Raw genomic sequence first — 56,250 nt, forward strand, 5'->3', positions numbered from 1 at the left:
CGAGAAACAGCGTGTCGTCACCGAACGACGCCTTCGCCTCGCGCCTGGCGGTGTCGAGCGCGGCGGGCAGATCCTCCGCGCGATCGACCGCGTGCATCCCCTTGCCGCCGCCGCCCGCGGCCGGCTTCACGAGCACGGGGAACGTGAGGCCTGCGGATCGGGCAACGAGCTCGTCATTGTCGAGCCCGGGTTCAGAGACACCGGGCACGACCGGCACACCGCGCACCGACACCCGCTCGCGGGCGCGGATCTTGTCACCCATGACCTCGAGGGCCTCGACGCTGGGCCCGACGAACACGATGCCCGCTTCAGCGCAGGCAAGCGCGAGCGCTGGCTGCTCGGAGAGGAATCCGTAGCCCGGGTGGATCGCCTCGGCACCGGTCGCCTGCGCGGCGGCGATGATCTGCCGCACGCTGAGGTAGCCGCCGGCAGACCCGGGTTCGGTGCCGTCGAGCGCGACGGCCGTGTCCGCGAGCCTGACGTGCGGGGCGTCCGCGTCGGCGGCGCTGAACACCGCGACCGAGCGGACGCCAAGCGAGCGGAGCGTCTTGATAATCCTGCAAGCGATCTCGCCGCGGTTTGCAATAAGAACAGAAGAGAACATTGCCATCACATCCGAAAGATTCCGTAGCCGGTCTCCGCGAGCGGCGCCCGCGAAACAGTGTCGAGCGCGAGGCCGAGCACCCCGCGGGTGTCGAGCGGATCGATGATCCCGTCGTCCCACAGCCGCGCGCTCGCGTACCGCGCGTCGCTCTGCGTGGCGAAGCGCTCGAGCGTGGGCCGAGAGAACTCGGCCTCCTCCTCGGCGCTCCACGAGCCGCCCTTCGCCTCGATCTGATCGCGCTTCACCGTCGCGAGCACGGAGGCCGCCTGTGGCCCGCCCATCACGCCGATCTTCGACGTCGGCCACATCCAGAGGAACCGCGGCGAATACGCGCGGCCACTCATCGCGTAGTTGCCTGCGCCGAAGGATCCGCCGACGATGACGGTGAGCTTCGGCACCCGCGCACACGCGACCGCCGTCACCATCTTCGCGCCGTGCTTGGCGATACCGCCGCGCTCATACTCGCGGCCCACCATGAACCCCGAGAGGTTCTGGAGGAACACGAGGGGGATCTTGCGGGTGTCACACAGCTGTACGAAGTGCGCGCCCTTCTGCGCGGACTCGGCAAACAGCACGCCGTTGTTCGCGATGATCCCGACCGGGTGCCCCTCGATCCGCGCGAAGCCCGTCACGAGCGTCGAACCGAAGTCGCGCTTGAACTCGTGGAAGCGGCTGCCGTCGACGATGCGGGAGATGATCTCTCGCGCATCGTACGGCTGCTGCGGCTCGGGCGGGACGACGCCGTAGAGCTGGCTCGGATCGACCGCGGGCGCCTCTGACGCTTCCACGTCCCAGGCACGGGGGCCTGGCGCGGGAAGCTGCGCGATGATGTCGCGCACGATCTCAAGCGCGTGCTCGTCGTTCTCCGCGAGGTGGTCGGCGACGCCGGAGTCGCGGGTATGTGTGACACCGCCGCCGAGCTCCTCGGCGCTCACGACCTCACCGGTCGCGGCCTTCACGAGCGGCGGGCCCCCGAGGAAGATCGTGCCCTGCTCGCGCACGATGACGACCTCGTCGCTCATCGCCGGGACGTACGCGCCACCAGCGGTGCTCGACCCCATCACCGCGGCGATCTGCGCGATGCCGCGGGCCGACATGCGTGCCTGGTTGTAGAAGATCCGGCCGAAGTGCTCGCGGTCGGGGAAGACGTCGTCCTGCAGCGGGAGGAACGCGCCGCCCGAGTCGACGAGGCTCACACACGGCAGCTCGTTTTCGGCCGCGATCTCCTGTGCGCGGAGGTGCTTCTTCACGGTGAGCGGCATGTAGGTGCCGCCCTTCACCGTCGCATCGTTCGCGATGATCATGACCTTGCGGCCGTGGATCTCGCCGACGGCGGTGATGAGGCCCGCAGCGGGAATATCGTCGTCGTAGACCCCGTCGGCCGCGAACGCGCCGACCTCGAGCAGCGGGCTACCACGATCCACGAGGCGCTCGACGCGCTCGCGCGGCAGCAGCTTGCCGCGGCCCACGTGGCGCTTACGCGACGCTTCGCTGCCGCCGAGCGAAATCTCGGCGAGCCGCGTGCGCATGTCAGCGACGGCGGCGAGGTGCGCGGCCTCGTTCGCGCGATACTCCGCGCTCGCTGGCCTCGCCTGGCTTGTGAGGGTCTCCATCGACGCTCCCCTTTCGGTGCGTTCCCGGGAGGCTCGCGCCGCCCGGCCGTACCCAAAGGTTAGCGGTCACTAACTGAATTGTCTAGCGGAACTCCTGTCGGCTGCAGCCCACGGTGCTCGTTTCCAGCCACGGGCCTCACACCTAGCCGCCGAGTGAACAGCTGGCGAAGCGTTGGCATACGCCCCGCTTCCCCGCCAACAGCCCCCATACAGTGGCTGATATGCCATCCACTGCCGCACCCACCCCCCAAGCGCAAGACGCTGCACCCCGGGCCGCGAGCAGCACAGCACTCGCGCTCGTACGCGCCTATGCCCCCGGGCTCGGGCACGGCGAGGGGGCAGTGGCGCGGGTGATCCTGGAGCGGCCCGAGGAGATCCCTTACTGGTCAACGCTGGAGCTCGCGACAGCCGCTGGAACCTCTCCCGCCACCGTGATTCGCGCTTGCAAGCGCCTCGGGTTCCGCGGCTACCAGCACCTGCGGATTGAACTTGCTCGCCAGGACGCCCCTGCGGAGCCAACGCAGGGAGACCGGGTCGCCAACGTGTTCACGAGCGCGCGCGAGGCGCTCCAGCTCGGCGAGCGCGCGGTTGACAGGGAAGCCGTGAAACGAGCGGCGGGCCTGATCGCAGGTGCCCGCCGGGTCATGTTCGCAGCCAACGGCTTCTCGGCACCACCGCTGCAGGATGCGGCGATGCGTTTCGCAACGAGCGGCCGGCCTGTTGAAGCTCCCCTGGATATCCTCGCGCAGCAGTTCACCGCGCACACACTTGGCCCCGGCGATGTCTGCCTCGCGCTCAGCCACTCCGGCGCGAACACCCACACGCTCGCCGCCGTGCGCACCGCACAGCACGGCGGCGCCGCCATCATCGCGCTCTGCAGCTACGCACGGGCCCCGATCCCCGAGCTTGCCGACGTCGTCATCTCAACCGGGGCCGTCGGCCAACAGCACGCTGTCGACCCGTTCTTCGCTCGCATCAACCACTCCGTTGCTTTGCAGGCGCTCCTCGAGTCGTTCACCGCACTCGAAAGCCCCCGCCGCAGCGGCGGCATGCGCGAAGTCGTCGCGGGCGCCCTCGCCGACGCCCCCAACTAGCCGCGGCACCACCGGACCCCTGCGTCCGAGCCCCCACCAGCCGCGCCGCCTTCCGCAACCAGCAACGCTCGGGCATTCCCCGCATGCACTCCTGAGCTTCACGCAGGGTTGATGCGTCGTTCACGCGCCCGCTACCCCGGCCCAGGATAGTGATTCGTGAAGCGCGTTTCATCGCCGATGAAACCACACGAAACAGCGCACGACACCGAGATTCACCGAAGGGGCCAGGCGTGAACACCATCGCACTACAGGGCAGCTACAACGCACGCGGAGTCGGGGCTGAGGCAGAGCCGTGGCTCGTGCGCTCAGCTGCGCCGGACGCCATTACGCCGAACGACGAGGCGATCCTGCGAGCGGCCGGCGTCGACCTCATTCTCGATCTGCGCGAGACCGCCGAACACAGCGAGCGATCGCACCTGCTACCGGTCGTTTCGGTACCGCTCTACGGCGAGACGCCCCCGGCTGCCGGTTCGCTCGAAGACATCTACCTTGGGCTGATCCAGCGGCGCGGGGCCGCCCTCGCCGAGGCGGTCGCGACCATTGCCGATCATCCCGGCGTCTGCCTCGTACACTGCGCGGCGGGGAAGGATCGCACGGGGCTCGTCGTCGCGCTCGCCCGGCTCGCCGCGGGCGAACCCCGCCAGGAGGTTGTCGACGACTACACCCGCTCGGGCGAGACCGTGCGACCGGCGCGGCGCGGGCTCGTCACTGCCCAGCTCGACGCGCTGCAGGTCTCCGGCGTCGAGCGCACCGCCGCCGAACGGCTGCACCTCGACAGCCCGGGCGAAGCGCTCGAGACCGCGATCGCTGCGCTCGACGCGTGGGGCGGCGCTGCCGAGTACCTCCTCGCTCACGGTGTTGAGTCCTCACAGCTCGCGGCACTGCGCGCACGCGCCGGCGCCCAGGTGGTCTCCTCGTGAGCCGCGAGAGCGGCCGCTTCACGGTGTTACACGTGAGCGACGTCCACGCCACGGACGACTGCAGCCTCTACGGGGCAGTCGACGGGCTCGAACGACTCGAACGCGTGGGCGAGTACGCGCGTGCGACAGGGATCACCCCCGAAGCGGTGATCATAACGGGCGACCTCGTCCAGCGCGGCAACCCCGGCGCGTACCCCGCCGTTGCCGCGGCGTGCCGGGCGCTGTCCGAGGCAGTCGCGGCTCCCGTACTCACAGTGCTCGGCAACCACGACGATCCACTCGCTTCCCGGGTGCTTCCCGGCCACGAGACAAGCCACCGCGGGGTGTCGCTCGTTGACGGCATGCGGATCGTCAGGCTCGACTCACGCACAGGCGCCCTCGGCGGCGAACAGCTCGACTGGCTCGCGGACGTACTCGGGGAGCCGGCACCAACGGGCACCATCGTCGCGCTGCACCACGCACCCCTGGGTTCTCCGCTTCCGACGCTCAGCCGGCAGGGCCTTGCCGACGCCGAGCAGTTCCTTGCAGTGCTCTCGGGCAGCGATACGCGAGCCGTACTCGCGGGCCACTTCCATCACTCGCTGGCGGCAACGGCCGCTGGCATCCCCGTGCTCGTCGGGCCTTCGCTCGCGTACCACCAGGTGATGGATGCCGGCCCGGATCACGTTGCGGGCCACGACGCCCCCGCATTCTCGCTCGTGCAATTCACGAGCCTCGGCGTGAGCGCGGCCGAGGTCTCCCTCTCCGCCCACGAACCGCTCTTCAACGAGCCCGTGCGCTCACCACCGTCTCTTCCCCGTATCCCCTCTGTTTCTCCGCTCACCACCACGCTTCACTCGACAGAAAGCCAGTAACACCACCATGATTCGTAAGCACACACTCGGTGCCATCGCAGCAGTCACCCTCGGCGCCATCGCGCTCACCGGATGTTCCGCAGCAGCCGATTCGTCCAGCTCCGAGACACCGGCGGCGAAATCGCCAGCCGAGGCTGCGAGCTTGACCCTCTATACCTCGGAGCCGCAGGAAAAGATCGACGCGATTGTTGCGGCGTTCTCCGAGGAGCAGCCAGAGATCTCGGTCGAGGTCTTCCGTGCAGGAACCGGCGACCTCACCGCGCGCATCGCGGCCGAAGAAAAGGCCGGAGCCGTTGGCGCCGACCTACTCCTCGCCGCAGACGCGGGCACGTTCGAGGATTACGCAGCTCGCGACCTGCTGCTTGAGTACGCTTCGCCTGAGGCCGAGGCAATCCTTCCCGAGCTGCTCGACCCCGAGAACTTCTACGTGGGAACGCGCATGCTGCCTACCGTGATCGCCGTGAACACGAATGTCATCACCGACGCGCCGACGTCGTGGCAGGATCTCACCGACCCCGCATACGCGGGCAAGATCGCCATGCCGAACCCCGACGTCTCGGGCGCAGCGGCGTACAACGCTGCCGTCTGGCTCGACGACGCACAGCTCGGAAAGCCGTGGCTTGAGGCCCTCGCGAAGAACGAGCCCCTCGTCGTCGACAGCAACGGCCCGGTATCGCAGGCGGTTGCCGATGGCAGCAGCCCCGTTGGCATCGTCGTCGACTCGCTCGTGCGCGACCTCGAGGCTGCGGGCTCACCGATCGCGGCCGTGTACCCGAGCGAGGGCGTTCCATACGTCACCCAGCCGGTCGGGATCTTTGCGAACACCGAAGAGCCCGAGGCAGCGAAGCTGTTCGTCGACTTCCTCATCTCGAAGCAGGGCCAGGAGATCGCGGTGTCGCAGTCGTACCTCCCGATCCGCTCGGACGTCGCTGCCCCCAAGGGCGCACCTGAGGTCAAGGATCTCGCGCTGCTGTCGCCCGAGCTGGACAAGATCCGGTCGACGCAGGCCGACGCCGTTGCAACCTTCAATGGCCTCTTCCAGTAACGCGCTTGCCGTGTCACCTGCGGGGGCGGCCGGTCACGGCCACCCCCGCAGGTTCGCGCCGGCACGGGTGAGACTCGACGGCTTCGCCCTCGCCCGCGCAGGGCTGTGGCTCGCGATCACCGCGCTCGTGCTGCTCCCCATCGGCACGATCGTGGTGCTCGCGGCGACGGGCGGCGGCTGGTCGGAGCTCACCTCCCCAGACGTGCGCGTCGCCGCCGTAAACTCCCTCGTCTCGGCGACCCTCTCGGGCGCGCTCGCCGTCGCCATCGGAACGCTCTTCGCGATCCTGCTCGAGCGCACCGACATTCCGTTCCGCCGCACTCTGCGGCTGCTCGCGCTCAGCCCAATGCTCATGCCGCCGTTCGTGGGCGCGATCGCCTGGCTCAGCCTCCTCGGGCCGAGCTCCGGGCTGAACCAGTTCTGGGCCGCACGCTTCGGCGGCCCCCTCTGGAATCTCTACGGTGGAGCAGGCGTCGTGTTCCTGCTCACCATTCATAGCTTCCCGATCGCGATGATGATCGTCACGGCCGCTCTCCGCCGGGTCCCCGCGGACCTCGAGCAGGCCGCGAGAATCGCGGGCTCCTCCGCCCCGCGCGCGCTCGGCGAGGTCACGCTGCCGCTGCTGCGCCCCGCGATGCTCTCATCGTTCATGCTCATCGCCGTCGCGAACCTCGCTGATTTCGGCATCCCGTCGATCGTCGGACTGCCCGGCCGCTACGTCACCCTGTCGACGCTCGTGTACCGGTACCTGCAGTCGGGCACGGTTGAGGATCCACTCGCCGTCGTCGCAGCAATCGGGTTCCTGTTGCTCGTAGTCGCGCTGCTCGGCGTCGTCGTCGACCTGTTCCGCTCGCGCACTCGCGTCGAGCTCGACGCACAGTCAGCGGCTCCCGCCCGGCTCCCGCTCGGCCCGGCACGGTTGCCCGTCGGCATCATCGCGGCCGTGGTCATCGTGGCCGTCACGATCCTGCCGCTCCTCACCCTCACCGCACAGGCGCTGCTTCCGGCACCCGGTGTCCCGCTGTCCCTCGAGACCATCACGCTCGCGAGCTTCGAACGCGCGCTCTCCTCCCCCGGCACGCTCAGCGGCGTCACGAACTCGCTGTGGCTCGCGGGCATGGCCGCGCTGATCTGCGGAGTGCTCGGCCTCGCCGTCGGCACCGTCGTCACTCGCACCCGTGCACGCGGCAACCGCGCGCTGCTCGGGCTCTCACTGCTGCCGCAGGCGATCCCCGGGCTCGTCATCGCGGTCGCCTGGCTCGTCATCGCCCCACGCATCGGCCTGTACAACACTCCGTGGATCATTCTCTGCGCGTACCTCACGTCGTTCGTCGCGCTCGTCGTGCAGTCGGTATCTGCGCCGCTCGCCGCGACACCGACCACCGCCGAGGAGGCCGCGCGGATCTCAGGCGCCACCAAGCTCCGCGCCCTCTGGGATATCTCCTGCCGGATGGCGCTGCCCGCCGCATTCTCCGGGGCTGTGCTCGTCGCGCTCACAGCGGTTCGCGAGCTCACCCTGTCGGTGCTGCTCCTCGCCCCGGGCACCCAGACCCTTGGCGTGGTCATCTTCAACCTCCAGCAGGCCGGCGCGTACAACGCCTCGTCTGCGCTGTCCCTCATCGTCGCGCTCGTCGGCCTCGCAGGCCTCGGACTCACCGCGCGCGCCTCCCGTTAGGAGCATCATGTCATCGGTCACCCTCGAATCCGTGAGCCTCGCGTTTCCCGGCGGCACGCTCGGCCTCGCCGACGTCGATCTCAGCGTCGGCGACGGCGAGTTCGTTGCGCTCGTCGGGCCCTCCGGTTCGGGCAAAACGACGCTGCTGCGAACCGTTGCCGGCTTCGCCGAGCCGACTGGCGGCACCGTCCGCATCGGCGACACAGTCGTCGCGGGCGCGGGCCGCGCAGTCGAACCGGAGCGCCGTGGCCTCGGCATGGTGTTTCAACAGCATGCCGTGTGGCCGCACTGGAGCGTCGGGAAGAACATCGAGTACCCGCTCAAGCGGGCCGGAGTATCGCGGTCGGAGCGCCGCGAACGCGTGAGCGAGGCACTCACCCTCGTCGGCCTCGCCGGCGCCGAAGCCCGCAACCCCGCGACGCTTTCTGGCGGACAACGCCAGCGCGTCGCGATCGCGCGAGCAATCGTCGCGCGGCCCAGGGTGCTCCTGCTCGACGAGGCGCTCTCCGCGCTCGATGAGCCGCTGCGCGATCGCCTGCGCCTCGAATTGCGGGAGCTCACCCGCGAGCTCGGGCTCACCGTGATCCACGTCACCCACGACCGCGGCGAGGCGCTCGCGCTCGCGGACCGTGTAGTCGTGCTCGATGGCGGCAGGATCCAACAGCAGGACACCCCGGCCGCGGTGCTCGCACGCCCCGCCACGCCGTTCGTCGCGCGCTTTATCGCTGACGCGACGATCGTTCCCGGTTCGCTCGACTCCGGCGGATTCACCGCAGCGCAACACCCGCTCGCGGTGCCGGCCGCACGTCTCGAGTTGCTCGCCGGGCAGCGCACGTCCCCGGGAGCATCCGCGCACAGCGCCGAGCTCGCGATCCTGCCCGAGTGGGTGCGGGTCGTGCCAGACCCGTGTGGGGAGGCCGTCGTCACCTCCTCGCTCTTCGGGCGCGACTGCGACGACCTCACCGTCGACTGGCTCGGGCTCAGGCTGCGCAGCCGGGTCGCTGGCAGCCGGGTCCCCGCGGGTACGCGAGTGCGCGTCGAGTGCGACCGCACGCTCGTGTACGCCGAGGGCTCCTCGGTTCCGCGTGCGGCGCACGATCAGGCGGCGCATCGCACCCCGAGTGCGCCCTCAGACTTAGATACTGCCCGAGCCGATAGCGTGGCAGCATGACTGCAGGAACTCCGGTACTCGCGCTCGTTCGACACGGCGAAACCGATTGGAACCGAGCTCGACGTATTCAGGGACGCACCGAGGTGCCCCTGAACGACACCGGCCGCGCCCAGGCGCTTGCGGCCGCCAAGCTGCTGAGGTCGTCGACACCCGGGGCATGGACCTCGGTACACGCATCGCCGCTCGGCCGCGCGATCGAGACTGCCGAGATCATCGCGGAGCAGCTCTCGCTCACCAGCCCCGGCATTCACGATGGGCTCTGGGAACGCAATTTTGGCGAGGCCGAGGGGCTCCTGGTCACCGAGAGCGAGGCGCGCTGGCCCGGGCTCCGCGAGGTTCCCGCCGCGGAGCGGATCGAGGACGTCGCGCATCGCTCTGCCGACGCGATCCGCGAGCTTTCACAGACCAGTCCCGGCTCCGTCGCCGTCGCGCACGGCGCCATGCTGCGGGCCGGGCTTGAGCGGCTCACCGGCGCAGATATTCCCAGGATTCTCAACGGCGAGATCTGGCTGTTGCGCCTCGACGGCGCCGAGTATTCAGTGGCGAAACTGGGATAACCAGCAGGCGACTCAGACCCGCCCGGTGCGGAGCGCCTTCGCGACCCGGCGGGCAGTCTGCTCGCGCACGAGCTGCGAGGCATAGATCACACGGTGGATCGGCACGTCGACGCCCAGTCGCGTCGCGTGCGCCACCACGGCCCCATTCTGATAGGCGAGTTCGGATGGCCGCCCGACCGCGAGGTCGCGCTGCATGGATGCGGTCGTGTCTGGCGAGAAGCCCCGTTCGTACGTGCGGAGGATGTCCCCCAGATCGTCTTTACCGAGTGCTGCTCCCATCGCGTTGGCGACGGCAAACACCTCCCGCATCGCCGATTCGACGAGCGCCCGAGTCTCCGGGACTTCACGCGTCTCCCCCACCGTCGCGCCAGCTACCGCCCCGATGCCACCGTATGAGGCGATGAGCGCAAGCTTCTTCCACAGCGCCCCCAGCACGTTTCCCGTCCAGGACGCATCAATCCCGGCACCTCGCAACGCGTCAACCACCCGCTGCGACTGCGAACTCGGCGCCGCAACACCGGTCGCGGGGCCAGGCGGCAGCACTCCGAGACTCATCGTCGCCTCTTCACCGATGACCTCGACTGCGGAATGCGAGAGTCGCTTCGCAATCACCACAATCGTCCCGGCGAGCACCCGCTCCGCCCCAATCAGCTCGGCGAGCTCCGCTGGCGCATCCACCCCGTTCTGCAGGGTGAGGACTCGGCTGCCCTCGGTAAGCGGTGTCGAAAGATCCTGCGCCGCGGCTCGAACCTGCCCAGCCTGCGTCGTGAGGATGATCAGGTCTGGTCTGCGGATCGCGCGAATGTCGTCAACGACAGTAATGTCGCGCACTTCGACGTAGGCGCCATCACGCCACATCTGCAGCGGCTCCCCGCGGAGCGCGAGCACCGTAGCCGCCCTGCCCTTCACCGTGACAGCGTGACCCGCCTGAGCAAGACGTCCCGCAATGTAGAGCCCGAGTCCACCGGCCCCATACACAAGCACTCTCATAACTGCGTCCCTTCGCGCTGGCAGCGTTGGTGAGTGCCTGAAACGGTAGTCGCGCCGCCTGAAACCTGACCGGAAACCCGCGCGAGCGCTCCGCTACTGCAGCGCTGAGGTGAGTCGGGCGAGCCCGTCGAGCAGCTGCGAGCGGAGGGGCTGCTTTGCCCACTCTTCGGGGAGCAGCTCGCGTGAGTTCGCACGGTAGTAGTCAGTCACCTCGTCAAGGTCACACACGAAGCTGTCACCGCGCACCACCATCGAGATCTCCATGTTCAGACCGAACGAGCGCGGATCCATGTTCGACGACCCCACCACGGCGACCTCGTGGTCGATCGTAAAGTGCTTCGAGTGCAGGATAAACGGCGGCCGGTACATCCAGATCTGCACGCCGGCGTTGAGCAGCTCCTCGTAGTACGAGCGTTGCGCATGGTAGACGAGCGCCTGGTCTCCGATTTCTGAGACGAAGAGCTCCACGTGCACACCACGCGCCGTTGCCGCGCGGAGCGCGTTCATGATCGAACCGTCTGGAACAAAATACGGGCTCGTGATGCTGATGCGGTGCCGCGCAGCGTACAGCAGCGACACGAACACCTGCAGGTTGTTCTCAGCCGCGTAGCCCGGTCCGCTCGGCACGATCTGGCAGTCGAGATCTCCCGGGAACTCGGTGGGGACAGATTCGATGTCGAGCTGTTCGAGGAAGGTATCGGTCTCGAGGTACCAGTCGGCCTGGAACACGGCCTCAAGCCCCAGCACAATCGGTCCCTCAACCCGCACCATGATGTCGCGCCAGTGAAGGCCGCGTCGAATGTTGCCACGCTTGTTGTAACTCGAATCAACGAGGTTTTGTGAACCCGTGAAGCCGATCCTGCCGTCGACCACCACGAGCTTGCGGTGATTGCGAAGATCCGGCCGCTGATATTCCCCACGCCACGGGCGCACCGGAAGCATGTACGTCCACTCCGCCCCCATCTCCTCGAGGCTCTGTGCGGTGCGACGCCTGCCTGGGTTACGGACGGCGGAAATGTGGTCAAGCATGACGCGCACCTTCACGCCGCGATCGATTGCCCTGCGCATCGCCTGAAACACGATATCCGTGGTGTCGTCGTGCACAAGAATGTAGAACTGCACGTGCACGTAATCCCGCGCACCGTCAATCGCTTCCGCAATCTGGTGAAATGACAGTTCGTAGTCGATCGTCATCGAAGCCGCGTTGCCCCGAAGCATCGGCTGCGCACCGAGGGTCTGCCCGAGCCGAACCGCGCTCTCGACCCCCGGGGACATCGCGTCAATGTCAGAGATGAGGCCCTGGTTCTCGCGTTCAGCGAGGCTGGAGACCAGCTGATTGATCGCTTCCTGCTTCTCCTCGCGGTGCGCAGGCAGGCGGTTGCTCCCGATGATGAGGAAGACAATGAGGCCGGGCACTGGCAACAGGAAGATCGCGAGCAGCCAGGCCATGCCCGAGGTTGGGCGACGGTTGCGTGGCACCACGAAGAGCGCAACGACGCGGATCGCCATATCGATCGTGAGTGCAACGGCGGCGCCGATCGCCGCCCAGTTCCAACCGGAAAAGAACTCCATCGTTGCCCTCTCCCTGGAACTACAGTGGGTGCACGGGATCCCGTGCCTGCACTAACTGTAGCGAAAAAGCGGGAGCTACTCTTCGCGGGCCGGGAGACCAGCCTTCGCGCGCTCCTGATCCTCGATCTCGCGGTAGATGCGTCGCTCTGTTCGATCGGCGCGAAGAATCAGTCTCATGACCATCCAGAAGAAGAGCCCGATGAGCACGGTCGGCGTAAGCGACCAGACTGCATTCATCCACCAGTTATCCATAGTTGCCAACCTTACTCGCCCACCCCCGAGGGTTTGCTGGGCGTTCAGCGGATCGAACTGTGCAAGGACGCAGTGGGCCTCCCCGCAACCGCGAGGAGGCCCACTCGAACGAGGCGGAACGCCCTACTTCACCAGCGGAAAGAGGATCGTCTCGCGGATCCCGAGCCCCGTGAGCGCCATGAGCAGGCGATCCATGCCCATACCCATACCGCCGGTGGGAGGCATGGCGTGCTCGAGTGCACGGAGGAAGTCTTCGTCAACCTTCATCGCCTCGACGTCGCCGCGCGCGCCCTCGGCGGCCTGCTGCACGAAGCGCTCGCGCTGCACAACAGGATCGATGAGCTCGGAGTATCCCGTTGCGAGCTCGAAGCCGCGGATGTACAGGTCCCACTTCTCGACGACGCCGGGGATCGAGCGGTGGTGGCGCGTGAGCGGGCTCGTCTCAACCGGGAAGTCCATGACGAACGTCGGGCCGGTGAGCGAGTCGATCACGAAGTGCTCCCAGAGCTCTTCGACGAGCTTGCCGTGGTTCGCGAGCGGCACCTCGACGCCCTCCTTGTCGGCAATCGCCTGGAGGTCAGCTACGGAGGTCTCCGGGGTGACCTCCACGCCTGCTGCCTCGGAGAGCGAGCCGTACATCGAGATGCGCGCCCAGTCACCGCCGAGGTCGAACAGCGTGCCGTCGGCCCACTTCACCGTGTGCGTGCCCTCGCGGTCACTGCCAACGTTCGCGGCGAGCGCGGCGTTCTGCACGAGCTCCTGCGTGAGGTCTGCGATGCCGTTGTAGTCGGTGTATGCCTGGTACGACTCGAGCATCGCGAACTCGGGGCTGTGGGTCGAGTCAGCGCCCTCGTTGCGGAAGTTGCGGTTGATCTCGAAGACGCGCTCGAGGCCGCCGACGGCCGCGCGCTTCAGGAACAGCTCGGGCGCGATGCGCAGGAACAACTCCATATCGAAGGCGTTCGAGTGCGTGACGAAGGGGCGAGCCGAAGCGCCGCCGGGCATGGTCTGCAGCATGGGGGTCTCGACCTCCATGAAGCCGTGCTTCGCGAAGGTCTCGCGCAGGCTCGCCATGGTGCGGGCGCGGGTGAGCACGTTCGTGCGCGCCTGCTCACGGGAAATCAGATCGAGGTACCGCTGGCGCACCCGCGTCTCCTCGTTGAGCTCCGTGTGCAGGTTCGGCAGCGGGGCGATCGCCTTCGCGGCGACCTGCCACTCGCTCACCATGACCGACAGTTCGCCGCGGCGGCTCGAGATGACCTCGCCCTTCACGAACAGGTGGTCACCGAGGTCGGTGAGCTCCTTGTACTCGGCGAGCGATTCCTCGCCGACCTCCGCGAGCGACAGCATCGCCTGGATGCGGGTGCCATCGCCGGCCTGGATCGAGGCGAAGCAGAGCTTGCCCGTGTTGCGCTGGAAGACGATGCGGCCGGCGATGCCGACGGTCTCGCCCGAGGCCGAGTCGGGGGTCTCTTCGAGGTGCCCCCACTGTGCCCGCACCGCGGGGATGGTTGTCGTCACCGGCACTGCGACCGGGTATGCGCCGCCACCGAGACCGCCCGCGGCGTTCAGCCGCTCCCGCTTCTCGAGGCGGATGCGCTTCTGCTCGAAGATTTCCTCTTCGCTCTGAATCTCTTCAGTGGCGGGATTCGGCGCAGTCTGCTCGCTCATGTGGCGGGTTCCTCCGTTGTGTAGGCGTAGAGATCCATCCTACGCGAGCCCCCGCGCTGTTCTCACATCGATGCCAGGCGGCTGGGAGATACTAGAGGGGTTGCGCACATCTCTGGCGCAGTCCAGTTCGAGGAGATTCATGCCTGCGTCATCGCGGATCACCCGCCGGGGTGTGCTTGCCGGGGCTGCTGCCGGGGCCATCACGACCTCAATCGTTGCCCTCGGGGGCTGGCGGATCGGGCAGCGACCGGTACTCTCTCCCGAAGCCTCGGGTGCCGCAGGCCCTCAGACTGGCCGCACCCCGCTCGCGATCCCGCCCCTGAACGAGGGCGCAGTCGGTCCCGACGGAGTCCGCGAGTTCGCGCTCGCCGCGCAGGCCGGCACGAGCGCCTTCCTACCCGGCAAGCAGACCCCGACCTGGGGATACAACGGCCCCTTCGGCGGCCCGACGCTCCGCGCTGCCGAGGACGAACAGGTCAGGGTGAGCGTGCGCAACGACCTCGACGAGGTCACCACCACGCACTGGCACGGAATGAAGCTCCCGGCGCTCGCAGACGGCGGACCACACCAGCCGATCGAACCCGGCGAGACCTGGACTGCGGAGTGGACGGTCGAGCAGCCAGCGTCGACGCTCTGGTATCACCCCCACAACCACGGCACGACGGAGGCACACGTGTACCGCGGGCTCGCCGGCCTCTTCCTCATTGATGACGCGGAACCCCCGCAGGACTCCCCGCTGCCGCGCGAGTACGGCGTCGACGACATCCCGCTGATTCTGAGCGACCGGAGCTTCGCGGCGGATGGATCGTTCGCCGAGCAACACCGCTCAGCGGCGGGCATGCTCGGCGACACGATCCTCGTGAACGGCACGGTCGCACCAGAGTTCATCGCGACTCGCGCACAGACCCGGCTGCGGGTTCTCAACGGTTCAACCGCCCGCAGCTACCGGCTGCAACTCGACAACGGTTCACTCGAACTTGTCGGCACCGACTCCGGGCTCCTCCCTGAGCCCGTCATGATCGACGGCATCACACTCACCCCTGGCGAGCGCGCCGAGGTGATCGTGACGCTTGAGCCCGGCGACACCGTCATACTGCGATCCGCCGCGCACTCCCTCGGGCTGCTCGGCACAACGGAGCGCGCAAGCGGCACCCGCGACAGTTTCGACATCTTGGCGATCGCACGCGACACGGATGACGACGACAGCGTCGGCAGCCCCGAGCTCGCTGATTGGGTCGCGGCGGGTGGGTTCCTCGCGGCACCCTTCCCCGCCGACGCTGAGCCAGACAAGCGGCGCACCGTCACCCTGCAGGACAGCAAGATCAACCACCGGCGCATGAATATGAACCGCATCGACGAGGTCGTTACCGTCGGCGACCGTGAGCGCTGGTTCATCACCAACGAGCACTTCCTGCCCCACAACCTGCATATCCACAATGCGCGCTTCCGCGTGCATTCGATTGGTGGCAGGGAGCCGGCAGCAGAGCTCCGCGGCTGGAAGGATACGGTCTATGCTCCGCCGAGCCGCACCGTTATCGTCGACGTCGAGTTCGGGACGTCAACCGATCCGCACCTGCCGTACATGTTCCACTGCCACCTCCTGCAGCACGAAGACCAGGGCATGATGGCGCAGTTCGTGGTCGTGCAGCCAGGCGAAACCGCGGGCCCGCTCGATACCCCAGCAATCCGTGACGGAGGATCACATGACAGCCACTAAGCCCGGCACAGCTGCGGCGGCCATCACCCGCTGGGTGCTCATTCTGCACGCAGCATTGCTCGCCGCCCAGCCGTTCCTTGCCGGCGCGATGCTCGACGCGATGAGCCCCGACCCGCAGACCATGCACCGGATGGTCGCGATGACGGTCGTGACGGTCAGCATCGTCCAAATCGTGATGGCGCTCATCGTATGGAAGGGCCAGGCCGCGTGGCCGCGGGACCTCGTGAACTGGTCGCTGATCCTCTGCCTGCTGGAGCTGGGCCAGTTCTCGCTCGGGCACCTGAGCATCGGCATGTCCGTGCATATCCCCCTCGGGATCACGGTGCTCGCAATCGGGCTGTTCTTGGCGTTCCGCTACGCGCGACGCTCGCCTGCGCCAGCAGCCGCTTAGACGTGCGGCGCGCTCACAGCTAGGCGCCGAGCTCCGGGTCGCCCGAGTGGCGCCCGATCTCCTCGTCGACCGCTGCCTGCACCGCGCCACCAACGATGCGATCCGCCCGGGCAATGCCGAGTTCCTGCAGCGTGAGGATGGCGTCCGCGGTCGCGAGCCGCGCAGCTGCAGCCGCGACCGTCACCGCTTCTGCATAGGCGCCACGGTCATGCTCAGCAACGATGACAGGCTCTGCCCCCATCTCGACAACGAGCGCCTGGCCGATCGGCTGCACGACCGCGGGAGCGGTCACCGCAACCGTCGCGCCGCTCAGCCGCGACAGGTCGAGACTCGTGCCGGTGAAGACCATGCTGGGGTGGAGCGCGATCGGGATGACGCCCGGCGCTTCAGCGAACACCGCGGTGCCGTGCTCGGGTGCCGTGTGGATGACCAGTTGCCCGGGCTGCCACGCCCCCAGCTTCGCGAGACCCGAGACGAGGCCGGGAATCTCCGCGCCCGGAATCGCGAGCAGCACAAGTTCCGACCGACGTACAATCTCCTGCACTTCAAGCACGGGGACGCCAGGGAGCATCGCTTCAGCGCGCTCACGGCTCTCGTCGCTCACGGCGCTAATGCCGGTGATCGCGTGTCCGGCGCCCGCGAGCGCGCGGCCAAGCACCGGGCCGACCCTGCCGGCACCGATGATGCCGATGCCGAGACGACTAGCCTGCGGGGTGCTCATCGGGCTCACCGCCGTGCTCTGCTCGTCGCGTGACCGGGTGATCCTCTGATTCTGCGCGCTGTACGGCCAGCATCGTGTCGGTGAGCTCCGCAAAGACACGCTGCGCGTCGGCGAGCGCGAGTCCACGGACCGACATACGTACCGGCCCGAGCACCGTGTGCGCCTGCAGGGATCCGAGCCGCAGCATGTAGTGCATGAGCGGACGGCTGAGCTGCACCGACTGCGCGCGCACAATCGGCATGATCGAGAGCGAACGCGTGAGCGCGCCGCGGCGAATGCGCAGCGTCGCATCGGTGAGTGCCGGCTGTTCGGGACGAGCGGCAGGGATGTCAATCCGCACGCCGGCACGCCGTTTGCCGAAGAGCAACAGCCAGGCAGCGCGCGGGCCAGCTCCGACGTAGCCCTCCCCCCTTGCCGGTGAGGCCCTCAGTGATACCGGTCGCGACGCCTGGCACCAGCGTCTCGATGACGCGCACGACGTCATCCTGGCGGCCGACGGGCAACACAACGTTCTGGGTGACGCTCTGTCCGGCCTCGGACACCGAGTGTCCGGCGAGTGTCACGCGCACCTTCCACCAGCCGAAGGGCCGCCAGAACAGCGGCTGCCGCGCCTCGATGGCATGGATACGCCCGAACGGGATCGAGTCGGTCACGGTCGAGGTGAGGCCTGACCCAACGCGTACGGACTCGCGGCCGCGTGAGAGGGTGAAGTTGAAGCCCTTGTTGAACTGGGAAATCATCAGGCCGATGTTCACGATGAGGATCGGGAACACGGTCAGGAGCGAGATTCCCGCGGAGGCGAGGAACCCGGAGCTCCCGGTGAGCACACCGATTGCGGAGCTCACCACGCCCCAGAAGATGGCGATGAGCAGCAGAATGAGTGCGGTCACGGCTTCCCAACCGAGGAGGATCGACCCGAAGAGGCGTCCGACCGGCACCCTGACGAGGGACTGCGCGGCAGCTGCCTCGGGATCCACGTCGAAGTCTGCGAACTCCTGTGCGCGCTGCGTGAGCGCGTCTGTTGGGCGGGCGTAGCTTGAACCGTCGTAGGAGGTCGTGACGGTGGCTGCACCGTCGCCAGAGGTCTCCGCAAACGCTGAGAGATCCTCGCCGTTTCGGCGGGCCGTCGCAAGCTGCAGGATCCGCTCACGCACTGCCTTCGCGTCCCGGTGCCCGAGGTAAGCAAGCTCAACCTTGCCGCCCTGTCCGCCCGTGAGCACCTCGATCTTCGTCATGCCGAGGATGCGCGCGAGCAAGGGGCGCTGCAGGTTGACGCTTTGCACGCGGTCGAGCGGCGCACGCCGGTGCTGCCTGAATACCACGCCCGAGCGCGACTCGACAGCGTCAACCGTCACCCGGTACGTGTGAAAGCGCCAGGCGACCCAGGAAACTCCGACGATCACGAGGATGAGGGCGAGCACCCCTCCGAGCACGATGAGCAGCGTCTGGCCGTTCGAGAGCATCCGGAAGAACTCTGCGACATCGTCGCCCTCGATCGGATCGTCCTCAGGCCCTGCGAGGAACATGCGGAAGAAGAGGTCACGGAAGTTCGCGATGAACACACCGATGAGCACAACAAGCACGAGACCGCCGCGGAGCAGCGGGGACACCGGGTGGAGCCGGCGCCAGCCCTCGGAGTCAGCGGTGCCCGGCATCTGGTCAGCGCCGGCGGGCTCCGGCGACTGCGTGTGAGCCTGTCCGATTGCCCCCGGGTGTTCCGCGGGCACGGCAACTGGCTCCGGCAGCTCTTGGTCGCCGGGAACTCCGTGGGTCACAGCCCTGACCGCCTGGACTCGGCGAGCTCGACGAGTCGGTCGCGCAACGCCTCGGCATCGGCTTGTGTGAGCCCGGGAAGCTGCACGCCGGTCGCGGCGGACGCGGTGACGAACTTGAGCGTCGACAGCCCGAGCGCCCGCAGCAGCGGCCCACGGGTGATGTCGACAAGCTGCAGCCGACCGTAGGGCACGGCAACGATGCGTTCAAACATGATGCCGCGGCGGAACAGCAGGTCGTCCTCACGAAGGATGTATCCGATGGCCTTCACGCGCCGAAAGGCAAACAGTGAGTTGATGAGGAAGAACGCGACCAACCCCCACAGCACGAGTGTGAGCCAGAGCGGCACCTCGCCACTGTTCGAGAAGTACACAATAAGAATGACAACGAGCGGGAAGAACGAGGTCACGACGTTGATGATGAGGTCGGAGACGGCGTACTTCGGCGAAACTCGGTGCCACTGGGGTGCAAGTTCAGGGAGTGTCTGTTGGGTCACGTCTCAAGTGTAGCCAGGCCAGTGTCAGCTTCGCCGTCGTCGTCTGCACTTGGGGGCACCCTGCACAGGTGTTCAGTGATGATCGCGCAGACCAGCAGTGCAAGGGCGGCGAGCCCCGTGATGAGCATCGGTAGCCACGTGGGAACGGGAGCGGGGACACTGCGTCCGAGCAACGACACCAGCAGTCCCCCGCCGAATCCGGCAAACGCGGCGCCGACGATCTGCCCAGCCCGGGCGGTCGCGAGCAGCCGCACCGCGTGAAACGGGTCGACCGCCCCGCTCCCCTTGGCAAGGTTCCTGCGGAGCCGCAGTCCGAGCACGACGAGCAAGATAGCGAGCGCGGCGAGCGTCAGGGGCATCGAGTACGGGAGCACGAGCGACGGGCGGCCACGTGAAGACAGCCAGGCCTGGCTGAGGAGCGCGAGCGCGGCACCGACGGCCGCCGTCCCGAGCAGGTGCAGCGGGTTCAGCCGTTGGAGCTTCTGCTGGCCACTCATTCAGGAGCCTCCGTCGTTCGCTCCGGTATGACCCGTGTCCGACTGCGCAGGCGCAGGTTCCTCGGCGAATGGCGCCGTCGTGTCGCCGATCCGCTCAAGCAGTTCGGCGACTCGCCCGTGCCCCATGAGTACGGCGTTCGGGTCGAGCGCCAACCAGGGTGCAAGGACAAAGTCGCGTTCGTGCGCCCTCGGGTGCGGCACGGTGAGCCGCTCGTCCGAGATCACACGCCCGCCGAACAGAATGAGATCAATGTCGAGCGTACGGTCGGCCCAGCGTTCGCCGCGCACCCGACCGAATTCGTGCTCGAGCCGCTGCATCACGTCGAGCAGCGCGTGCGGGCCGAGCGTCGTGTCGGCGACGGCGACTCCATTGACGTACTTGGGAGCGAGTGGGTCGGGGCCAGCAAGCGTCAGCGCGACAGTTTCCCTGAGTGGTGATGCCGTGAAGTTCGCGATCCCTTCGGTGGCCGCGAGTTCGCGTTGAGCCGCGCGAATCGTGTCTCCGCGTCCGCCAAGGTTCGAACCGAAGGCGAAGAGTACGGGTACGACCTGCGCGATCACGCTTCGCTCCGCTCTCGCTCGACCGTTACAGCCACATCCGCAAACGGGTGGGCGATCGGCGCATCGGGCTTGTGCACGGTCACCCGAGCACGGCTCACCCCCGGGTATCCGAGCGCAAGCTCGGCCACCCGCTCGGCCACGGTCTCAATGAGGTCGACGGGATCAGCGGCGACTGCTGCGACGATCGCGTCAGCGAGCTCACCGTAGTGCACAGTGTTCGAGAGGTCATCGCCGGCGGCAGCGGCCCGCAGGCTGACGGACACTTCCGCGTCGATGAGGAAGCGTTGGCCCTGTTCGCGTTCGAAGTCGAACACGCCGTGGTGCGCGAAGACCTCGAGCCCGGTGAGCGTAATTCGGTCGCCGCGATCGGGTCCGGCCCACGCGCGTTCGATCGCGATCGCGGCGGCGGTGCCAGCGACGTCGTGCACGCGGACCCCCCAGGCACCGGCCCGGGAGGCGAGCGCACTGACGACCGCGGTTGCGCCGTCACGGTCGAGCGGCCCGGAACCGGCTCCCGGCACCGTGGCAAGTGCGTCGCCGAGCATGCGCTTCCGCGAGGCACCGATGAGCACCGGATACCCAAGTTCCTGGAGTTCCCCGAGCCGCCTGAGAATCTCCCAGCACTGCTCCCCCGTCTTGTCAAAGCCAAGCCCGGGGTCAATGACAATATGCGAGGGGGCGACGCCCGCAGCGATGGCGGCCAGCGCCCGTGCGGCAAGTGCGTCCCTCACCTCGCGCACCACGTCGCCGTAGTTCGACCGGACGTGCTCGGGGTCGGGGATGCCTCGCCAGTGCCCGATGATGTAGCGGGAATCGTGTTCGGCTGACGCCCGGGCTGCAACCGTGAGCATCTCAGGGTCGTGGAGCCCACCCGAAACATCGTTAATAAAGCGAGCGCCGGCCGCGACCGCAGCCTCGGCGGTCTCCGCGTGGATCGTGTCGATCGACACGGCCGCCCCGGCCGCGGCAATCGCCCGAATCACCGGAAGCACGCGCGCAAGCTCTTCAGCACGCGGCACCGCTGTCGCACCGGGACGGGTCGACTCACCCCCGACATCGATCACGTGTGCACCGGCTGCGGTGAGCTCGCGCGCCCGGGCGGTAGCCCGCTCGGCGTCAAGGTAGTCTCCGCCGTCGCTAAACGAATCAGGGGTCGTATTCAGTACGCCAAGAATGACTGGCCCGGTGCCCGCCATGGCAGCGGCCCCAGTCACAGCGGTTTCCGATCGCCGCCCGGAGCGATGAGCGCAATAACCTCGGCCCGCGCAGCGGGGTCGGAGAGGCTGCCACGCGAGGCGATCGTGACGGCCTCGGCGCTGGTCTCGCGGACACCGCGGTCCGCGACGCAGCCGTGGCTGGCTTCGAGCACCACCAGCACTCCGAGCGGGGCCAGCCCATCGTCGATCGCCTGAGCGATCTGCTCACCGAGGCGCTCCTGCACCTGGGGTCGCTCCGCGAGTGCGGCGACGACGCGCGGCAGCGCGCTCAGGCCGACCACGCGGTCGCGTGGCTGGTAGGCGACGTGCGCTCGGCCGCGGAACGGCAGCAGGTGGTGTTCGCAAATCGAGCGCAGCGAAATGTCGCGCATGAGCACGAGTTCGCCTGTCTCACCGTCGACGGGAACCGCGTCGGTGAGGAACTGCTGCGGATCGACGCCGACGCCCGCGAAAAACTCTGCGTACGACTCGGCCACGCGACCGGGGGTCGCGCGAAGCTCGGCGCTTTCGGGGTCAGCCCCGATCGCGCCGAGCAGTTCGCGCACCGCCCGGGCGACCCGGTCTCGATCCACTCCAGCGTTCACAGGTGTTACTCCGCGGGGGTATCCGGCTGCTGAGTCGGAGCCTGCGGCTCTGACGAGGCCTGCGCGGAGCTCTCGCCCTGCGCAACCTTGTCCGCAGTCGGGCCGTCGGTCCGGACAGCTGCCGGCACCTCAATCGGCGGGCGAGTCGAAACTGGGCGATCCCCGTGTGACAGCCAGGTCTCGCGCGGCTTGAGCTTCTTCACGTCGCGGAAGATCTCGGCGAGCTGCAGGTGGTCGAGCGTTTCCTTCTCGAGGAGCTCCGCGGCGAGCCGATCCAGCACGTCACGGTTCGCGACGAGCAGTTCGTATGCTTCGTTATGTGCCTGCTCGACCAGTGCGCGCACCTCGGTGTCGATCTGTACAGCAAGCCCCTCGGAGTAGTCGCGTGACTGCCCAAAGTCGCCCATGAACGCGCCGGGCTGTCCCTGGCCGAGCTTCACCGGTCCGACCGTGGTCGACATTCCATATTCGGTGACCATCTTGCGGGCCGTCGAGGTTGCCTTTTCGATATCGCTGCCGGCGCCGGTCGTCGGGTCGTGGAACACGAGTTCCTCGGCAACGCGGCCGCCAAGCGCATAGGCGAGCTGATCGAGCAGCTCGTTGCGGCTCACCGAGTACTTATCCTCGAGCGGAATGACCATCGTGTAGCCCAGCGCGCGACCACGCGGCAAAATCGTGACCTTCGTCACGGGATCCGTGTGGTTCAGCGATGCTGCCACGAGCGCGTGCCCGCCCTCGTGGTAGGCGGTGATGAGCTTTTCCTGGTCCTTCATGACGCGGGTGCGTCGCTGCGGGCCAGCGATCACACGGTCAATGGCCTCGTCGAGCGCGCGGTTGTCGATGAGCTGCGCGTTCGAGCGCGCAGTGAGCAGCGCGGCCTCGTTCAGCACGTTCGCGAGATCTGCGCCGGAGAACCCGGGCGTCTTCCGCGCAACAACCTCAAGGTCGACATTCTTCGAGAGCGGCTTGCCCTTCGCGTGCACCTGCAGGATCATCAGACGGCCGCGCATGTCGGGAGCGTCGACGCCGACCTGGCGGTCAAAACGACCGGGACGCAGCAGCGCTGGATCCAGCATGTCAGGGCGGTTCGTCGCCGCGATCATGATGACGTTTGCCTTCGGATCGAAGCCGTCCATCTCAACGAGCAGCTGGTTGAGCGTCTGCTCGCGCTCGTCGTGGCCGCCACCCATGCCCTGGCCGCGGCGCTGACCAACCGCGTCGATCTCGTCGATGAAGATAATGGCGGGGGCGTTGGCCTTGGCCTCCTTGAAGAGGTCGCGCACGCGGCTCGCGCCAACGCCGACGAACATCTCGACGAAGTCCGAGCCGGAAATCGAGTAGAACGGCACCCCGGCTTCGCCCGCAACGGCGCGCGCGAGCAAGGTCTTGCCGGTGCCTGGAGGGCCGTACAGCAGTACGCCCTTCGGGATCCGCGCGCCGACCGCTTGGAAGCGCGATGCGTCCTGGAGGAAGTCTTTGATCTCCTCAAGCTCTTCGACTGCTTCGTCTGCACCAGCAACATCGGCGAACGTGACGAGCGGGGTCTCCTTCGAGACGAGCTTCGCCTTCGACTTGCCAAACTGCATGACGCCGCGGCCGCCACCCTGCATGGACGACATCATCCACCACAGCAGCAGACCGATAAGGAGCAGCGGCAGCAGGAAGCCCAGCAGCGACCAGAACGGGTTCGGCTTCGGCACGACGTCGTTGAAGCCGTCCTTGGGCTTGGCCTCATCGATCGCCGTGACGACCTCGGCCCCACGCTGGTTCACGTAGTAGAAGAAGACGTTGTCGCTGCCGGCCTTCTTATCAGCCTTGGTGAGCTCGAGGTTGACGCGTTGGTCGCCGTCGATGATCTCCGCCTGCTTCACCTTGCCCTCGGCAATGAGCTCGAGGCCTCGCTCGGTGCTCACCTCGCGGGTGTTCGCCCCCGAGAGGAACGACCAGCCGAGCAGCAGGAAGATCACGGCGATGGCGATATAGATGAACGGGCCACGCAGCAGGCGCCGACCCTTGGTCGGAGTCTCGGACGATTTGTCAGCCAAGTCTGGGCCTTTCGATCGGCAGATTACAGCGAGTTAAGCGTATCCGAGGCATCTGACACTTCTCATGCCCTCTGGCGCTTGTCCGCTCAGGGCGGAGCGGCGTTAGTCGCCGGAGTAGACGTGCGGCGCGAGAATTGCGACGTCGCGGAGGTTGCGGTAGTCCTCTGCGTAGTCGAGACCGTAGCCTACGACGAACTCGACGGGAATGTCGAAGCCTACGTATGCAACGTCAACCTCTACCTTGAGCGCCTCCGGCTTGCGGAGCATCGTGCAGATCCGCACCGACTTCGCACCACGGATCTCAAGGTTCTCCTTGAGCCACGACAGCGTCAGTCCCGAATCGATGATGTCCTCGACGATGAGCACGTCGCGGCCAGCGATGTCGGCATCAAGGTCCTTGAGAATCTTCACGACGCCGCTCGACTTTGTGCCGGCGCCGTAGGAGGAGACGGCCATCCAGTCCATCTGTGCGTGGAAGCTGAGCTCGCGCGCGAGATCCGCCATCACCATCACGGCGCCCTTGAGCACGCCGACAAGCAGCGGGGGCTCCTCCGGGTAATCGCGTTCGATCTCGCGGGCCATCTCCGCAAGCCGGGCTTTCAGCTCGGCTTCCGTGTGCAGCACTTCCGTCAGGTCATCGCCCAGGTGTTTCGCGTCCATGCGTCCATCGTAGTGCGCTGTGCATGAGTGGTGGATCAGCTTTCTGCAGAGATGGTGTCAGCCGCGCGGCGATCCGAGCTGCCGAGCAAACGTCAGCCCGTTCCGTGTCCGGGTGACTCGAATACCGGGAACGAACACCGGCCCCTGCCCGCGCCAGTGCGTGACGAGTCTCGCAACCGCGAGCGTGTGCTCCCGCGACAGGCTCGCCCCGTACCGCGCCGCAGCGATGCCGTGGATGACCCGCTGTCGCACGGCCGCGGGAAGGCCAGCAAGACGCTCGATGCCGGTTGCATCAATGGTGAGCGGCGCGGCGCCGGGCTGCTGTTCAACGCGCGCGTCGGCTGCGTGTGTGAGCTCTGCTGCCACCGTCGTGGCCCATGCGTCGAGCGCCGCCGCGTCTTCCCGCGCGAGATCGGCGCTTCGGGCGAGCCCCGCGCGCACTCCCGGGCCGAGTTCCTCAACCAACACGGGAAGCAACACCTCTCGCACGCGCACGCGGGCGTACGTGCGATCGCTGTTGTGCGGATCGTCCCAGACGCTGAGACCAAGCTCTCTGCACGCGGCGGCGGTCGTCACTCGCCCTACTTCCGGATCGGCCCCCACCAGAGGGCGGACGAGAGTTACCCCTTCGCCAAGCGATCGACGTGCCGGGATCCCGGCAATACTGCGTGTCCCCGAACCGCGAGCGAGCGCAAGGAGCACCTGCTCAGCCTGGTCATCGCGGGTGTGCGCGGTGAGGATCGCGGAGGCCCCGGTTTCGTGTGCAATCTCAGCGAACGCCGCATACCGCGCGTCGCGTGCCGCCGATTCGGGCCCACCGCCCGACCCCACCTCGACGCGGCGCACCACGACCGGCTCAAGCCCAAGGCTCCGTGCTGTGTGCGCAGCACGCTCGGCTGTCGCGGCGGATCCTGGCTGCAAGCCGTGGTCAATCACGAGCGCGCCCGCACGCACTGCGAGGCGCGGAGCTTCAGCCGCGAGCGCGGCCGCCAGCGCGAGGGAATCCGCGCCCCCGGACAACCCGACGAGGAGCAGTGGCGATGGCCCAGCAGTGCCAGGTAGCCCATCGAGCGCACGCCGAACCGCAAGCCTGACCTGCATAAACTCCGGATGCTCCACGCTTCAACGCTACCCTGGCCGACTCATCGGGTAGCCTTAGCCTCGGCAATATTTCGCAACCAGGCCGACACCGGTCGACCGCAAGCACGAAGGAGCGCGCATGACCGCCGCATTTGATGCCGTCATCGAGATCCCCAAGGGAAGCCGCAACAAGTACGAGATCGACCACGAGACCGGTCGCGTCTACCTCGACCGCGTGCTCTACACGGGCTTCGTGTACCCCGCAGACTACGGGTACTTCGAGGAGACCCTCGGCGAGGACAACGATCCGCTCGACGTGCTCGTGCTGCTCGACTACCCCGTATTCCCCGGTGTCGGAATCAAGGTTCGCCCCGTCGGTGTGCTCAAGATGCTCGACGAGGCTGGCGGCGACGACAAGGTCATTGCCGTCCAGGTGAAGGATCCGCGCTGGAGCCACATTCAGGACGTCGAGGACATCCCCGAGTACACGCGCAAGGAGATCACGCACTTCTTCGAGCGGTACAAGGACCTCGAAGAGGGCAAGTGGGTCAAGGTTGATTCTTGGGGTTCCGCGGCTGACGCCGAGAAGCTCATCGTCGAGGCGCAGGAGCGCCTCGCAGCCCAGGGCCACTGAGGCTAGGCCTGGTGGACGTACGCGTCTTCGACGATTCCGCATCGCTCGGCCGGTTTGCCGCCGAGCACGTGCTCGAAGCCATCTCGGCTCGACCGGATGCGGTGATCGGTCTTGCCACCGGATCCTCTCCCCTCTCGATATACAACGCTTGGGCAGAGCTTGCTCGCGAGCGTGAGCTCAACCTGTCGGGGGTGCGATGTTTCGCGCTTGACGAGTACGCCGGGATTGATCCCGAACATCAGGAAAGCTATCGCACGGTCATCACCAACACCGTCGTGGGGCCGGTTGGCCTCACGCCGGAACTGGTGCATGTGCCGGCAACGGTCGCGTCGGCCGCTGCGGCCTCCGCATACGAGGAAGCAATTGCCGCTGCCGGAGGCGTTGACCTGCAGATTCTCGGGATCGGTCGCAACGGTCACCTGGGATTTAACGAGCCGGGTTCGCCGTTCGACTCGCGCACGCGCCGTGTCTCGCTCACCCCGGAAACGATCTCGGACAACGCACGGTTCTTCGGCGCCCCCGAGAATGTCCCAGGCGAGGCAATCACGCAGGGACTCGGCACCATCATGGACGCACGAAAGCTCATTATTGTCGCGATCGGTGAGGCAAAGGCCAAAGCGGTCGCAGCGGCAATCGCGGGCCCGGTGACCGAGCAGGTGCCGGCGAGCATCGTGCAGCGCCACCCGGACGTTGTCTACGTGCTTGATCGCGCAGCCGCGTCGTTGCTCCCCTAACACGGGCAAAACGGTCATGGGGTCCGAGGCATTTGGCTCGGGCCCCATGACCGTTTTACTGTCTGTCCCTCGCTATGCAGTGAGCTGCATGGTCGTCAGGCAGGTCGGATCCTCGGAACCGGTCGTGACGCGCTGCTCCGCAACGCCCTGTTCGCCGACGATACGCACGTCGAACACACCGTCACGCGGCAGCCAGATTCCAACGAATCCGTTGTCTGCGGTCGCCGTAATCTCGCTGAGAACGACCTCGCCCGTCTCAGCATCGGTGACGGCGAGCTCGATCGGCGTGTTCTGGAGTTCACCGAGGCAGGTCGTCAGGCTGTGGAAATCACAGGGATGGGTCTGAGTCACATACGGTGCAATCGACAGGTAGAAATCACTGTCGTCGATCGGCAGAGTCACATCTCCCGGCTGCAGCACCAGCTCGTTGGGCCGGACAGAAGCGATGAGGGTATCCGGGCTCGGACGGCTGGTCACCGCGAGGGTGTCGAGCCCCTCGATGATCGACTTCGCATCGCTCGTGTCGATGCCGAGCTGGGCGATCTGTTCGACCGCCGGAGGCGGCTCTTCGGCTGCAGGAGTCTGCGCTGACGCGCAACCGGTGAGCAGGAGTGCTGCGGCCAGCAGCGGAAGTAAAGCGGATCGTATACCCATAGTGGGTATATTCGCAGAGCCCGCCGAGGCTAACCTGGGCGCTGGCTGAGCGAACGCGAATCCGCCTCACTCTCGGCAACTGACTCGAGTACAGCTACCGATATGCAAAGCAAAAGGGTGCCATCCGAAATCGGACGACACCCTCTTGGAAGAGCTGCTTAGGACAGCTTGCGGATGTTCACGGCCTGCGGGCCGCGAGCGCCATCCTCGGTGTCGAACTCGACCTGCTGGTTCTCTTCGAGGTCGCGGCGGCCGCTTCCCTCGATTGCGCTGAAGTGCGCGAAGAGATCTGCTGAGCCATCGTCGGGTGCGATGAACCCGTAGCCCTTTTCACTGTTGAACCACTTGACGGTGCCGGTTGCCATGAGAGCATTCCTTTGTGATGCGGAGCCGCCTATGCGGCTCGTAATGGTCGCGCGAATGCGCGGATTGAACTTATCAGCGGGACAGCCCGGGGAAACACACCAGCGGCTGTGAGACACTGAGGCGAAGCAATCGGAAAGAAAGCGCCGATATCTGTAACCCTACCGCACTACCGCCTAAAACGCTGCTGAAGCAAATTTCGTGATAAATCCTTAACTTTTGCATTCGCCTTGAAATCGCTAGATCACTACTCATTCTGAGCGCGTTTCGCCCGGAATCACCGCTCCACTGAGTAAGTGTCAGCGGGTATCGGTAGCGTTAGGGAGTGCCATCAGATACCAGCGAACGCCCGACGCACTGGTGCGTACTCGGGCGTGGTCCCAGTGGCGATCTCGAGGCAGTTCGACTTGCCTCCGACGGGTCCAGGCTCGGTTCGACTGCACTCTCGCAGCCAGAGCTTGCCGGTTTTGTCGAGCGGCTCGAAGCGACTCACGCTCCCCGCTGGGTGTGGCACAGCACCTCAGCCCGCTACGCGGATCTGCTTTCCGCAGGCGTTCGGATCGAACGCTGCCACGACCTGCGCCTGAGCCACCAGATCCTGCGACACTCCTCGTATGTTCGAGATCGGTCGGTCTTCCTCGCAGCTCAGGAGTGGTGCTTTGATGTGCAAGCACCAGAGCCGTCCCCGCCCGCCGCGTCTCCAGCGCTGTTTGACTTCGAAGTCACACCGCCAAGCGTCGGCGCGCCAGACACCATCGCTGAGGCGCTCGCCGAGTTCGCGAGGCAGCGCGTCGCTGTCACAGCATCGAGCCACCCCGGCAGGCTCTCGCTCCTCCTCGCAGCCGAGTCCGCGGGGGCCCTCATCGCCGTGGAGCTCGCCACTGCCGGGGTGCCGTGGGACGCTGCGGAGCACGACCGTATCCTGAGTGAGGCGCTCGGTCCCCGCCCCGCGGGAGTATTCGAGAAACCAATCAAGCTCGCAGAGGCGGGCGAACGCGTGCGCGAAGCCCTTGGCGATACGACCGCGGCGATCGATTCGCCGCCGAAACTCTTGCGAGCGCTCCGTGCAGCCGGAGTCGAAGTGTCATCCACCTCACAGTGGGAGCTTGCCGAGCATGATCACCCCGTCATCGCACCGCTTCTCACCTACAAGAAACTCGCTCGCCTCCTCTCCGCCAACGGCTGGAGCTGGATTGATGAGTGGGTGCATGACGGTCGCTACCGCCCGGTGTACGTTCCTGGTGGTGTGGTGACAGGCCGGTGGGCGTCGAGCGGTGGCGGCGCGCTCCAGCTCCCGCGGTTGCTGCGCCCAGCGCTCCGCGCTGACCCCGGCTGGAAGCTCGTGACGGCCGACGTCTCACAGCTGGAGCCCCGCGTACTTGCCGCGATGTCCGGGGACCGCGCTATGGCTGCGGCTGGCCGCGGAAAGGATCTCTACTCTGGCATCGTCGAGAGTGGCTCGATCGCGAGCCGCGCAGACGCGAAGCTCGCCATGCTCGGCGCGATGTACGGCGCCACCTCTGGCGAGAGCGGCCGCTTGGTACCAACACTGCGACGTGTCTTCCCGGCGGCGATGCGGCTTGTGGATCAGGCTGCTGACACCGGTGAACGAGGCGGCACTGTTACGACGTGGCTCGGGAGGTCCTCCCCCACAGCGGAAGTCGAGTGGCAAGCAATGCAAGCGGCAGCGAGCCTCCCGGACGCCACGCGCCGCGACGAGGAGGCCGCGCGGCGCGCGGCCAGAGACCGCGGCAGATTTACGCGGAACTTCATCGTGCAGGGCACGGCTGCCGAATGGGCGCTCGCATGGCTCGCAGAGATCCGGAGACGACTTGCGGCGTTCGATCCTGTCGAGCCAGCACACACCGCGTACCAGTCTGGTCCGGTGTTTGCCGGACTCCCACATCTCGCGTTCTTCCTGCACGATGAAATCATTGTCCACACGCCAGCAGTGCACGCCGACGCCGTCGCCGCAGCCGTCACCGAGTCTGCGTATGCGGCAGCACGGCTCCTCTTCGGTGATGGCGCTGTCGATTTCCTGCTCGATCTGCAGATCTCCGACCGCGCCGTCAAAGCCTGACGGATGTCACGCGGCTGCCTGCACGAAACCCGCACAACGATCCCGATTGAGATGAGTGCACAGGGGTGCGAAGCCCCGCAGAACACTCGGCGAGTTCATTCGTGGGCTCACTCTCCACACTGCCAAGAAATCTTGGCGCTGTCGGTCTCACCATCGGGTATCGTCCTGCTGCCCATTCGACGGCAGTACTCACGTTCATCCCTGAGTGGCTCCCCAGAGGGCCCAATGAATCCTTTGAGTGTGGTGTTTCGAGACGCATGAGTATAGGATCCGACTAGGGCTGAGTATCCGGGGCTTTCCTCACTGTGTTGCAGGAAACAACCGGCTGGCCCGGAAGGGGGTGACGGTATGCGCGCAAAAGAATTGGACAAGCTCGTTGAGCATCTCCAGCGCAGGGACACGGTGCGTCTCGTTGCTGGGCGCGAGTACGGGGCAACGAGTTTGCTCGACGAACTCGAGGCAACGCTGATCACGCTTGGTTTCTCCGTCGTCCGCATCACCGGCGCACCCTCGCCGACCGAAGTGCGATTCGCCGCGATCCGTCAAGCACTCCTGGCGGCCGACCGAATTCCGCCGCAGGCCTCCCAAGACGAGGTGAGAGACATTCTTGCCGTCGAACTCAGTCGCACCCCCAACACGGTGCTACTCATCGACGATGCAGAACTCCTTGACATCCCCTCCGCGCAGGTGCTCGCCCCACTGTTCGATCGAATGAAACTTGCCGGAGTCTTTGTGAGCGTTCCGTTCACCCAGCTCACCCCCGAGCAACGTGTCGTGTCTCGTATTCTGCGAGCCGATGCACGGGTCGATCTCAATGCCCTCACCTTCGAGCAGGTCGGGGTTCTCGCCGAGACCCTTCTCGACGCCCCGGTCAGTCCCGCCGTCACCTCCGAAGTATTCTCGATGTCGTCCGGTATCACGGGCGTGGCCTCTGAGATTTTGCGCACCGCGCGCGCGACCGGCAAGATTCGACGCGACGGCAACCGGTGGACCCTGTCCGAGGGAGACCTCTGGAACCCCCATCTCGAGGAGAGCATTGAGCGCCTTCTTGCTCCCATAGAGAACACGGCGCTGCGGCTGTTGCATGCGCTCGCCTTCGTGGGAAGCCTCACCGCAGAGGATCTCCACGACTTCGATCCCAGTTCCGCCGAGAGCCTCACGAGAAGTGGCCTCATCACAACGTTCAAAGACCCACAGGGTGTCTCGCGTGTATCTCCACGTCCCGCCTTGATCGCAGACTATTTTCGCCAGCGCCCGTTCGATCTCCTGAGCATGGCCGCAACAGACCTGTTAGAGGGTTTGGCCGCGAAGCGCGTTGACGGGCCACCCCGCGTCGCTCGTCCGAAACTCAAACTCGACGCACACGTGCGGCATTCCGACACCGCAGAGACCCACAACGCTGGGCTGTCCCGGTATCTTCGGGAGGAGAATGAGCAGCGGCTCGCCGTTGCCGCACGGGAGTGGCGTCGCCATCACGACACACCGCGAGCGATCATCTATCTCGAGACACTCTTGCAGTCGGGAAGGTACGTGTCGACCGCCGTGGGCGTGCTCGAACGCACCCCGTCCGACGACGCGAGCGGACCCGAGCTCCTGCAGCTCGCGCTCCACGAGCACATCCTCCAGCGGGAGGCATCGGCTCCGCAAACGCTGCACTCGCTCACGCTGCGCCGGCACCACCCTGGCTACGCCGTCGCCCTCGACGCCTATGAAATCTATCTGAGGTTCTGTGACGAGGGCAGGGTAGCGAGCGTCGAGGAGTGGCTACAGGACCCCGGCGACGATCCGGTCGGTTTCTGCACAACGATCGCCGAGTACATCAGAGTGATGTCAGGAGAGTTGCTCGAGCAGTTGGCTCCCTCACCGCCGGTTGATGCGCCCCCGTTCCAACACGTCGTGGTCGAGCAAAGTCGCCTGGTCTTGTTTATCAGGCAGGCGGTGAGCAACGACGAGCTCGAGGATCTCCTGTCTGACCCGCTCCATCTTGGGCCAGGCGAGGACCCAGTGCCGTTCCTCGTGAACTCCTACGTGCGCTCGCAGATGTTGCTAGGGCTGGGGAGAGTGAGCGAGGCCCGCCACACGCTCAGCCAGGCGCTCTCACTCGGCGACTTCGATCTTCGCTACGCGGTCCTCTACGCAGCGATGCTGCGCTGGTCTGCGTTCTTGCACTTCCGGGAGGGGCGTGCCGATATTGCACAGTCGCTCCTCCGCGAGAGTCAGGATTACGCTGCGGTCAGGGGGCCGATGCCAGGCATGCGGCCGGAGTTCGGCGACGCGCTCAGCGTCCTGCTCAGCGGCGACCGCGCCGCAGCTGGCGCCGCGTTCCTTGCGGAGGCGAACACTTGCTACGAGCTGTCCTTCTTCGATGCGGCCTGGAACACCGCGCGGTTCGCGTTCCAACTCAACCCGGGTGAGGAAGCGCTCGAACTCATCGAGCGGCTCAGCAGAGAGCCCTCGCAAGCGTGGATTACGCCCCTCGTCGAGTTCGCGCGCTCGGCGATCCGGCAGGATCCGAGCATTTCGATCTACGTCTCGCGCTTCCGGACGCTTCCCGAGCTCATCGCCGCGGCTGATTTTCTCGACGACATCGGATTCGCGCATCGGGCACGCGGTACCGAAGTCGACCCAGAGTTCGCGCAGGCGTACGCAGAAGCGCGTGACACACTGCATATCTCCCGCGAGCCGCTCAGCCGTGTGACTTTCCGCCACTCCCCGTTGCCGGTCGACAACTTGACCCCGCGGGAGCGAGAAATTGCGCCGCTCACCGCGACGCTGAGTAACCGTGAAATAGCGGACCGCCTCACACTCAGCATTCGAACCGTCGAGAACCACATAGCGCGCTCGATGAAGAAGCTCGGTCTCACCTCACGGGCCGACCTCAGCGCCGCGCTCGCGGCCTCCGCTAAACCCGGTAGTGGGGCTCAGCAGTTCCGTTCGCATAGCTAACAAAACGCTGCCTCGCTGCTGCGACGTCTCGTTCACTGTGAAAACATGTAGGCCACGATCAGGAATACTCACAACGTGGCCAGCCCGACTACCTAGTACTCAGTCGCCACCGCGCTGAAAGCGAAGATCACTACGCAAACACGCAAGAATTCCACGCAAACAGGGTATGTTTCCCCCCTCCCCTGACTCATCCACCGTAGAGTCATACGTAGCCCGGTCAATGACGCAGGGCTGTTCATAGCAATGAAGATACCTTCCCCCAAATTCGGTATCGCTATGAACAAGGTTTGATGTGTGGGGAGCGGGCTTCCCCCCATTCGCTTCCCCCACATATTGCGACTCCCCACACATCAGGCCGTCTCGCAGGCCTGTAGCCGCGCTCGCACGGAAGCCGCGCAGCGAAGATCAGGGCTTCAGCGAACACCCATATCGGGGGTTGCGATACCGTACTCGTTTCTGAGAACCGAACGCGCGGCATACCACCCGACGAGACCGTGAACTCCGGGGCCAGGGGCAGCCGACGAGGAACAGAGATAGACCCCCGGTGCCGGAGTGCGCCATGGGTCCGCGGCGACCACGGGCCGGGCGATCAGCTGCCGGAGCGAAACCTCTCCGGCGCTGAAGTCACCACCGATGTAATTGTGGTTCTCAACTCCCAGCTCAGCCGCGGTCGTGACCTGATGTGCTGTGACCCGGTCACGGAAGCCCGGGGCAAACCGTTCGATCTGCGCGAACACTGTCTCGGTGGCATCGCGCGCAGATCCCCGTGGCACATGTGTGTAACTCGTCACGGCGTGCACCCCAGGGGCATTCCGCTGGGCATCAAAAGAGGCTGTCTGTGCAAGCAGCACGTAGGGGCGCTCTGCGTGTTCGCCGCGGGCAACGGCGCGCTCAGCCGCGGCTATCTCTGCCCGTGTCCCCCCGAGATGCACCGTCGGCGCTTCCGCAACCCGCGGGTCACGCCACGGAATCGGGCCGTCCAGCACGAAGTCAACTTTGGTCGCAGCATTGCCGTAGCGAAACCGCTCAAGCCGGGCCGCGTAGCGAGCTGGGAGCCGCTCTCCGGCGATCCTGGAGAGCGCCCGTGCGGATGTGTCGAACAGCTTCACGTCAAAGCCGTCGAGCTCGCCAATACCGGTAATCTCGTGCCCGGTTTCGAACCGGCCGCCGTGCGCGAGCACATCTGCCACAAGAGCATCCGTGATGGCCTGTGAACCGCCGACTGGGACGGGCCAGCCACTCGCGTGCCCGAGCGCGCCCAGCACGAAGGCGACTCCCGCGTTCGCGAGCCCCGGCATCGGACCGATGTTGTGGGCGGCAACGCCCGCGATCAGTGCGGGCGCTGCCGCCTCCCGAAATCGAACGTTCCAGAGTGGCGTGCCCTGTTCGAGCGTGCGCGCCCCAAACGCGGCGGCTGCCAGGAGATCCTTCGGCCAGCGGAGCAGCGCACCACCGAGCGCCAGATCGATCGCTCCCTCAAGCCGGCGGAGCACTGGCTGGTACAGGCGGGCATATGCCCCGCCATCACGACCGAGTTCTGCAACGGTGCGTTCGAGGTCGCGGTAGGCTATCGCGGCCCGGTCGCCGGCTGCGCCATCGAGCGGGTGCGCATAGGAGGCGTCAGGAACCACGAAGTCGATCCGCTGATCGAGCTGAAACTCCCGGAAGAACTCCGTTGCGAGCGCCATCGGGTGAATCGCGGAGCACATGTCGTGCAGCACCCCGGGAACGATGTGTGATTCCGTCCGGGCGCCACCGCCGAGGGTGCTATTCGTCTCAAAGACCGTGACCGCTACGCCGGCGCGGGCAAGCGTAGCGGCCGCGGCAAGTCCGTTGGGTCCTGAGCCGACGATGGCCGCACCGTGCGATGACTGCATAGCTCCTGAGTGTAGTCGCCGCGGGGAGACCGGATTACGCTCGGCGGTACTCCGCGGTGATCGGGCATTCGAACGGGTCGCGGGCGGCGAGGCCGACCCGGTTGAGGTACTCGATGACGATCGCGTACGAGCGGAGCAGCGAGGTCTCCGTATACGGCACGCCAAGGGTCTTGCAGTGCTCGCGCACGAGCACGCGCACCTTCGAGAGATTCGGTCGGGCCATGTTCGGGAAGAGATGGTGCTCGACCTGGTAGTTCAGGCCACCCATGAGAGTCGTTGCCCACCAACCGCCCTTGATGTTGCGCGACGTACGAACCTGCTTGGAGAAGAAGTCGAGCTTCGCATCGTGAGCGATGACCGGCATGCCCTTGTGGTTCGGCGCAAACGAGGCGCCCATGTACACGCCGAACACTGCGAACTGCACGCCCATGAAAGCGAACGCGAGGCCGAGTGGCAGGAACATGAACACCGGTACGAGGATCACGACGAAGCGTGCGGCGATGATCGACAGCTCGATCCAACGGCCCTTGATCGGCTCGCGGCGGAAGAGGTAGACGAGGCTGTGGCGGTGCAGGTTCAGGCCCTCGAGCGTGAGCAGCGGGAAGAATAGCCAGCCCTGACGCTGCGTGATGAACCGAACGATACCGCGCGCTTTGACAGCGTCTTCCTCGATGAAGGAGATCGTGTCGATCTCGATGTCGGGATCCTTGCCAACGCGGTTCGGGTTCGAGTGGTGGCGGGTGTGCTTCGAGTCCCACCAGGCGTAACTCATGCCAATGCTCGCGGCGAGCACGCGCGCGAGTCGGTCGTTCGCGGGCCCGGTCGAGAGGATCTGACGGTGCGCCGCTTCGTGGGTGAGGAACGCGATCTGCGTGAACAGCAGCGCGAACGCTGCGGCCATGAGCAGCTGGAACCAGCTGTCACCAAGCAGGATCGAGCCGGTAATCGTCGCGGCAAGTCCGAGCGCAATGCCGACGCCGACAAGTGCGTAGAACCAGGGGGCGCGAGCGTACAACCCGGATTCGCGCGCGACCTGCGAGATGCTGGAGTACGCCTTCGCCACGGGGGGAAAGTCTTCGGCGCGTGCCCGCGTGTAACGCAGCGGCCCGAGGCCATCTAATGTCTGAGGAGCGGTCGACGTCATGCGCGGCACCTATTCCCGTTCCGAGCTGCTAGATGAGCTGCTCTGGTCAAGCCACTGGCAATTGCCGATCGCTGGCCTCAGCGTACCCGGCCCCCTGTACCGCGAGCTGCATGTACTCGGATCACAGCGGCGCTGCCGCCTTCGTCAGTAACCGCCACAGGGCCTCGCGGCGCTTCTCCACCGATTCCGCTTCCCCGTAGAGCAGTTCTACCTGGATACTGTCGACGACCCCGAGATAGGAGTACGCGAGATGAGCGCGCTCAGACTCGCTGAGGTGTCCCCGCAGCCCCGCACGGAAGAGCACATCTATTTCGGCGAGGAACGCGCGGTAGTGACTGATGATTGACTCGCGGATCGCGAACGGTGGGGCGTACGCGGTGCGCAGCAGGAACCTCAGGCTCGCTGCAGCGCGGTACCGCTCAGTGACCCGCTCAAGGTAGACCCCTCCCGGCAGGTCACCACGATCCTCAGCGAAGCAGGTCGCGACGAATTCGCGCTCGGCGGTGAGAGACATCTCGAGCGCGGCAGCGACGAGGTCGTCTTTCCCAGCGAAGTGGGAGTACAGGGACGCCTTACGCATCCCCACCATGCGGGCGATTTCGCCCAGCGAGGAGCCGTCATAGCCGCGATCGGCGAGCAGCTCGAGGGCGGCAACGCACACGCGTCTGGCAGCGGGGCTCAGCGACATAGTTTCCGTGTACTCCCTCACCGTTCATGGGCGCCGCGTCCGGCTACGACCGGGCTCGCCGTGCGCTGACACCAACGATAACAAGTGCAACGACAGCGGTCACGGCCATGCCGCTCAACCACGGCAGCGCGCCCCCGGGGACCAGCGCCCCGGCCAGGGGCGTGGCGAGCGAAGAAATGATGAGCTGGAACGCCCCCAGCAGCGCCGCAGTGCTGCCGAGGTTCACCTCCTGCGAGGACATCGCAAGCGCCATGAGGGTCGCCTCGCTCATGCCGAGACCGAGGAGGGCGACAAACATGCCAGCGACGATCCCCCACAGACCGAGGCCCATCTGGCTGAGCAGGATCGCGAGTACCGCGCCGACAAGGATGAGCACGGCACCCGTGACCGCCAACGTTCCTGCACCAAATCGCTGCACCGTGCGGCCAGACGCCACCGCGCCGATGAGCACGGCGATGCCCGTTCCGCCGAACACGAGCCCGAAGGCGTCGGTGTCGAGCCCGTAGACACCCTGGTAGATGAACGTCGCGCCCCCGATGTAGACGAACAGGAAGAAGAACACCGCCGATAGTCCGAGCGCAGGCAGGAGGAAGCGGCTATCGCGGATGATGACGCTGTACGCACGAAGCACGCTCCCGAGTCGCAGCGATGAGCGCTGGGACCGCGGCAGGCTCTCGGGGAGGCTCACACTCGTGTTGATGAGCGCGATCGCGGCGAGCCCCGCGAGCACGAGGAGGACAGCGCGCCATCCCCACGCCGCGTCAACGAACCCGCCGGCGGTGGGGGCCAGGACTGGGGCGAGCCCCTCAATGGTCATGAGCAGCGCGAAGAGTTGCGCGGCTCGCGTTCCGCTCGCCCGGTCGCGCACCATGCTCATGGCGACCACGAGGGTCATCGCTGCGGCGAGGCCCTGAACAAACCGGGCGACGAGCAGGATTATGACCGTCGCGCTCATCGCCGCCCACACGGATGCGAGGAGGAACGCGGCAAGCGCAATCAGCAGCGGCCAGCGTCGTCCCACCGCGTCGATGATCGGCCCGAAGAACAGCTGTCCGACGCCCATAGCCAGCAGGTACACCGTGAGGGTGAGCTGCCCTTGGGCGGTCGACGCGCCCAGCTCCGACACCATCTCGGGTAGCGACCCGAGGTACATATCCGTGCCGGCCGGGCCAAGGATCGTGACGAGTCCGAGCGAGATGGCGAACCAAAGACCTGCGCGCGGGAGGCGCTGATCGTGTGACATGAGTGTCCTTTTCCGTGAGTGCGTCGCAACCGAATGACTACCTACCGTTCGGTAGCTGACTCAATCTACCCGCAGTTCCACCCCCAGCGCCACTCGGCGGCCCCATCGGGCGGACCGTCCGCGCGATGTCGCGCGAGGTCGCGCCATACTCCGCGTTGCGTTAGTGTTCGAGCGGGCACCGCGCGGCCCGCACACCACGAATTTCAGCCGAAGGAACCGCATGTCATCCACCGCGGAGCACACGCCCCGATCCGAGCACCATCGCCGGGCACCGTCAGTGTTCGCCGTCGCGCGCGATCCCCGATTGCTGCTCCGCGAGGCCCTCGCCGGCCTCGTCGTCGCGCTCGCACTCATCCCAGAAGCGATCTCGTTCTCGATCATCGCGGGCGTCGACCCGAAGGTCGGGCTGTTCTCCTCGTTCATCATGGCGGTGTCGATCGCCTTCCTCTGCGGCAGACCCGCGATGATCACCGCCGCGACCGGTGCCGTCGCACTGGTCATCGCGCCAGTCATGCGTGAACACGGCATGGACTATTTCATCGCCACCGTGCTTCTGGCAGGCGTACTGCAGATCCTGCTCGCGGTGCTCGGCGTCGCCAAGCTCATGCGATTCATCCCACGCAGCGTGATGGTCGGCTTCGTGAATGCGCTCGCGATCCTCGTCTTCAGCGCTCAGCTCCCCGAGCTCATCGGGGTGCCGTGGCTCGTCTACCCGCTCGTCGCGGCCGGCATTCTCATCATTCTGGTCATGCCGAAAATCACGAAGGCCGTGCCGGCGCCCCTCGTGTCCGTCATTGCGGTCACGGCTGCAGCGGTGGTCTTCTCGATCACCGTGCCGACTGTCGGCGACAAGGGTGAGCTGCCAAGCAGTCTGCCCGAACTCTTCGTGCCGAACGTGCCACTGACGTGGGACACCCTCATGATCATCGGCCCGTTCGCCCTCGGCATGGCACTCGTCGGGCTCATGGAGTCGCTCATGACCGCCAAGCTTGTCGACGAGATCACGGACACCCACTCGAATAAGACACGTGAGAGCTGGGCGCAGGGTATCGCCAACCTCCTCTCCGGGTTCTTCGGTGGCATGGGCGGCTGCGCCGTTGTCGGCCAGACCATGATCAACGTGAAGGTCTCTGGTGCACGCACGCGCGTCTCGACGTTCCTTGCGGGTGCATTCCTGCTGCTACTCATTCTCGTGCTTGGCGACCTCGTCGCGATGATCCCGATGGCCGCGCTTGTCGCCGTCATGATCATGGTCTCGGTGGCGACGTTCGACTGGCATTCGGTCACCCCGGCCACCCTCAGACGACTGCCGAAGAGCGAAACCTTCGTGATGCTCGCGACGGTCGCCGGAGTGCTCGCGACGCACAACCTCGCCGTCGGCGTCATCATCGGAGTCATCGTCGCCGCGGTCATGTTCGTACGTCGCGTCGCCCACTTCGTGTCCGTGGAGCGAAGCATCACGGGCGAGGGCGAGCATGCGATCGCACGCTACACCGTGACCGGCGAGCTGTTCTTTGCCTCGAGCAATGACCTCACGACCATGTTCGCGTACACGGCAGATCCCGCGCGCATCGAGATCGACATGACTCACTCCCACATTTGGGATGCCTCCTCCGTCGCATCGCTCGACGCGATCGAGACGAAGTACGCGCGACTCGGAAAAACGGTTGAGCTCACCGGCATGAATGACGCAACACGGAGCTTCCACGGGAGGCTCTCCGGCGAGCTCAGCCCCGACGCGTAACCGTCGCTTCGCAGCTGAGACTCTTCACAGCACCGGCGGGTACCCACCTCGGTGAGCTAGGGTCAGGCTTGGGCACCCCTTCAAGCGGAAGGAGATGAGATGTCCAGTAAAGATCGCGGCCAGAAGGCTACGAAGAAACCCGCGGCGCAGACGCTGAAAGAAAAGCGTGCGGCGAAGCGGAGCAAGACCGATTCACAGAGTTCACAGTTGAACAAGTAGTCGAAAGCGGGGCGCACGTTCGTGCGCCCCGCTTTCGAGTGTTAACAGCCGCTCACCACGGCGACGACGTAGGGCAGGTTCACGGCCGCGATCACGGCAGCAAGCATGAACGCGTACGCACCAGCGGCTGCAGCAAGTGCCGCGCTCGCCGGCGGCCTCGGTGCCCCGACAAGGTGGCGGATCCGCTCCGACCCCGCAGCGTGCAGCATCGCGTGCGCGGGGATGCCGGCAGCCGACGTCGGCGCTTCTGGCTGGCCGAGCTTGAGCAGCGCACTCGCCAGAGCGGTCGTACCGGTCGCCTGCTGTGCCGCCTGATCCGCTGCGATCTCAAGGTAGTGCGGCACCGATTCGCGCACCGCGCGCACGAACGGGATCCAGCGAAAGTAGCGCGTCGTCCCGTTGAGGATCGCCATGATGAGGTGGTGCCGTTGCTCAAGGTGGGCCTGCTCGTGCGCGAGCACCGCCGACAGCTCGGCGGGCGACAGCGTCGAGAGCGTGCCGCGCGAGAGCACGATGCCGCCGTGCTCGTGCGGCAGCGAGAACGCGTGCAACGCGGCATCGGGCGTGATTCGTGCCTGGCTGCCAAGCAGGGTGATCTGGTCACTCCCCGCGCGCAGTTCCGAGCCGAACGCAGCCTGGGAGCGGCGGAGCACGACAAGCTCGCGGACGAGCCCAGCAAGCACCGCGACCACACCGACCGCTGGCAAGGCGAGCGGTACCACCGCCGGGATCCCGAGCGACAGGGCGCTGTCCCCGAACGGGCTGGCCGCACTCAGGCACCTGCCGCAGACCTCGGCGGCCTGCCGCGGAAGCCAGGCTGGGCCCGAACTCATCCAGGCGACGACCGGGCCGAGTGCGACGAGGGCGGCGATCCAGAGCAGCGCGGTCACAGTGAGCGCACTGGCCGCGATCCGGGGGATGATCGCGAGCGCCGGCGCTGCGCGGCGCAGCAACCACGGCCCCCCGAAAGCGGCAGCGAGCAGCACGCTGCTGAGCAGCAGCGTGAGCAGCGTCGCGGTCACTGCGGTTCGTTCCCGCCGAGCAGGTGTTGGCGGAGGAGCCGCAGATCTTCCTCAGGCATGCTGTTCACGAAGTGCAGGATCGAGGCCTCACGATCCCCCGACGCTTCGAGCGCGTGCTCCATAATGTTCGCCGCGTGTGCTTCCCGACTCACGCACGCACCATAGAGGGTGGTGTGGCCATCCTTTCGGGTGCACACCAGTGACTTCTTGCGGAGGTTTCCGAGCACGGTCGCGATGGTCGTGTAAGCAGGGTTGGACGGGAGCCGGTCGATGAGATCGCGCACGGTGAAGCCGCCGCCCTCCCAGAGCAAATCCATGACCTGGGTTTCGAGCGCGCCGAGGCGGGCAGGCTCTCCCGCTGGCGTGCCGCCGTGCGTGTGCTTCGGGTCTCGGGTCATCGACTTGTCTCCATCTCTACCGCCGTCGCAGCCGATCGCTTCGCTGGCACCGGGCAGGCAACCTGGCCGCTCAAGCGCCACACGAGTGCGAGCCCGGTGAGGATCAGTGCCGCAACCGCAAGTACCGGTTGCAGCGGGGCAAACCACGTGATCGCCCCAGAGTAGCCGAGCGCGATAAGCGCGATCTTATTGCAGACCGGGCAGCCGACTGCGAACCAGGTGAGCATGCCGCCGGCGATCCCCATGCGGGTGGTCCGCCGCTCGCCGGGTTCCTCCCCGGGGTCTGCGACCGGAGCCGAGCCGGTCTTCACATAGGTCGCGGTGAGCAGGCCGACACCGATCGCGGTGAGCACCCACACCGGGTAGTTCCACCAGACGGTATCGATGTCTCGCGCGAACCACGGGTTCGGAATGAGCACCGTGACGACGCCGACGAGTAGCGCGAACCCGGCGGCGACGAGCGCGGCAATGAGAAACTGTCGCGGGGTCCAGCCACGCAGCGCTCGCCCCGCGAATACCAGTCGCTGCCGCGCTGCCGCGAGGCTCCATGGCCGAATCATCGCGGCCCCCTCCCTCCAGACTCAACTATGCCGCATAGTCTACTATTTACGATAGTAATCAAACCCTGTGAGTCCCCGACACCCAGTGAAAGGACCTGAGAGTGCCCTCCTCCCCGCGATCACCTCGCGTACGCGTCGCGGCGCCGCTCGCGATCTTTGCGACTATCGCCCTCATCGTCGGGGGCTCCTTCGTGCTGCAACGCGGCTGGGAAGTGAATGCTGTCCCCGGCCCCGCAAGCGCTGAGGCGTGGCAGGCAGAGCGCCTAACCGGCGTCGACCGGCTGACGGTTGGCGAGGAGGGCGCCCCGATCGAGCTGGTCGTGTACTCCGACTATCAGTGCCCGTTCTGCGCGCACTGGGACCGCGACACCCTGCCCGAGCTGCTCCCCTACGTCGACGCGGGAGACCTTCGTATCGTCTGGCGAAACGCCAACCTGTCTGGCGGCGCCTCGAGGCTCGGCACCCAGGCGGTATACGCTGCCGCCCTCCAGGACGCACTGCTTCCGTTCCACACCTCGCTCGCGCAGAACGGCCGCGGGGCGACCGCGGCAGACCTCACGGAGGAAGCTCTCGTTGCTCGCGCGGCCGAACTCAACCTCAACACCGCCCGATTCCTTGCCGACATGACGTCTCCCGAGGCGGAGCGAGCGGCAGCCGATGGCGAGGCTGCGGCCCAGCGTGCCGGGGTGGTGACCACGCCCTCGTTCCACTTCAATGGCGTGTTCGTCTCGGGGCTGAAGCCCTCGGATGTGTTCATCGACCAGCTCGAAGCCGCTCTCAGCGAAACCGGCGCCCCCAGCACCACCGAATAGCAGACACCCGCAACTACCAGCCGTACGATGGAGAAGGAAGAGAGGATGCCGCGGGTGAGACTCAGCCGCGCACACACTATGAGCACAGTAGAGATCACGAAGGACAACCTCGAGGAGACAATCACGTCGGGCGGCATCGTGGTGCTCGACTTCTGGGCCGCCTGGTGCGGTCCGTGTCGCTCGTTCGCTCCCGTCTTCGAGAAGGCCGCAGAGACGCACGAGGACATCGTGTTCGGCAAGATCGACACCGAGGCCGAGCAGGAGCTCGCGGGCATGTTCGGCATCACCTCGATCCCGACAGTCATGGCCTTCCGCGACGGCATCAACGTATTCTCGCAGGCCGGCGCGCTACCCGCCCCGACGCTCGAGCAGCTCGTCGACGCGGTGCGCGGACTCGACATGGACGAGGTGCGCACGCAGCTCGCCAAGGAAGAGGCGGCTGCCAGCGAGAACGGCGCAAACGAGGCTGGCACGGTCAGAACCGACGGAGCGCAGGTCTAAGACACCACCGCAACGCGGCTACACGCGGCAAGGGGGATCCGGGCTGAGCCCGGATCCCCCTCGTGCTTGTCGGCGCGGCTACTTTTCGCCGACACCCACGACCGGCTGCTCCGCCAGGCGCTTGGCGAACTTTCGGCGGCTCGCGATCCAGATCCACAGCGCGACGGCCGCGAGTACCACGATGCCGAGCACGTCGAAGACCGGGCTCGAGAACACCGCGCCCTGCTCTTGCACCCACGCCTGCACCGACGTCGGCACGAGCGACGGCATCGAGACGAGGCCGTTCGTGAACCAGAACAGCAGGCCGACGCCGATGATGAGCAGGCCAGTAATGAGCGAGGTTGTGTGCAGCTGCCGGCCGAACACGGTAATGGCGCGGCCGCGGAGGAGGCGCTGCCCGCGCGTGCCAAGCTTTTCCCACAGCGCCGCGATGATCATGAGCGGCACCACCATGCCCGCGCCGTACACCGCGAGCAGGGCTCCCGCCATGAGGCTCGAGCCCTGGCCCATCGCAAGCGTAAGCACCGCGCCGAGGATCGGGCCCGCACAGAACCCGGCAACCCCGCTCACTGCGCCGAGCAGCAGGGTGCGCACGAGCCCCTTGCGCGACGACGCCTTCTGCTGCAGCGTCGCGGTGCCCGGCAGCATCCGCGAGACGTCGAAGCCGAACCCGAGCACCTGCAGCACCCCGAGCACGACGAGCACGAGCGAAGTGACCGCGATCACCAGGCCGCGCTGCTCCATGAACAGGGTGCCGAGCGCCCCGATCCCGAGCCCGAACGGTACGAGCGTGAGCACGAGGCCGAGGTAGAACACCCCGCCGTGCACGAGCAGCTTGAGCTTCGCGCCGACCGTGGACGCGAAGAACGCGGGTAGCAGCAGGGCGCTGCACGGGCTCAGGAGCGCGAGCATCCCGCCCAGGAAAGCGGTGACGAACCCGATCTCCATGCTTAGCGCGCCTCAGCGAGCGCCCGCTCGAAGGTCTCAATGAAGACGCTTTCGGGCTGCGCCCCCACGATCGGCTCGCCGCCGAGCACGAAGGTCGGGGTCCCCGAAACCCCGAGCTCTTGGCCACCGCGCGCATACTGCTGTACGAGTTCGAGCGTCTCGGGTGAGGTGAGGTCGGCGGCGAACTGCTCGGCGTCGAGGCCGAGTGTGGCAGCGAGCTCGATGAGCGACCCCTCGGCAAGCTGCTCGGGAGTGAGGTGCTCGCCGTCGGGGAAGAGGGCGTTGTGGAACTCCCAGAACTTGCCCTGCTTGCCGGCGGCGTGTGCCGCGAGCGCGCCGCGCTCGGAGTCCGCGCCGTACTGGTTCACGTCGCGCCACTCGATGCGCAGGTCACCCCTGTCGGCGTACTCCATCATCGTCGGGAGGGTGTCGTTGGACCACTTCGCACAGAACGGGCACTGGTAGTCGGAGTAGATGACGAGCGCGACGGGGGCGTCGACGGGGCCAGCCGTCTGCACGTCTGCGTCGTCGCGGGTCTCGACGAAGGTGAGGTCGGGCTGCTGCGGCTGCTGGGCGGCGGCGCTTCCCTGCGCCCCCGCGCCTCCCCTCACCTGCAACACCACGATCGTGATGAGCAGGCCTGCGATGACGATGATCCCGATCGGCACAAGCCACGAGCGGAACCGTTGGGCGGCTGTTTGCGACATTCTTCTCCTCAGACTGATTACTATGCCCGATAGTAAACTATCGGGCATAGTAATGTCTGCGAGTCTGGTGTGCGCTCCGCTGCACCCCTCCCCACTTCCCCGTTTAATTTATTCCGAGCCTTCTGCAGCCCGAATAAGGCTCGGAATGAAAAACTCGGGGAAGTGGAGATGGTCGGATCGCTGCCGCGTCCCACGGCGGCACGACTACCGCACGAGGGCAGGCTCCTCAGCAGGGGCCAGCGCCCGCTTCCGCCGCCGCGCACTGAGCCGCTTGCCGATCAAGCCGTGGCGCGGGCTGAACAGGTAGGTAAGCGCGAACGCTGCACCCTGCGCGAGCACGACCATGCCACCCGAAGCAGTGTCGAGGTAGTAGCTCAGGTACAGCCCGGCAACCGCGCACACGGCCGAGATCGCGGGCGCGATGACGAGCATGCGCGAGAAGCGGTCGGTGAGCAGGTAGGCGGTTGCCCCTGGAATGATGAGCATCGCGACAACGAGCACCACGCCGACCGCCTGCAGCGCGACGACCGACGTGAGCGCGAGCAGCCCAAGCAGGAGCGCCCCGAGCATGCGCGGGTTCAAGCCGATGGCGTGTGCGTGCGTCGGGTCAAAGGCGAACAGCGTGAAGTCGCGCCGCTTCGCGAGGAGCACGACGAGCGTGACCGCGCCGAGGATCGCGATCTGCAGCAGGTCCCCCTTCGACACCCCGAGGAGGTTGCCGAAGTTGATGTGGTTGAGGTCGGTTTGCGAGGGCGTCACCGAGATGAGCACGAGGCCGAGGGCGAACAGCGTCGTGAACACGATCCCGATCGCCGCGTCCTCCTTCACCCGGCTCGTGTCGCGCACCGCGCCAATGGGCGCGACCGCGAGGAAGCCGAAGATGACCGCCCCGAGCGCGAAGGGCGCGCCGACGACGTAGGCGAGCACGACGCCCGGGAGGACCGCGTGCGAGACAGCGTCGCCCATGAGCGACCAGCCGATGAGCACGAGCCAGCACGAGAGCACCGCGCACACGACCGAGGCGATGAGCGTCGTCGCGAGCGCGCGCACCATGAAGTCGTAGCTCAGGGGCTCGAGGACGAGGTCGATGATGTTCACGCCGCCTCACCCCGTTCGAGCACGTCGAGCCCAAACGCTCGCGCAAGATTCTCGGGTTGCAGCACGTCTTGGGGTGGCCCGTGCATGAGCACGCGGCGCATGAGCAGGATCGCCTCGTCGGCGAGGCTCGGGAGCGCGTGCAGGTCGTGGGTCGAGACGAGGATCGTCGCACCCTCCGCTGCGAGCTCGCGCAGCAGTCGCGTAATGGTCGCCTCCGAACGCTTGTCGACACCGGCGAAGGGCTCGTCGAGCAGCAGCGTGGTGGCACCCTGCGCGATACCTCGCGCGACGAAGGTGCGCTTCTTCTGCCCGCCCGAGAGCTGCCCAATCTGCCGCTCGGCGAAGTCGGTGAGCTCGACCCGTTCGAGGGCGTGGTCCACTGCGGCACGATCCGCCGGCTTCGGGCGGCGCGTGAGCCCCATCTTCCCATATCTGCCCATCATGACGACGTCGCGGACCGACAGCGGAAACGCCCAGTCGACATCCTCGCTCTGCGGCACGTAACCGACGGCCCCCGTCTTGCGCACGCGCGCGGGCGACACTCCGTCGATGCGCACGGTGCCCGTGTCAGGCCGAACCATGCCCATGATCGTCTTGAACAGCGTCGACTTGCCCGAGCCGTTCATGCCGACGAGCCCGCACACGCGGCCTCGCTCGAGCGTGAGCGAGGCCCCGTCGAGCGCGAGCACCTCGCCGTAGTGCACGGTGACATTCTCGACCTGGATCGCGGGGGCGCTCACAACCGCTCCCCCGAGAGCCCCGCGACGATCGCAGCGGCATCGTGGCGGATGAGATCAAGGTAGGTCGGCACCGGCCCGTCGGCCTCGGAGAGCGAGTCAACAAAGAGCACGTCTCCAAGCTGCGCGTCGGTCGCCTCGACGACCTGCTCCATGGGGGCTGCGGACACCGTCGACTCGCAGAACACTGCCGGCACGTCGTTTTCGCGAACGAACTCGATGACCGAGGCGATCTGTTTCGGTGTCGCCTGCTGCTCGGCGTTCACCGCCCAGATGTATTTCTCGGTGAGGCCGGCGTCGCGCGCAAGGTAGGAGAAGGCCCCCTCGCAGCTCACGAGCGCGCGCTCGTTCGTCGGGAGCACCGCGAGCGCGGAGACGAGTTCGTCTTGCACCCCCTGCAGCTCCGCCTTGTACGCGGCCCCGTTCGCCTCGTAGTCGGCGGCGTGCGCCGGGTCGATCTGCGCGAACGCCGCGACCATGTTGTCGACGTAGACCTGCACGTTCAGCGGGCTCATCCAGGCGTGGGGATTCGGCATGCCGCTGTAGGCGTCCTCGCGAATATCGATCGCGTCGATGCCCTCGCTCACGACCGCGTGCGGCACGTCGAGGTCGGTGACGAACTGCTCAAACCAGGCTTCGAGCCCCATCCCGTTGTCGAGGATGAGATCGGCCTCGCTCGCCTTGCGAATGTCGCCCGGGGTCGGCTCGTAGCCGTGGATCTCCGCCCCAACCTTGGTGATCGACTCAACGCGGAGGTGCTCGCCCGCGACGTTCTCAGCGATATCCGAGAGCACCGTGAACGTGGTGAGCACGACGGGGCGATCATCGACCGGGTCGACCCCGCCGCCCGCCGCTGGGCTCGTGCAGGCGGAGAGCGCCAGAACGGCCGCCGAGGCCGCAGCTAGCGGAAGGAGGAAAGGGGAAAACCTGCGCGGCTGGTTCGCTGTGGGCAACTCGATGTACTCCGTCTGCTCGATGGGGAGGGGCGGAACGTCGCGATACACACAGCGAGCCCCTTCGTTGTACATAACTATAGAGTTCGGCATGCCGAACTTGCAAAACGAGTACACCAAACATCACCCGCCACATGCGGATCCGCGAGCTACTGACTAGCTCTGATCGCTCGCGAGCACACCGAACACCAGCGTGTCAGTCCATTCACCCTTGCTCCACCAGTCCTCACGAAAATGCGCTTCTCGACGCATGCCAACCGCGCCGGCGAGCTTCGCCGACGCGAGGTTCCGTGCGTCCATCTGCGCGGTGACGCGGTGGAGGGAGTAATGGGCGAACGCCAGTTCGAGCACCGCACGCACGGCTTCCGTTGCGAGCCCCTGTCCGCCGCACGCCGGGTCGAGTACCCAGCCGATCTCAGCGACCCGTCGCTCTGCATCCGTGAGCCAGAGTTGCACATCACCGATCGCGACACCGTCACGCTCGATCACCAGCATTAGCGCGCCGGTCGGCCCGTCAATGTCGCTCTTGGGCATCCGCTCTGCGATGTTCTCCGCTGCCGTCGCCGTAGTCCACGGGTCGTCGAGGAGAAAGCGCGCCACTGTTGGGATGGCGTAGATGCGCTGCAGGGCGACTGCGTCTGCGGCTTCGTGCGGGCGGAGGGACAGTCGCTCGGTGCGGAGCGGGAATGTGTGATGTGTCATAGCTGTTCCGAGCGTAGCGCGCAGTCCCCGTTCCACGCTGTGGACACAGTTTCCGGTACTCGTAGACTCGCAAGAGAGCGGTGCGTGAACGGACAGGTACCGTCAGGGCAATACTAGATATGAGCACACACGCTCCGAGCGACGCGGACATCATTGTTCGGTCTCGGGCGCGGCCCAAAGACTTTTCCATCCTCTACCAGCGGCGAGCGCGCGCGGTGTTCGCGTACATCGCCGCCCGGTTGGGTGCGGAACTCGCCGAGGATCTCACCAGCGACACGTTTCTCGTCGCGCTCGAGCGACTCGACCGCTACGACACCGCACGGCCCAACGCGCTGCCATGGCTGCTCGGGATCGCGACCCGGCTCGTCAGCAAGCACCGGCGCAGCGAAGCGTTGACCTGGCAGATGCTGGCGCGAGCCGGCTCAACCGACAGAATTGACGCCGCCGCTGGCGACCGGCCAGTTGGCACCTCACAAGACATCGACGCGCGCCTCGACGCGGAGGCCGCCGCGAAGCGCATCGCGGGCGCCGTCGCAGCGCTCCCCCGCAGGGATCGCGACGTTCTCGCACTCACCGCCTGGACGGAGCTCGACTCCGCAGGCATCGCCGACGCACTCGGCATCCCTTAGGGCACCGTGCGGTCTCGACTGCACCGCGCTCGCAAAACCCTACGCACCCACCTCGAAGCCGGCGTCACGAAGACCGCCGCCCCGCATCCATTGGAAAGAGATCATGGACGAACTCGAAGTATTACGCAAGATACGCCGTAGCGACGCGACACCCACTGACGAGGTGCTCGCCCGCGGACAAGCTTCCCTCGAGCGCGCAATCGCTGCGCGTCAGACGTCGCGCGGCACCGCCACCGCACCTCCCCGAGCTGCGGGCCCCCGGCGTCGTCTGCGCTCGCCCAGGTTCGTGCTCGCCTCCGCAGCCGCGGCCGCGGCCCTCGGCGCCGGCATCGCGATCATCGGTCCGGGATTCGGCTCACCCGATGCCCAGGCTGCTGTCATTCTCTCCGAGGCCGCAGAGCGACTGCGCACTGTCGACGCTGCGCTCGCCGACAGCCGAGCCCTGCGCGTCGAGGAGGTACACGAAACCCTCGCGGAGATGAGCATCCCTGGCGGCCCTGTCGACACCCCGGGCGAGACCATCACATACCGCGACTCCGAAACATTTATCACGGAGATACCCAGCGACCGATCCGCCGACTGGACAGTATCCCGCAGCGGGCGTTCGCTCGTCGAGGTACTCGACCCCCACGGCGTCAGCGACGCGGCCGATGTGGTGCACGAGGCACTCGCGGACCCGAACAGCGCCCCGGGAGCAGACGTTGAAATCTGGCCTGGCGGCGTCCCACCGTGGAGCAGCACCGACCCGCTCCGGCGCGCGGCGCCCACGAATGCCGCCGAGCTGCGCAGCTACATTCTTGACGATGTCGACGTGGCTCGCCGGGATCGAACCCGGGACCGTGCTGAGTTCGATCCGCATCAGCTCGACGGTGGTTGACGAGGCATCGACCGACAAGGCTTCCTAGCCTGCCAGGCTTCCTGCTCGGACACGGCAGGGAGCCTGGGCTCGGAAAGCGATGTGCTCTGCTGCAGCAAATTGCGCAGCAGAGCACATTCGGGTGGGTGAGATAATAACTCCCATGTCCTCACAGTCGCGCCTCCCGCACCTTGTGCGAGGGACGACTGCGGCAATGATTGCGACCTTCGCATCGCTGTTCTCACACGTCATCGCTGGCGGCGACATGCCAGCCTTGCTCGGCATCGCCACACCGCTCGTGCTCTCGCTCACAGTATGCATCTTGCTCGCAGGGCGCACACTCTCGCTGCTGCGGCTGTCAGTCTCGGTGATCGCGAGCCAGGCCCTGTTTCACACACTCTTTGTGCTTGGTACGCCACTGCCCAGCGGCACGACTGGCCCGACGATGACCGCCGGGCACACCCATGGCGCCGTTCCGTTCGAACTCCCCGCAGCACTCGACAGCACGGCGACCCTCGTGCACGGTGATATGACGATGTGGATCTCACACGTGCTCGGCGCTGTTGTCACGATCCTCTTCCTGTACCGCGGCGAGGAAGCCATCGGCAAGATCCGCGACGTTGCCGAGAGCTTCGTCATCTGGGTCGGGGGCGCACGTTGCGCCGTGCTGCGACTCACCGCTTTACCCGCCACGCGGCGACCACAGTCGAGCGACGCTGCCGGCTGGACTGTTCTTGCTCAGCTTCAGGTTTCCACGTTGCGCAGGCGCGGTCCGCCCGCGCGTCTTCACATCGCTCGATAGCGCTCTCCTTGCCGGACGTACCGGCAAAAGGAACGCGCAAGCATGCCCTGTTGCATTCGGTGCACACGGGCCAACCGCGAGCATCGCTCCGGTGCTCTGTGCTGCCGCGTTGCGGTGTCGAGCGACCCTGCATCTCCGCTACTACCGAAGACGAAAGAACTGACGCAATGAATACAAACACCAACACCAACACGCGTTCGCACGCAACCGGCACGGGGCGGCGAGTCGCCGTCGGTTGCGCGGCGTTGCTTGGCGCCGCAACGCTCAGCCTCGCTGGCGCAGCCGCGGCGAACGCACACGTCACGATCAGCGCTGATACCGCCGAGGCAGGGGCATACACCGTGCTCTCCGTCAGCGTGCCCCACGGCTGCGACGTCTCACCGACGACGCGAGTCGCAATCCAGATCCCCGCCGAAATCACGGCAGTCACCCCAACCCGCAACGCGTTCTACACCGTGGAGAAGGGAATGGAGCAACTCGAGGCCCCGTTCACTGACGGCCACGGCAACGAGGTCACTGAGCGTGTCTCAGAGGTCATATACACGGCGACCACGCCGCTGCCGGCCGACCAGCGCGACGTTTTCGAGCTCCAGCTCCAACTCCCAGAGGACGCCGCTGGTGAGACGCTGTTCTTCCCGACCGTGCAGACATGTGAAGCGGGTGAGTCCGCCTGGGTCCAGCTGCCCGCTGCGGGACAGGATCCGCACGAACTCGATCTGCCTGCTCCGGCGATTGCGGTGGTCGCTGCAAGCGATCACGGCCACGGTGACCACGGGCAAAACAGCGCATCGGACGGGGTCTCGGCGGCGGACACGACCCAGCTGCCGCTCGTGATCACCTCGCTCGCGCTTGGCGGCCTCGGGCTGATCGCTGCCGTCATCGCACTCATCCGCGGCGGTAAGTCGGCGTGAGTGTTGCCGTCATTTGGGAACGGGCGCCGCGGGTCATCCGCGGTGCCCTCCTCGGGCTCCTCGCAGCGGTGACTGGCACGTTTGTGGCCCTTGGCGGGGCTTCCCCCGCGCTTGCTCACGCGGACCTTCTGAGTTCTTCTCCGGAGGACGGCGCTGTGCTCAGCACAGCACCGTCGGAAGTCGAGCTGGTCTTCAACGAGCCAGTGCAGCTCGTTGAAGGTGCGACCCGTTTGTTCCCTGGTGACGGCACCCCGCGGGAGCTCGATGCGCGCGTCGTGGACACGGCCGTTGTTGTCGAGCTCCCTGTGGGACTCATCGACGGGTCTTACGCTCTCAGCTACCGGGTGGTCTCTGCAGATGGGCACCCGGTCGGCGGTGCGATCACTTTTCAGCTCGGGTCGCGCCAGGCCTCCGGCCCCGCTGCCACCCCGCTGGCGCAGGGCGACCCGGTCATCACCGAGACACTCGTGTCGCTACTCACTTTCACGCAGTACCTCGGGTTACTGGTCTTCGCAGGCTGGCTGTTCTTCGACGTCATCGTGTTACGAAGAACAGACGCCCCCAGTGACCGCCATCGTCGCATGTCAGGATATGCCCTGGTGGCCGCGATCTCCGCGTCGTTCCTGCTGCTGCCGGCTACAGCAGCTCGGGTCGCGGGCGAGGAGCTCGTGCAGCTGCTCCCGGACAGCGGCGACCTCGTACTGTTGCCGATGAGCGCGTGGCTTCCGAGCCTCTCGTGGCCGGTTCTTGCCGTAGCCGGCACGGTGACGCTCGCCGGGTTGGTGGCGCTCGCTGTTGCTCAGCGGGCCGGCAGCCAGTTGAACCGGCTTCTGGCCGTCGGTAGCGCGGCCATCGCCCTTCTATCGCCAGTCCTGGTCGGCCACACGCAAACCGTGCAACCGACGTGGCTGATGCAGTTCGCAGACGCTGGGCATCTGCTCGCTGGCGCGTTCTGGGTTGGCGGCGTGGTCGGGCTGCTGCGGTTCCTCGCGATCGCACAACCTGCGGGTCCGGATGAACCCGGGAGCGTGCCCGCAGTGGAGGCTGCAGCGGTGGTGACGAGGTTCTCGCGATTCGCGCTCTACAGCGTGGGCCTCCTAGCTGTGAGCGGCGTCGCCATGGGCTACCTCGTTGTCGGCTCGTGGGAGACACTGTTCGCATCCGCATACGGCCAACTGTTGCTGATCAAACTGGGGCTCGTCGCACTCGTGGTTGTACTCGCTGCGTGCAACCGTTTGGCGTTCCTGCCACGCATCGTTCGACTCCCATCGCAGGAGCAGCAGTGGCGTCGGTTGCGCCGCACCCTCGTATGGGAGGCGTGGGTGCTCGTTGCGGCCGTTGCGGTGACTGGATTCCTCACGAATCACAGCCCGAACATGCCCACTGCGGGGACGACCGCTCAGCCGGTCTCGCCACAGGGCGTAGAGCTGGTGGCGGAGTCGCAGGGCCTCACTGTAACCGGCATGCTGGAGCCCGCCCTCCCGGGATCCAACACGGTCACAGTTCACCTCGAATACGACGGGAAGCCTGTGTCGGTGGCCGACGTGCGTGTCGAGGCTCGTCTCACGGAGCAAGCACTTGGGCCGCTCGTTGCCTCACCGCGGTTACTGGAGGGCACGGGCGACTACGAAGCAACGCTCTCGTTACCGGTTCGGGGTGAGTGGCAGATCCAGGTTCTTGCTCGGATCGATACGTACGCGCAGCCGATTGCCGTCATTCCGGTCGTCATCGAGTAGCGATCACGGGCGCAGTGGACAGGCTGAGCGGCCGGTCTACTGCGCCCCGGCGAAGCCCTGCTGTCGCCACGCCTCATAGCTGGCAATCGCAGCACAGTTGGCAAGGTTCATCGACCGAGGGCCGGGGAGCATCGGAATGCGCAGGCTGTCCGTGATGGCCGGATGCTCGAGGGTCTCGGGGGGTAGCCCCGTGGGCTCTGGTCCGAACAGCAGCACGTCGCTGGTTTCGTAACGCACATCGGTGTAGGGGCGCGTCGCGTGGGCAGTGAAGGCGAAGATGCGCGCCGGCCGCAGCACGGCCATCGCCGCATCAAACGAATCGTGCAGGTGTACGACTGCCATGTCGTGGTAATCGAGTCCGGCACGACGCAGCTTCGAGTCCTCGAAGTCGAAGAGCGGATTCACGATGTGCAGCTCGGCGCCTGTCCCGGCCGCGAGGCGGATCGTGTTACCGGTGTTGCCGGCGATGCGGGGCTCGAAGAATAGGATGCGGGTCACTAGAGCATCGTACTCCCCACCCCAATGTCACCACTGGTGACATTGGGGTGGATCTGTGTTAGGAATGAGTGCAGAGCGGGCCACAGCCCACCGCGAGCGAGGGAGCACACATGCGTATCGGAACAGCACTGGGGATCGCGGCAGCGACGGGCGCAGCGGTCGCCGGCGGCACGTGGCTCTGGCGCAATCAGGGAGACCTCATGTTCAGCCGCCCGCTCAATGAGTGGACGTTCACGCACATGGATCGGGTCCTCCCCACCGAGACTGTCACTCGGCCGGCGCTATCGCGGCCCCTCCCGTCCGCTCGCACACCGCTCGGCGCCGCCGGAATCCGCTACGAGTTTGACGGGCGGACACGCTCGCTCGCTGAACTCCACGAGCGCACCAACACGACGGCATTTCTCGTTGCCCACCGCGGCGAGGTGATTCACGAGAGCTATCCTGGCCGCTTCGCCTCGCCGACAACCCGCTTCCAGCTCTTCTCCCTCACGAAGTCGGTCACCTCAATGCTCATCGGCATCGCCCTCGAACGCGGCGAGATCAGCGGGCTCGAGGCTCAAGTGACGGACTACCTCCCCCAACTCGTGGGTTCGGGATACGACGGGGTGACGCTCGTCAACCTACTGAACATGGCGAGCGGTGTCGGTGCGGTCGAGGACTGGACGGTGCCCGACGCGCCGATCCGCCGCTTCGAGACCGCGGTCAGCACGGGTGGATCAGTGCTCGACGTCATCCGTTCCACACCGAAGCTGCGCGAGCCGGGGACGGCCTTCAACTACTCCACCATCGACACGCACGTCATCGGTTGGCTCCTCGAGGCCGCGACTGGTCGCAGCCTCGCTGAGTACGCGACCGAGCAGCTCTGGCACCCGATGGGGGCGGAATCCGACGCGTTCTACTTCCTCACGCGCGGTAAGCCACGCACGGCGCTTGGCGGAGGGTCGCTGAATGCGACGATCCGCGACCTTGCGCGTGTGGGCATCATCATGGCTGCTGGCGGCCGCGTCGGCGACACGCAGCTCGTCCCAGAGGCGTGGGTGCAACGGAGCCGCGGCTCTGAGCATTCCTACCTGCAGGTCGGTTCGCTCACCGACGGAGGCGGGGCGTCGCACTACGGCTATTCGAACCAGTGGTGGACGCTCGGCGGCGAGCAACGCGGGTTCACCGGGCTCGGTGTGCACGGCCAGTTCCTGTGGGTCGACCCGGACAGCGAAACGGTCATCGTGAAGACCAGCGCGTGGAACACCCCGGACGACGACGCGCGCGACCGCGAGACCTATGTCGCGCTCAACGCGATTGTGCGCGCTGTCGCCGAACGCGAGTGACCAGGTTCTCCGCCCGGTAGGCTCGGAACATGCCCTCACCCCGCGCAGCCGCCAGCCCGGACCGCCCTCGCAGGGTGCAACTGTCAGCACCGCTCATCCTCGACGCTGCGGCGGCCGTCGTCGAGCGCGACGGCCCGGGCGCACTGACCCTGCGCAGGCTCGGCACTGAACTCGGCGTGAACCACACCGCCGTGCTGCGCCACTTTGATGGCAAGGATCAGATCGTGCTCGCCCTCGCAGCGCGCGTACTCGAGGAGGCACTCGACGGTTTTGAGCCGACCGGCGAATGGGATGCGGCTTTCATACAGCTCGCACACCGCGTTCGCGGCGCCTACCTCGTCCATCCGGGGATCGCCTCGCTCGTTGCCGCGCGCGTATCGCGCAGCACCGCGGAGTTCCGCGGCGCCGAGCTCGTGCTGGCGACGTTTGAACGAGCAGGCTTCTCAGGCCGCGAGGCCGCCGTCTTGTACCTCACGGTGACCGACTTGACGCTCGCACTCAGCGCGTATGAGGCTTCGGTGCTCACTCTCGATGCGGAGTCTCGCGAGGGCGACAGGCTCGCGATCCAGCGTGACTATCTATTGGCACCAGCAACCGATTTTCCGCACCTTGCCGCGGCTGCGCCGGAGCTCGCGAGCATCTCAGCCGACGAGATCTTCGATTCGGCCCTCGGCCTCGTCCTCGACGGGATTCGCTTCAGACGGTCACGGGGGCAGGCTACTCCCGAACGGCCCTAACGGCGCCGTCTGCGACCCCTTCGACAGCCGGCGCCCCAGGTGCCCGAGCATCATCCGGGACGTGTCCCGGTCTCGGGATCCGCGCCGCAAGCCGGGCCTGCGGAACGAGCGCTGCGATCCCGAGCAGGGTGACGGCCGCGACCACACCTGCCGGGCCCAGGAGGTCGAGCGTCGTCCCAATCACGGCCGGCCCGATCCCCGTGCCGAGGGCGACAGCGCCCGCGGTCGCCGC

At 66.5% G+C, this 56,250-nt stretch carries 57 protein-coding genes (1 of these 57 only partly in view); 23 read left to right on the forward strand and 34 right to left on the reverse strand.

Annotated features, from left to right (window positions below):
* A partial coding sequence (locus tag AUL38_RS11495) for a biotin carboxylase N-terminal domain-containing protein (protein WP_304438383.1) occupies window positions 1–610 on the reverse strand: 610 nt, incomplete at its 3' end.
* Window positions 610–2,217, reverse strand: a complete 1,608-nt coding sequence (locus AUL38_RS11500) for a carboxyl transferase domain-containing protein (protein ID WP_059062336.1) — start codon at window positions 2,215–2,217, stop codon at window positions 610–612. The genes AUL38_RS11500 and AUL38_RS11495, both read right to left, overlap by 1 nt.
* 221 nt (window positions 2,218–2,438) lie before the next feature.
* On the opposite strand from AUL38_RS11500, the gene AUL38_RS11505 reads away from it, so the two are divergent.
* The 7 genes from AUL38_RS11505 (at window position 2,439) to AUL38_RS11535 (ending at window position 9,533) form a co-directional block, all read left to right on the forward strand.
* Window positions 2,439–3,311: a MurR/RpiR family transcriptional regulator gene (locus AUL38_RS11505; protein WP_059062338.1), complete on the forward strand. Its 873-nt coding sequence runs from the start codon at window positions 2,439–2,441 to the stop codon at window positions 3,309–3,311.
* Window positions 3,312–3,541: 230 nt separating this feature from the next.
* The gene (locus AUL38_RS11510; protein ID WP_059062341.1) at window positions 3,542–4,231 is read left to right on the forward strand and encodes a tyrosine-protein phosphatase; all 690 of its coding nucleotides are present in this window, start codon (window positions 3,542–3,544) and stop codon (window positions 4,229–4,231) included.
* Window positions 4,228–5,085, forward strand: a complete 858-nt coding sequence (locus tag AUL38_RS11515) for a metallophosphoesterase (protein ID WP_083506825.1) — start codon at window positions 4,228–4,230, stop codon at window positions 5,083–5,085. Before AUL38_RS11510 ends, AUL38_RS11515 begins: the two co-directional genes overlap by 4 nt.
* A 7-nt stretch (window positions 5,086–5,092) precedes the next feature.
* On the forward strand, window positions 5,093–6,130 hold the full coding sequence (locus tag AUL38_RS11520; protein ID WP_059062342.1) for an ABC transporter substrate-binding protein: 1,038 nt from the start codon (window positions 5,093–5,095) through the stop codon (window positions 6,128–6,130).
* Window positions 6,114–7,805 (forward strand): iron ABC transporter permease, encoded by a 1,692-nt coding sequence (locus AUL38_RS11525; protein ID WP_083506826.1) that lies wholly within the window; start codon window positions 6,114–6,116, stop codon window positions 7,803–7,805. The genes AUL38_RS11520 and AUL38_RS11525 overlap by 17 nt, the downstream gene beginning before the upstream one ends.
* A gap of 7 nt (window positions 7,806–7,812) precedes the next feature.
* Complete coding sequence (locus tag AUL38_RS11530) at window positions 7,813–8,976, forward strand: ABC transporter ATP-binding protein (protein ID WP_059062344.1); 1,164 nt, start codon at window positions 7,813–7,815, stop codon at window positions 8,974–8,976.
* On the forward strand, window positions 8,973–9,533 hold the full coding sequence (locus tag AUL38_RS11535; RefSeq protein WP_059062345.1) for a histidine phosphatase family protein: 561 nt from the start codon (window positions 8,973–8,975) through the stop codon (window positions 9,531–9,533). The genes AUL38_RS11530 and AUL38_RS11535 overlap by 4 nt, the downstream gene beginning before the upstream one ends.
* A gap of 12 nt (window positions 9,534–9,545) precedes the next feature.
* Here AUL38_RS11535 and AUL38_RS11540 read toward each other — a convergent pair whose 3' ends face one another.
* From AUL38_RS11540 to lysS, 4 genes are all read right to left on the reverse strand, one after another.
* Entirely contained in the window at window positions 9,546–10,523 is a 978-nt protein-coding gene (locus AUL38_RS11540; RefSeq protein ID WP_059062347.1) for a ketopantoate reductase family protein, read from the reverse strand.
* A gap of 93 nt (window positions 10,524–10,616) precedes the next feature.
* Window positions 10,617–12,095 carry a cardiolipin synthase gene (cls, locus tag AUL38_RS11545; RefSeq protein ID WP_059062349.1) on the reverse strand — a complete coding sequence of 493 codons (1,479 nt, stop codon included), beginning with the start codon at window positions 12,093–12,095 and terminating at the stop codon, window positions 10,617–10,619.
* A gap of 75 nt (window positions 12,096–12,170) precedes the next feature.
* A complete protein-coding gene (locus AUL38_RS17565) occupies window positions 12,171–12,347 on the reverse strand; it encodes a hypothetical protein (protein WP_201023739.1) in 177 nt (58 codons plus the stop codon).
* 123 nt (window positions 12,348–12,470) lie between these two features.
* Window positions 12,471–14,018 carry a lysine--tRNA ligase gene (lysS, locus tag AUL38_RS11550; RefSeq protein ID WP_059062351.1) on the reverse strand — a complete coding sequence of 516 codons (1,548 nt, stop codon included), beginning with the start codon at window positions 14,016–14,018 and terminating at the stop codon, window positions 12,471–12,473.
* Window positions 14,019–14,157: 139 nt separating this feature from the next.
* On the opposite strand from lysS, the gene AUL38_RS11555 reads away from it, so the two are divergent.
* Both AUL38_RS11555 and AUL38_RS11560 read left to right on the forward strand, forming a co-directional pair.
* Window positions 14,158–15,735 carry a multicopper oxidase family protein gene (locus AUL38_RS11555; protein WP_059062353.1) on the forward strand — a complete coding sequence of 526 codons (1,578 nt, stop codon included), beginning with the start codon at window positions 14,158–14,160 and terminating at the stop codon, window positions 15,733–15,735.
* Window positions 15,722–16,126, forward strand: coding sequence for a hypothetical protein (locus tag AUL38_RS11560; RefSeq protein WP_059062355.1), 405 nt, complete (start codon window positions 15,722–15,724; stop codon window positions 16,124–16,126). Before AUL38_RS11555 ends, AUL38_RS11560 begins: the two co-directional genes overlap by 14 nt.
* Before the next feature lie 19 nt (window positions 16,127–16,145).
* On the opposite strand, the gene AUL38_RS11565 is transcribed toward AUL38_RS11560, so the two are convergent.
* The 11 genes from AUL38_RS11565 to tilS form a co-directional block, all read right to left on the reverse strand.
* Window positions 16,146–16,847, reverse strand: coding sequence for an NAD(P)-binding domain-containing protein (locus AUL38_RS11565; protein WP_059062357.1), 702 nt, complete (start codon window positions 16,845–16,847; stop codon window positions 16,146–16,148).
* Window positions 16,828–17,187 (reverse strand): PH domain-containing protein, encoded by a 360-nt coding sequence (locus AUL38_RS11570; protein ID WP_059062359.1) that lies wholly within the window; start codon window positions 17,185–17,187, stop codon window positions 16,828–16,830. The genes AUL38_RS11565 and AUL38_RS11570 overlap by 20 nt, the downstream gene beginning before the upstream one ends.
* Entirely contained in the window at window positions 17,177–18,622 is a 1,446-nt protein-coding gene (locus AUL38_RS11575) for a PH domain-containing protein (RefSeq protein ID WP_059062361.1), read from the reverse strand. Before AUL38_RS11575 ends, AUL38_RS11570 begins: the two co-directional genes overlap by 11 nt.
* Window positions 18,619–19,116: a PH domain-containing protein gene (locus tag AUL38_RS11580; RefSeq protein ID WP_059062363.1), complete on the reverse strand. Its 498-nt coding sequence runs from the start codon at window positions 19,114–19,116 to the stop codon at window positions 18,619–18,621. The genes AUL38_RS11575 and AUL38_RS11580 overlap by 4 nt, the downstream gene beginning before the upstream one ends.
* Window positions 19,113–19,613 carry a DUF3180 family protein gene (locus tag AUL38_RS11585; RefSeq protein ID WP_059062365.1) on the reverse strand — a complete coding sequence of 167 codons (501 nt, stop codon included), beginning with the start codon at window positions 19,611–19,613 and terminating at the stop codon, window positions 19,113–19,115. The genes AUL38_RS11580 and AUL38_RS11585 overlap by 4 nt, the downstream gene beginning before the upstream one ends.
* Window positions 19,614–20,174, reverse strand: a complete 561-nt coding sequence (gene folK / locus AUL38_RS11590; protein ID WP_059062368.1) for a 2-amino-4-hydroxy-6-hydroxymethyldihydropteridine diphosphokinase — start codon at window positions 20,172–20,174, stop codon at window positions 19,614–19,616.
* Entirely contained in the window at window positions 20,171–21,388 is a 1,218-nt protein-coding gene (folP, locus tag AUL38_RS11595; RefSeq protein WP_235590703.1) for a dihydropteroate synthase, read from the reverse strand. Before folP ends, folK begins: the two co-directional genes overlap by 4 nt.
* The gene (gene folE / locus AUL38_RS11600; protein WP_059062372.1) at window positions 21,385–21,975 is read right to left on the reverse strand and encodes a GTP cyclohydrolase I FolE; all 591 of its coding nucleotides are present in this window, start codon (window positions 21,973–21,975) and stop codon (window positions 21,385–21,387) included. Before folE ends, folP begins: the two co-directional genes overlap by 4 nt.
* Before the next feature lie 5 nt (window positions 21,976–21,980).
* A complete protein-coding gene (ftsH, locus tag AUL38_RS11605) occupies window positions 21,981–23,942 on the reverse strand; it encodes an ATP-dependent zinc metalloprotease FtsH (RefSeq protein ID WP_369795310.1) in 1,962 nt (653 codons plus the stop codon).
* Between the two features lie 180 nt (window positions 23,943–24,122).
* A complete protein-coding gene (hpt, locus tag AUL38_RS11610) occupies window positions 24,123–24,680 on the reverse strand; it encodes a hypoxanthine phosphoribosyltransferase (RefSeq protein WP_059062376.1) in 558 nt (185 codons plus the stop codon).
* 57 nt (window positions 24,681–24,737) lie between these two features.
* Entirely contained in the window at window positions 24,738–25,781 is a 1,044-nt protein-coding gene (gene tilS / locus AUL38_RS11615) for a tRNA lysidine(34) synthetase TilS (RefSeq protein WP_059062378.1), read from the reverse strand.
* A gap of 118 nt (window positions 25,782–25,899) precedes the next feature.
* On the opposite strand from tilS, the gene AUL38_RS11620 reads away from it, so the two are divergent.
* Together AUL38_RS11620 and AUL38_RS11625 are read left to right on the forward strand one after the other, a co-directional pair.
* Window positions 25,900–26,394 (forward strand): inorganic diphosphatase, encoded by a 495-nt coding sequence (locus tag AUL38_RS11620; RefSeq protein ID WP_059062380.1) that lies wholly within the window; start codon window positions 25,900–25,902, stop codon window positions 26,392–26,394.
* Between the two features lie 11 nt (window positions 26,395–26,405).
* The gene (locus tag AUL38_RS11625; RefSeq protein WP_059062382.1) at window positions 26,406–27,128 is read left to right on the forward strand and encodes a glucosamine-6-phosphate deaminase; all 723 of its coding nucleotides are present in this window, start codon (window positions 26,406–26,408) and stop codon (window positions 27,126–27,128) included.
* A gap of 72 nt (window positions 27,129–27,200) precedes the next feature.
* Here AUL38_RS11625 and AUL38_RS11630 read toward each other — a convergent pair whose 3' ends face one another.
* A complete protein-coding gene (locus AUL38_RS11630) occupies window positions 27,201–27,782 on the reverse strand; it encodes a CueP family metal-binding protein (RefSeq protein ID WP_201023740.1) in 582 nt (193 codons plus the stop codon).
* A gap of 158 nt (window positions 27,783–27,940) precedes the next feature.
* On the reverse strand, window positions 27,941–28,147 hold the full coding sequence (locus tag AUL38_RS11635) for a cold-shock protein (RefSeq protein WP_042544966.1): 207 nt from the start codon (window positions 28,145–28,147) through the stop codon (window positions 27,941–27,943).
* 323 nt (window positions 28,148–28,470) lie between these two features.
* Between AUL38_RS11635 and AUL38_RS11640 the strand changes: the two genes are divergently transcribed.
* Entirely contained in the window at window positions 28,471–30,225 is a 1,755-nt protein-coding gene (locus AUL38_RS11640; RefSeq protein WP_059062384.1) for a bifunctional 3'-5' exonuclease/DNA polymerase, read from the forward strand.
* A gap of 348 nt (window positions 30,226–30,573) precedes the next feature.
* Window positions 30,574–33,171, forward strand: a complete 2,598-nt coding sequence (locus tag AUL38_RS17790; protein ID WP_059062387.1) for a LuxR C-terminal-related transcriptional regulator — start codon at window positions 30,574–30,576, stop codon at window positions 33,169–33,171.
* 413 nt (window positions 33,172–33,584) lie between these two features.
* On the opposite strand, the gene AUL38_RS11650 is transcribed toward AUL38_RS17790, so the two are convergent.
* The 4 genes from AUL38_RS11650 to AUL38_RS11665 all read right to left on the reverse strand — a co-directional run bounded on the left by AUL38_RS11650 (window position 33,585) and on the right by AUL38_RS11665 (window position 38,123).
* Entirely contained in the window at window positions 33,585–35,048 is a 1,464-nt protein-coding gene (locus AUL38_RS11650) for an NAD(P)/FAD-dependent oxidoreductase (RefSeq protein ID WP_059062389.1), read from the reverse strand.
* A 34-nt stretch (window positions 35,049–35,082) separates the two neighbouring features.
* A complete protein-coding gene (locus tag AUL38_RS11655; protein ID WP_059062391.1) occupies window positions 35,083–36,192 on the reverse strand; it encodes an acyl-CoA desaturase in 1,110 nt (369 codons plus the stop codon).
* A gap of 121 nt (window positions 36,193–36,313) precedes the next feature.
* Window positions 36,314–36,880 (reverse strand): TetR/AcrR family transcriptional regulator, encoded by a 567-nt coding sequence (locus AUL38_RS11660; RefSeq protein ID WP_059062393.1) that lies wholly within the window; start codon window positions 36,878–36,880, stop codon window positions 36,314–36,316.
* A gap of 43 nt (window positions 36,881–36,923) precedes the next feature.
* Entirely contained in the window at window positions 36,924–38,123 is a 1,200-nt protein-coding gene (locus tag AUL38_RS11665) for a multidrug effflux MFS transporter (protein WP_059062395.1), read from the reverse strand.
* 220 nt (window positions 38,124–38,343) lie between these two features.
* Here AUL38_RS11665 and AUL38_RS11670 point away from each other — a divergent pair, with 220 nt between their 5' ends.
* The gene (locus tag AUL38_RS11670; RefSeq protein ID WP_059062396.1) at window positions 38,344–39,867 is read left to right on the forward strand and encodes a SulP family inorganic anion transporter; all 1,524 of its coding nucleotides are present in this window, start codon (window positions 38,344–38,346) and stop codon (window positions 39,865–39,867) included.
* Between the two features lie 260 nt (window positions 39,868–40,127).
* Here the strand turns inward: AUL38_RS11670 and AUL38_RS11675 are convergent, their stop codons facing one another.
* The 3 genes from AUL38_RS11675 to AUL38_RS11685 are packed head-to-tail and all read right to left on the reverse strand — an operon-like array spanning window position 40,128 to window position 42,066.
* Complete coding sequence (locus AUL38_RS11675; RefSeq protein ID WP_059062398.1) at window positions 40,128–41,108, reverse strand: M56 family metallopeptidase; 981 nt, start codon at window positions 41,106–41,108, stop codon at window positions 40,128–40,130.
* A complete protein-coding gene (locus AUL38_RS11680; protein WP_059062400.1) occupies window positions 41,105–41,506 on the reverse strand; it encodes a BlaI/MecI/CopY family transcriptional regulator in 402 nt (133 codons plus the stop codon). The genes AUL38_RS11675 and AUL38_RS11680 overlap by 4 nt, the downstream gene beginning before the upstream one ends.
* Complete coding sequence (locus tag AUL38_RS11685; RefSeq protein WP_059062402.1) at window positions 41,503–42,066, reverse strand: hypothetical protein; 564 nt, start codon at window positions 42,064–42,066, stop codon at window positions 41,503–41,505. Before AUL38_RS11685 ends, AUL38_RS11680 begins: the two co-directional genes overlap by 4 nt.
* A 101-nt stretch (window positions 42,067–42,167) precedes the next feature.
* Here AUL38_RS11685 and AUL38_RS11690 point away from each other — a divergent pair, with 101 nt between their 5' ends.
* Together AUL38_RS11690 and trxA are read left to right on the forward strand one after the other, a co-directional pair.
* Window positions 42,168–42,878: a thioredoxin domain-containing protein gene (locus tag AUL38_RS11690; protein WP_059062404.1), complete on the forward strand. Its 711-nt coding sequence runs from the start codon at window positions 42,168–42,170 to the stop codon at window positions 42,876–42,878.
* A gap of 27 nt (window positions 42,879–42,905) precedes the next feature.
* Window positions 42,906–43,379 (forward strand): thioredoxin, encoded by a 474-nt coding sequence (gene trxA, locus AUL38_RS11695; RefSeq protein ID WP_083506830.1) that lies wholly within the window; start codon window positions 42,906–42,908, stop codon window positions 43,377–43,379.
* Window positions 43,380–43,457: 78 nt separating this feature from the next.
* Here the strand turns inward: trxA and AUL38_RS11700 are convergent, their stop codons facing one another.
* From AUL38_RS11700 to AUL38_RS11725, 6 genes are all read right to left on the reverse strand, one after another.
* Window positions 43,458–44,327, reverse strand: a complete 870-nt coding sequence (locus AUL38_RS11700) for a cytochrome c biogenesis CcdA family protein (protein WP_059062406.1) — start codon at window positions 44,325–44,327, stop codon at window positions 43,458–43,460.
* A 2-nt stretch (window positions 44,328–44,329) separates the two neighbouring features.
* Entirely contained in the window at window positions 44,330–45,034 is a 705-nt protein-coding gene (locus tag AUL38_RS11705) for a DsbA family protein (RefSeq protein ID WP_059062407.1), read from the reverse strand.
* A gap of 204 nt (window positions 45,035–45,238) precedes the next feature.
* Window positions 45,239–46,123, reverse strand: a complete 885-nt coding sequence (locus AUL38_RS11710; protein WP_369795311.1) for a metal ABC transporter permease — start codon at window positions 46,121–46,123, stop codon at window positions 45,239–45,241.
* A gap of 5 nt (window positions 46,124–46,128) precedes the next feature.
* Entirely contained in the window at window positions 46,129–46,872 is a 744-nt protein-coding gene (locus AUL38_RS11715) for a metal ABC transporter ATP-binding protein (RefSeq protein ID WP_059062411.1), read from the reverse strand.
* On the reverse strand, window positions 46,869–47,822 hold the full coding sequence (locus AUL38_RS11720) for a metal ABC transporter substrate-binding protein (RefSeq protein ID WP_369795312.1): 954 nt from the start codon (window positions 47,820–47,822) through the stop codon (window positions 46,869–46,871). The genes AUL38_RS11715 and AUL38_RS11720 overlap by 4 nt, the downstream gene beginning before the upstream one ends.
* A gap of 156 nt (window positions 47,823–47,978) precedes the next feature.
* Window positions 47,979–48,524 carry a GNAT family N-acetyltransferase gene (locus tag AUL38_RS11725; RefSeq protein WP_059062414.1) on the reverse strand — a complete coding sequence of 182 codons (546 nt, stop codon included), beginning with the start codon at window positions 48,522–48,524 and terminating at the stop codon, window positions 47,979–47,981.
* A gap of 119 nt (window positions 48,525–48,643) precedes the next feature.
* Here AUL38_RS11725 and AUL38_RS11730 point away from each other — a divergent pair, with 119 nt between their 5' ends.
* The 5 genes from AUL38_RS11730 to AUL38_RS11750 all read left to right on the forward strand — a co-directional run bounded on the left by AUL38_RS11730 (window position 48,644) and on the right by AUL38_RS11750 (window position 53,458).
* Window positions 48,644–49,153 (forward strand): RNA polymerase sigma factor, encoded by a 510-nt coding sequence (locus AUL38_RS11730; protein WP_083506833.1) that lies wholly within the window; start codon window positions 48,644–48,646, stop codon window positions 49,151–49,153.
* Window positions 49,154–49,256: 103 nt separating this feature from the next.
* Window positions 49,257–50,030 carry a hypothetical protein gene (locus AUL38_RS11735; RefSeq protein ID WP_059062416.1) on the forward strand — a complete coding sequence of 258 codons (774 nt, stop codon included), beginning with the start codon at window positions 49,257–49,259 and terminating at the stop codon, window positions 50,028–50,030.
* A gap of 142 nt (window positions 50,031–50,172) precedes the next feature.
* Window positions 50,173–50,811, forward strand: a complete 639-nt coding sequence (locus tag AUL38_RS11740; RefSeq protein WP_153006571.1) for a hypothetical protein — start codon at window positions 50,173–50,175, stop codon at window positions 50,809–50,811.
* A gap of 167 nt (window positions 50,812–50,978) precedes the next feature.
* Window positions 50,979–51,722 carry a YcnI family protein gene (locus AUL38_RS11745; protein ID WP_059062421.1) on the forward strand — a complete coding sequence of 248 codons (744 nt, stop codon included), beginning with the start codon at window positions 50,979–50,981 and terminating at the stop codon, window positions 51,720–51,722.
* Window positions 51,719–53,458 carry a copper resistance CopC/CopD family protein gene (locus AUL38_RS11750; RefSeq protein ID WP_083506834.1) on the forward strand — a complete coding sequence of 580 codons (1,740 nt, stop codon included), beginning with the start codon at window positions 51,719–51,721 and terminating at the stop codon, window positions 53,456–53,458. Before AUL38_RS11745 ends, AUL38_RS11750 begins: the two co-directional genes overlap by 4 nt.
* A 36-nt stretch (window positions 53,459–53,494) precedes the next feature.
* On the opposite strand, the gene AUL38_RS11755 is transcribed toward AUL38_RS11750, so the two are convergent.
* Window positions 53,495–53,956 (reverse strand): tRNA (cytidine(34)-2'-O)-methyltransferase, encoded by a 462-nt coding sequence (locus AUL38_RS11755; protein ID WP_059062425.1) that lies wholly within the window; start codon window positions 53,954–53,956, stop codon window positions 53,495–53,497.
* 110 nt (window positions 53,957–54,066) lie between these two features.
* Here AUL38_RS11755 and AUL38_RS11760 point away from each other — a divergent pair, with 110 nt between their 5' ends.
* Together AUL38_RS11760 and AUL38_RS11765 are read left to right on the forward strand one after the other, a co-directional pair.
* Entirely contained in the window at window positions 54,067–55,281 is a 1,215-nt protein-coding gene (locus AUL38_RS11760) for a serine hydrolase (RefSeq protein WP_083506835.1), read from the forward strand.
* A 29-nt stretch (window positions 55,282–55,310) separates the two neighbouring features.
* A complete protein-coding gene (locus AUL38_RS11765) occupies window positions 55,311–56,018 on the forward strand; it encodes a TetR/AcrR family transcriptional regulator (RefSeq protein ID WP_059062426.1) in 708 nt (235 codons plus the stop codon).
* Here AUL38_RS11765 and AUL38_RS11770 read toward each other — a convergent pair.
* A protein-coding gene (locus AUL38_RS11770) for a sugar MFS transporter (RefSeq protein WP_059062428.1) crosses the window boundary here: on the reverse strand, window positions 55,999–56,250 show its 3' portion. The gene runs 993 nt beyond the window's last position; the window shows 252 of its 1,245 coding nt (coding positions 994–1,245); the start codon falls outside the window, past its right edge; it ends in the stop codon at window positions 55,999–56,001. The genes AUL38_RS11765 and AUL38_RS11770 overlap by 20 nt on opposite strands.

This window comes from Leucobacter sp. G161 (assembly GCF_001482305.1).
In the GTDB taxonomy this organism is placed as follows: Bacteria; Actinomycetota; Actinomycetes; order Actinomycetales; family Microbacteriaceae; genus Leucobacter.

Excerpts from the sequence above, each read along its gene's own strand:
- AUL38_RS11500 (WP_059062336.1), bottom strand. The coding sequence starts at position 2,217 with ATGGAGACCCTCACAAGCCAGGCGAGGCCAGCGAGCGCGGAGTATCGC.
- AUL38_RS11505 (WP_059062338.1), top strand. The coding sequence starts at position 2,439 with ATGCCATCCACTGCCGCACCCACCCCCCAAGCGCAAGACGCTGCACCC.
- AUL38_RS11520 (WP_059062342.1), top strand. The coding sequence starts at position 5,093 with ATGATTCGTAAGCACACACTCGGTGCCATCGCAGCAGTCACCCTCGGC.
- AUL38_RS11525 (WP_083506826.1), top strand. The coding sequence starts at position 6,114 with ATGGCCTCTTCCAGTAACGCGCTTGCCGTGTCACCTGCGGGGGCGGCC.
- AUL38_RS11530 (WP_059062344.1), top strand. The coding sequence starts at position 7,813 with ATGTCATCGGTCACCCTCGAATCCGTGAGCCTCGCGTTTCCCGGCGGC.
- AUL38_RS11535 (WP_059062345.1), top strand. The coding sequence starts at position 8,973 with ATGACTGCAGGAACTCCGGTACTCGCGCTCGTTCGACACGGCGAAACC.
- AUL38_RS11540 (WP_059062347.1), bottom strand. The coding sequence starts at position 10,523 with ATGAGAGTGCTTGTGTATGGGGCCGGTGGACTCGGGCTCTACATTGCG.
- cls (WP_059062349.1), bottom strand. The coding sequence starts at position 12,095 with ATGGAGTTCTTTTCCGGTTGGAACTGGGCGGCGATCGGCGCCGCCGTT.
- AUL38_RS17565 (WP_201023739.1), bottom strand. The coding sequence starts at position 12,347 with ATGGATAACTGGTGGATGAATGCAGTCTGGTCGCTTACGCCGACCGTG.
- lysS (WP_059062351.1), bottom strand. The coding sequence starts at position 14,018 with ATGAGCGAGCAGACTGCGCCGAATCCCGCCACTGAAGAGATTCAGAGC.
- AUL38_RS11555 (WP_059062353.1), top strand. The coding sequence starts at position 14,158 with ATGCCTGCGTCATCGCGGATCACCCGCCGGGGTGTGCTTGCCGGGGCT.
- AUL38_RS11560 (WP_059062355.1), top strand. The coding sequence starts at position 15,722 with ATGACAGCCACTAAGCCCGGCACAGCTGCGGCGGCCATCACCCGCTGG.
- AUL38_RS11565 (WP_059062357.1), bottom strand. The coding sequence starts at position 16,847 with ATGAGCACCCCGCAGGCTAGTCGTCTCGGCATCGGCATCATCGGTGCC.
- AUL38_RS11585 (WP_059062365.1), bottom strand. The coding sequence starts at position 19,613 with ATGAGTGGCCAGCAGAAGCTCCAACGGCTGAACCCGCTGCACCTGCTC.
- hpt (WP_059062376.1), bottom strand. The coding sequence starts at position 24,680 with ATGGACGCGAAACACCTGGGCGATGACCTGACGGAAGTGCTGCACACG.
- tilS (WP_059062378.1), bottom strand. The coding sequence starts at position 25,781 with ATGCAGGTCAGGCTTGCGGTTCGGCGTGCGCTCGATGGGCTACCTGGC.
- AUL38_RS11620 (WP_059062380.1), top strand. The coding sequence starts at position 25,900 with ATGACCGCCGCATTTGATGCCGTCATCGAGATCCCCAAGGGAAGCCGC.
- AUL38_RS11630 (WP_201023740.1), bottom strand. The coding sequence starts at position 27,782 with ATGGGTATACGATCCGCTTTACTTCCGCTGCTGGCCGCAGCACTCCTG.
- AUL38_RS11635 (WP_042544966.1), bottom strand. The coding sequence starts at position 28,147 with ATGGCAACCGGCACCGTCAAGTGGTTCAACAGTGAAAAGGGCTACGGG.
- AUL38_RS17790 (WP_059062387.1), top strand. The coding sequence starts at position 30,574 with ATGCGCGCAAAAGAATTGGACAAGCTCGTTGAGCATCTCCAGCGCAGG.
- AUL38_RS11650 (WP_059062389.1), bottom strand. The coding sequence starts at position 35,048 with ATGCAGTCATCGCACGGTGCGGCCATCGTCGGCTCAGGACCCAACGGA.
- AUL38_RS11655 (WP_059062391.1), bottom strand. The coding sequence starts at position 36,192 with ATGACGTCGACCGCTCCTCAGACATTAGATGGCCTCGGGCCGCTGCGT.
- AUL38_RS11660 (WP_059062393.1), bottom strand. The coding sequence starts at position 36,880 with ATGTCGCTGAGCCCCGCTGCCAGACGCGTGTGCGTTGCCGCCCTCGAG.
- AUL38_RS11665 (WP_059062395.1), bottom strand. The coding sequence starts at position 38,123 with ATGTCACACGATCAGCGCCTCCCGCGCGCAGGTCTTTGGTTCGCCATC.
- AUL38_RS11670 (WP_059062396.1), top strand. The coding sequence starts at position 38,344 with ATGTCATCCACCGCGGAGCACACGCCCCGATCCGAGCACCATCGCCGG.
- AUL38_RS11680 (WP_059062400.1), bottom strand. The coding sequence starts at position 41,506 with ATGACCCGAGACCCGAAGCACACGCACGGCGGCACGCCAGCGGGAGAG.
- AUL38_RS11685 (WP_059062402.1), bottom strand. The coding sequence starts at position 42,066 with ATGATTCGGCCATGGAGCCTCGCGGCAGCGCGGCAGCGACTGGTATTC.
- trxA (WP_083506830.1), top strand. The coding sequence starts at position 42,906 with ATGGAGAAGGAAGAGAGGATGCCGCGGGTGAGACTCAGCCGCGCACAC.
- AUL38_RS11700 (WP_059062406.1), bottom strand. The coding sequence starts at position 44,327 with ATGGAGATCGGGTTCGTCACCGCTTTCCTGGGCGGGATGCTCGCGCTC.
- AUL38_RS11705 (WP_059062407.1), bottom strand. The coding sequence starts at position 45,034 with ATGTCGCAAACAGCCGCCCAACGGTTCCGCTCGTGGCTTGTGCCGATC.
- AUL38_RS11725 (WP_059062414.1), bottom strand. The coding sequence starts at position 48,524 with ATGACACATCACACATTCCCGCTCCGCACCGAGCGACTGTCCCTCCGC.
- AUL38_RS11730 (WP_083506833.1), top strand. The coding sequence starts at position 48,644 with ATGAGCACACACGCTCCGAGCGACGCGGACATCATTGTTCGGTCTCGG.
- AUL38_RS11735 (WP_059062416.1), top strand. The coding sequence starts at position 49,257 with ATGGACGAACTCGAAGTATTACGCAAGATACGCCGTAGCGACGCGACA.
- AUL38_RS11740 (WP_153006571.1), top strand. The coding sequence starts at position 50,173 with ATGTCCTCACAGTCGCGCCTCCCGCACCTTGTGCGAGGGACGACTGCG.
- AUL38_RS11745 (WP_059062421.1), top strand. The coding sequence starts at position 50,979 with ATGAATACAAACACCAACACCAACACGCGTTCGCACGCAACCGGCACG.
- AUL38_RS11760 (WP_083506835.1), top strand. The coding sequence starts at position 54,067 with ATGCGTATCGGAACAGCACTGGGGATCGCGGCAGCGACGGGCGCAGCG.
- AUL38_RS11765 (WP_059062426.1), top strand. The coding sequence starts at position 55,311 with ATGCCCTCACCCCGCGCAGCCGCCAGCCCGGACCGCCCTCGCAGGGTG.